The organism is Pseudarthrobacter sp. B4EP4b (genome assembly GCF_006680095.1).
GTDB lineage: Bacteria > Actinomycetota > Actinomycetes > Actinomycetales > Micrococcaceae > Arthrobacter.
The window spans coordinates 1-57146 of the sequence record NZ_VHIJ01000031.1; the positions used below are offsets into that span (position 1 = coordinate 1).

58 protein-coding genes (1 of these 58 running past the window's edge) are annotated in these 57146 nt (G+C 61.6%); 32 read left to right on the forward strand and 26 right to left on the reverse strand.

Features of this window, described 5'->3' with window-relative positions; genetic code table 11:
- Positions 1 to 96 precede the first annotated feature (96 nt).
- From FNL14_RS11055 to FNL14_RS11110, 12 genes are all read left to right on the forward strand, one after another.
- Positions 97 to 1029: a hypothetical protein gene (locus FNL14_RS11055; protein WP_142059999.1), complete on the forward strand. Its 933-nt coding sequence runs from the start codon at positions 97 to 99 to the stop codon at positions 1027 to 1029.
- A gap of 211 nt (positions 1030 to 1240) precedes the next feature.
- A complete protein-coding gene (locus FNL14_RS11060; RefSeq protein ID WP_142060002.1) occupies positions 1241 to 2116 on the forward strand; it encodes a hypothetical protein in 876 nt (291 codons plus the stop codon).
- Positions 2117 to 2248: 132 nt separating this feature from the next.
- On the forward strand, positions 2249 to 2923 hold the full coding sequence (locus FNL14_RS11065) for a hypothetical protein (protein ID WP_142060004.1): 675 nt from the start codon (positions 2249 to 2251) through the stop codon (positions 2921 to 2923).
- Between the two features lie 125 nt (positions 2924 to 3048).
- On the forward strand, positions 3049 to 4227 hold the full coding sequence (locus FNL14_RS11070) for an OmpA family protein (RefSeq protein WP_142060006.1): 1179 nt from the start codon (positions 3049 to 3051) through the stop codon (positions 4225 to 4227).
- A gap of 17 nt (positions 4228 to 4244) precedes the next feature.
- Positions 4245 to 4637 carry a hypothetical protein gene (locus tag FNL14_RS11075; protein ID WP_142060008.1) on the forward strand — a complete coding sequence of 131 codons (393 nt, stop codon included), beginning with the start codon at positions 4245 to 4247 and terminating at the stop codon, positions 4635 to 4637.
- Between the two features lie 833 nt (positions 4638 to 5470).
- Positions 5471 to 5917 (forward strand): hypothetical protein, encoded by a 447-nt coding sequence (locus tag FNL14_RS11080; RefSeq protein ID WP_142060010.1) that lies wholly within the window; start codon positions 5471 to 5473, stop codon positions 5915 to 5917.
- A 75-nt stretch (positions 5918 to 5992) separates the two neighbouring features.
- Complete coding sequence (locus FNL14_RS11085) at positions 5993 to 6370, forward strand: hypothetical protein (protein WP_142060012.1); 378 nt, start codon at positions 5993 to 5995, stop codon at positions 6368 to 6370.
- Between the two features lie 87 nt (positions 6371 to 6457).
- A complete protein-coding gene (locus tag FNL14_RS11090) occupies positions 6458 to 6736 on the forward strand; it encodes a hypothetical protein (RefSeq protein ID WP_142060014.1) in 279 nt (92 codons plus the stop codon).
- Complete coding sequence (locus tag FNL14_RS11095) at positions 6733 to 7257, forward strand: hypothetical protein (RefSeq protein WP_142060016.1); 525 nt, start codon at positions 6733 to 6735, stop codon at positions 7255 to 7257. Before FNL14_RS11090 ends, FNL14_RS11095 begins: the two co-directional genes overlap by 4 nt.
- 377 nt (positions 7258 to 7634) lie before the next feature.
- Positions 7635 to 9731 (forward strand): hypothetical protein, encoded by a 2097-nt coding sequence (locus FNL14_RS11100; protein ID WP_142060018.1) that lies wholly within the window; start codon positions 7635 to 7637, stop codon positions 9729 to 9731.
- Positions 9728 to 11266 (forward strand): hypothetical protein, encoded by a 1539-nt coding sequence (locus tag FNL14_RS11105; RefSeq protein WP_142060020.1) that lies wholly within the window; start codon positions 9728 to 9730, stop codon positions 11264 to 11266. The genes FNL14_RS11100 and FNL14_RS11105 overlap by 4 nt, the downstream gene beginning before the upstream one ends.
- A 24-nt stretch (positions 11267 to 11290) precedes the next feature.
- Positions 11291 to 14686: a CHAT domain-containing protein gene (locus tag FNL14_RS11110; RefSeq protein WP_142060022.1), complete on the forward strand. Its 3396-nt coding sequence runs from the start codon at positions 11291 to 11293 to the stop codon at positions 14684 to 14686.
- Between the two features lie 219 nt (positions 14687 to 14905).
- Here the strand turns inward: FNL14_RS11110 and FNL14_RS11115 are convergent, their stop codons facing one another.
- Positions 14906 to 15250, reverse strand: a complete 345-nt coding sequence (locus tag FNL14_RS11115; RefSeq protein WP_255470793.1) for a PDDEXK nuclease domain-containing protein — start codon at positions 15248 to 15250, stop codon at positions 14906 to 14908.
- 66 nt (positions 15251 to 15316) lie between these two features.
- A complete protein-coding gene (locus FNL14_RS11120) occupies positions 15317 to 16384 on the reverse strand; it encodes a YhcG family protein (RefSeq protein ID WP_142060024.1) in 1068 nt (355 codons plus the stop codon).
- A gap of 154 nt (positions 16385 to 16538) precedes the next feature.
- On the opposite strand from FNL14_RS11120, the gene FNL14_RS11125 reads away from it, so the two are divergent.
- A complete protein-coding gene (locus FNL14_RS11125; RefSeq protein ID WP_255470794.1) occupies positions 16539 to 17225 on the forward strand; it encodes a helicase associated domain-containing protein in 687 nt (228 codons plus the stop codon).
- A 49-nt stretch (positions 17226 to 17274) separates the two neighbouring features.
- On the opposite strand, the gene FNL14_RS11130 is transcribed toward FNL14_RS11125, so the two are convergent.
- From FNL14_RS11130 to FNL14_RS11140, 3 genes are read right to left on the reverse strand one after another with little or no spacing between them, the layout of a single operon-like run.
- Positions 17275 to 18504 carry a hypothetical protein gene (locus FNL14_RS11130; protein ID WP_142060025.1) on the reverse strand — a complete coding sequence of 410 codons (1230 nt, stop codon included), beginning with the start codon at positions 18502 to 18504 and terminating at the stop codon, positions 17275 to 17277.
- Positions 18505 to 18534: 30 nt separating this feature from the next.
- The gene (locus tag FNL14_RS11135; protein WP_142060027.1) at positions 18535 to 20166 is read right to left on the reverse strand and encodes a relaxase/mobilization nuclease domain-containing protein; all 1632 of its coding nucleotides are present in this window, start codon (positions 20164 to 20166) and stop codon (positions 18535 to 18537) included.
- Between the two features lie 4 nt (positions 20167 to 20170).
- Positions 20171 to 20560, reverse strand: a complete 390-nt coding sequence (locus tag FNL14_RS11140) for a MobC family plasmid mobilization relaxosome protein (protein WP_255470795.1) — start codon at positions 20558 to 20560, stop codon at positions 20171 to 20173.
- A gap of 252 nt (positions 20561 to 20812) precedes the next feature.
- Here FNL14_RS11140 and FNL14_RS11145 point away from each other — a divergent pair, with 252 nt between their 5' ends.
- Both FNL14_RS11145 and FNL14_RS11150 read left to right on the forward strand, forming a co-directional pair.
- A complete protein-coding gene (locus tag FNL14_RS11145) occupies positions 20813 to 21529 on the forward strand; it encodes a hypothetical protein (protein WP_142060030.1) in 717 nt (238 codons plus the stop codon).
- A gap of 31 nt (positions 21530 to 21560) precedes the next feature.
- Entirely contained in the window at positions 21561 to 21875 is a 315-nt protein-coding gene (locus tag FNL14_RS11150) for a hypothetical protein (protein ID WP_142060032.1), read from the forward strand.
- A gap of 531 nt (positions 21876 to 22406) precedes the next feature.
- Here FNL14_RS11150 and FNL14_RS11155 read toward each other — a convergent pair.
- From FNL14_RS11155 to FNL14_RS11175, 5 genes are all read right to left on the reverse strand, one after another.
- Positions 22407 to 22694, reverse strand: coding sequence for a helix-turn-helix domain-containing protein (locus FNL14_RS11155; protein ID WP_142060034.1), 288 nt, complete (start codon positions 22692 to 22694; stop codon positions 22407 to 22409).
- A 2-nt stretch (positions 22695 to 22696) separates the two neighbouring features.
- Entirely contained in the window at positions 22697 to 22966 is a 270-nt protein-coding gene (locus tag FNL14_RS11160; RefSeq protein ID WP_142060035.1) for a hypothetical protein, read from the reverse strand.
- Complete coding sequence (locus FNL14_RS11165) at positions 22959 to 23564, reverse strand: DNA-binding protein (RefSeq protein ID WP_142060037.1); 606 nt, start codon at positions 23562 to 23564, stop codon at positions 22959 to 22961. The genes FNL14_RS11160 and FNL14_RS11165 overlap by 8 nt, the downstream gene beginning before the upstream one ends.
- Before the next feature lie 140 nt (positions 23565 to 23704).
- Entirely contained in the window at positions 23705 to 24613 is a 909-nt protein-coding gene (locus tag FNL14_RS23615; protein WP_255470796.1) for a single-stranded DNA-binding protein, read from the reverse strand.
- Between the two features lie 5 nt (positions 24614 to 24618).
- Complete coding sequence (locus FNL14_RS11175; RefSeq protein WP_142060222.1) at positions 24619 to 24885, reverse strand: glutaredoxin family protein; 267 nt, start codon at positions 24883 to 24885, stop codon at positions 24619 to 24621.
- Between the two features lie 593 nt (positions 24886 to 25478).
- Here FNL14_RS11175 and FNL14_RS11180 point away from each other — a divergent pair.
- Positions 25479 to 25706 carry a DUF2188 domain-containing protein gene (locus FNL14_RS11180; RefSeq protein ID WP_142060039.1) on the forward strand — a complete coding sequence of 76 codons (228 nt, stop codon included), beginning with the start codon at positions 25479 to 25481 and terminating at the stop codon, positions 25704 to 25706.
- Positions 25707 to 26032: 326 nt separating this feature from the next.
- Here the strand turns inward: FNL14_RS11180 and FNL14_RS11185 are convergent, their stop codons facing one another.
- On the reverse strand, positions 26033 to 27379 hold the full coding sequence (locus tag FNL14_RS11185; RefSeq protein WP_142060041.1) for a ParB/RepB/Spo0J family partition protein: 1347 nt from the start codon (positions 27377 to 27379) through the stop codon (positions 26033 to 26035).
- A gap of 876 nt (positions 27380 to 28255) precedes the next feature.
- On the opposite strand from FNL14_RS11185, the gene FNL14_RS11190 reads away from it, so the two are divergent.
- Positions 28256 to 28501, forward strand: coding sequence for a hypothetical protein (locus FNL14_RS11190; RefSeq protein ID WP_142060043.1), 246 nt, complete (start codon positions 28256 to 28258; stop codon positions 28499 to 28501).
- Positions 28502 to 28625: 124 nt separating this feature from the next.
- On the opposite strand, the gene FNL14_RS23305 is transcribed toward FNL14_RS11190, so the two are convergent.
- The 3 genes from FNL14_RS23305 to dprA form a co-directional block, all read right to left on the reverse strand.
- Positions 28626 to 28778: a hypothetical protein gene (locus tag FNL14_RS23305; protein ID WP_181762605.1), complete on the reverse strand. Its 153-nt coding sequence runs from the start codon at positions 28776 to 28778 to the stop codon at positions 28626 to 28628.
- 181 nt (positions 28779 to 28959) lie between these two features.
- Positions 28960 to 29985 carry a DUF4192 domain-containing protein gene (locus FNL14_RS11195; protein ID WP_142060045.1) on the reverse strand — a complete coding sequence of 342 codons (1026 nt, stop codon included), beginning with the start codon at positions 29983 to 29985 and terminating at the stop codon, positions 28960 to 28962.
- Positions 29986 to 30556: 571 nt separating this feature from the next.
- On the reverse strand, positions 30557 to 31474 hold the full coding sequence (dprA, locus tag FNL14_RS11200) for a DNA-processing protein DprA (RefSeq protein ID WP_142060047.1): 918 nt from the start codon (positions 31472 to 31474) through the stop codon (positions 30557 to 30559).
- A gap of 520 nt (positions 31475 to 31994) precedes the next feature.
- Here dprA and FNL14_RS11205 point away from each other — a divergent pair.
- Positions 31995 to 32729 carry a hypothetical protein gene (locus FNL14_RS11205; protein WP_142060049.1) on the forward strand — a complete coding sequence of 245 codons (735 nt, stop codon included), beginning with the start codon at positions 31995 to 31997 and terminating at the stop codon, positions 32727 to 32729.
- A 21-nt stretch (positions 32730 to 32750) separates the two neighbouring features.
- Here the strand turns inward: FNL14_RS11205 and FNL14_RS11210 are convergent, their stop codons facing one another.
- The 6 genes from FNL14_RS11210 to FNL14_RS11235 form a co-directional block, all read right to left on the reverse strand.
- Positions 32751 to 33332, reverse strand: a complete 582-nt coding sequence (locus tag FNL14_RS11210; RefSeq protein WP_142060224.1) for a recombinase family protein — start codon at positions 33330 to 33332, stop codon at positions 32751 to 32753.
- A 344-nt stretch (positions 33333 to 33676) separates the two neighbouring features.
- Complete coding sequence (locus tag FNL14_RS11215; RefSeq protein WP_223934366.1) at positions 33677 to 33928, reverse strand: hypothetical protein; 252 nt, start codon at positions 33926 to 33928, stop codon at positions 33677 to 33679.
- Positions 33929 to 34088: 160 nt separating this feature from the next.
- The gene (locus FNL14_RS11220; RefSeq protein ID WP_062073626.1) at positions 34089 to 35123 is read right to left on the reverse strand and encodes a 2-keto-3-deoxygluconate permease; all 1035 of its coding nucleotides are present in this window, start codon (positions 35121 to 35123) and stop codon (positions 34089 to 34091) included.
- Between the two features lie 71 nt (positions 35124 to 35194).
- The gene (locus tag FNL14_RS11225) at positions 35195 to 36238 is read right to left on the reverse strand and encodes a zinc-binding dehydrogenase (RefSeq protein WP_062073628.1); all 1044 of its coding nucleotides are present in this window, start codon (positions 36236 to 36238) and stop codon (positions 35195 to 35197) included.
- 52 nt (positions 36239 to 36290) lie between these two features.
- On the reverse strand, positions 36291 to 37589 hold the full coding sequence (locus FNL14_RS11230) for a four-carbon acid sugar kinase family protein (RefSeq protein WP_062073630.1): 1299 nt from the start codon (positions 37587 to 37589) through the stop codon (positions 36291 to 36293).
- 1 nt (position 37590) lies between these two features.
- On the reverse strand, positions 37591 to 38856 hold the full coding sequence (locus FNL14_RS11235) for a RuBisCO large subunit C-terminal-like domain-containing protein (RefSeq protein WP_062073632.1): 1266 nt from the start codon (positions 38854 to 38856) through the stop codon (positions 37591 to 37593).
- A gap of 270 nt (positions 38857 to 39126) precedes the next feature.
- On the opposite strand from FNL14_RS11235, the gene FNL14_RS11240 reads away from it, so the two are divergent.
- The 5 genes from FNL14_RS11240 to FNL14_RS23310 all read left to right on the forward strand — a co-directional run bounded on the left by FNL14_RS11240 (position 39127) and on the right by FNL14_RS23310 (position 43376).
- Entirely contained in the window at positions 39127 to 39993 is an 867-nt protein-coding gene (locus FNL14_RS11240; RefSeq protein ID WP_231745630.1) for a GntR family transcriptional regulator, read from the forward strand.
- A gap of 718 nt (positions 39994 to 40711) precedes the next feature.
- The gene (locus tag FNL14_RS11245) at positions 40712 to 41461 is read left to right on the forward strand and encodes a hypothetical protein (RefSeq protein WP_062073636.1); all 750 of its coding nucleotides are present in this window, start codon (positions 40712 to 40714) and stop codon (positions 41459 to 41461) included.
- Positions 41462 to 41957: 496 nt separating this feature from the next.
- A complete protein-coding gene (locus FNL14_RS11250) occupies positions 41958 to 42482 on the forward strand; it encodes a hypothetical protein (RefSeq protein ID WP_142060051.1) in 525 nt (174 codons plus the stop codon).
- 251 nt (positions 42483 to 42733) lie between these two features.
- Positions 42734 to 42943, forward strand: a complete 210-nt coding sequence (locus tag FNL14_RS23795; RefSeq protein WP_142060053.1) for a YegP family protein — start codon at positions 42734 to 42736, stop codon at positions 42941 to 42943.
- A gap of 265 nt (positions 42944 to 43208) precedes the next feature.
- A complete protein-coding gene (locus tag FNL14_RS23310; protein ID WP_181762606.1) occupies positions 43209 to 43376 on the forward strand; it encodes a hypothetical protein in 168 nt (55 codons plus the stop codon).
- A 107-nt stretch (positions 43377 to 43483) separates the two neighbouring features.
- On the opposite strand, the gene FNL14_RS11260 is transcribed toward FNL14_RS23310, so the two are convergent.
- The 3 genes from FNL14_RS11260 to FNL14_RS11270 form a co-directional block, all read right to left on the reverse strand.
- Positions 43484 to 43864 (reverse strand): STAS/SEC14 domain-containing protein, encoded by a 381-nt coding sequence (locus tag FNL14_RS11260; RefSeq protein WP_142060055.1) that lies wholly within the window; start codon positions 43862 to 43864, stop codon positions 43484 to 43486.
- 183 nt (positions 43865 to 44047) lie between these two features.
- Entirely contained in the window at positions 44048 to 44638 is a 591-nt protein-coding gene (locus FNL14_RS11265) for a recombinase family protein (RefSeq protein ID WP_142060057.1), read from the reverse strand.
- A 247-nt stretch (positions 44639 to 44885) separates the two neighbouring features.
- Complete coding sequence (locus FNL14_RS11270; protein ID WP_142060059.1) at positions 44886 to 45680, reverse strand: hypothetical protein; 795 nt, start codon at positions 45678 to 45680, stop codon at positions 44886 to 44888.
- A gap of 719 nt (positions 45681 to 46399) precedes the next feature.
- Between FNL14_RS11270 and FNL14_RS11275 the strand changes: the two genes are divergently transcribed.
- The 5 genes from FNL14_RS11275 to FNL14_RS11290 all read left to right on the forward strand — a co-directional run bounded on the left by FNL14_RS11275 (position 46400) and on the right by FNL14_RS11290 (position 48744).
- Complete coding sequence (locus FNL14_RS11275) at positions 46400 to 46783, forward strand: hypothetical protein (protein ID WP_220126160.1); 384 nt, start codon at positions 46400 to 46402, stop codon at positions 46781 to 46783.
- A gap of 228 nt (positions 46784 to 47011) precedes the next feature.
- Positions 47012 to 47371, forward strand: a complete 360-nt coding sequence (locus tag FNL14_RS11280) for a DM13 domain-containing protein (protein WP_255470798.1) — start codon at positions 47012 to 47014, stop codon at positions 47369 to 47371.
- A gap of 66 nt (positions 47372 to 47437) precedes the next feature.
- Entirely contained in the window at positions 47438 to 47809 is a 372-nt protein-coding gene (locus FNL14_RS11285; protein WP_142060061.1) for a hypothetical protein, read from the forward strand.
- A gap of 14 nt (positions 47810 to 47823) precedes the next feature.
- A complete protein-coding gene (locus tag FNL14_RS23315) occupies positions 47824 to 47964 on the forward strand; it encodes a hypothetical protein (RefSeq protein WP_181762607.1) in 141 nt (46 codons plus the stop codon).
- 69 nt (positions 47965 to 48033) lie between these two features.
- Positions 48034 to 48744 carry a hypothetical protein gene (locus FNL14_RS11290; protein WP_142060063.1) on the forward strand — a complete coding sequence of 237 codons (711 nt, stop codon included), beginning with the start codon at positions 48034 to 48036 and terminating at the stop codon, positions 48742 to 48744.
- A 465-nt stretch (positions 48745 to 49209) separates the two neighbouring features.
- On the opposite strand, the gene FNL14_RS11295 is transcribed toward FNL14_RS11290, so the two are convergent.
- Entirely contained in the window at positions 49210 to 49731 is a 522-nt protein-coding gene (locus FNL14_RS11295; protein WP_142060065.1) for a hypothetical protein, read from the reverse strand.
- 1206 nt (positions 49732 to 50937) lie between these two features.
- Here FNL14_RS11295 and FNL14_RS11300 point away from each other — a divergent pair.
- Positions 50938 to 51879 (forward strand): ParA family protein, encoded by a 942-nt coding sequence (locus FNL14_RS11300; RefSeq protein WP_142060067.1) that lies wholly within the window; start codon positions 50938 to 50940, stop codon positions 51877 to 51879.
- A 158-nt stretch (positions 51880 to 52037) separates the two neighbouring features.
- Positions 52038 to 52613 carry a hypothetical protein gene (locus FNL14_RS11305; RefSeq protein WP_255470799.1) on the forward strand — a complete coding sequence of 192 codons (576 nt, stop codon included), beginning with the start codon at positions 52038 to 52040 and terminating at the stop codon, positions 52611 to 52613.
- Positions 52614 to 52790: 177 nt separating this feature from the next.
- Here the strand turns inward: FNL14_RS11305 and FNL14_RS11310 are convergent, their stop codons facing one another.
- Positions 52791 to 54533 carry a helix-turn-helix domain-containing protein gene (locus tag FNL14_RS11310; RefSeq protein ID WP_255470805.1) on the reverse strand — a complete coding sequence of 581 codons (1743 nt, stop codon included), beginning with the start codon at positions 54531 to 54533 and terminating at the stop codon, positions 52791 to 52793.
- A gap of 302 nt (positions 54534 to 54835) precedes the next feature.
- Positions 54836 to 55072 (reverse strand): hypothetical protein, encoded by a 237-nt coding sequence (locus FNL14_RS11315; protein ID WP_028272859.1) that lies wholly within the window; start codon positions 55070 to 55072, stop codon positions 54836 to 54838.
- A 991-nt stretch (positions 55073 to 56063) separates the two neighbouring features.
- Here FNL14_RS11315 and FNL14_RS11320 point away from each other — a divergent pair.
- Both FNL14_RS11320 and FNL14_RS11325 read left to right on the forward strand, forming a co-directional pair.
- Complete coding sequence (locus tag FNL14_RS11320; RefSeq protein WP_142060072.1) at positions 56064 to 57062, forward strand: hypothetical protein; 999 nt, start codon at positions 56064 to 56066, stop codon at positions 57060 to 57062.
- Positions 57063 to 57078: 16 nt separating this feature from the next.
- Positions 57079 to 57146, forward strand: the start of a protein-coding gene (locus FNL14_RS11325) for a hypothetical protein (protein ID WP_142060074.1). Its footprint extends 457 nt past the window's final position; 68 of the gene's 525 nt are visible here — the first part of the coding sequence; it begins with the start codon at positions 57079 to 57081; the stop codon falls past the right edge of the window.

The window sequence follows — 57146 nt, forward strand, 5'->3', positions numbered from 1 at the left end:
GCCCGGAACCGCCCAGCCAACAGACCCTGCCATAGGCACCACCCCCACAACCGCACCCACCGGCCTCTAACCACCACCACGAAAAGGACAACTGCCATGACAACCACCACCGCCCCCGCATCCGCATCCGGTCGTGGATCCCAGCAAACGACCGCGCAGGTTATCAGCCACCGCCGGCACCTTGCCAGCTGGACCCAAAAAGACTGGTACGTTGCCGCGGCCATCGCCGTAGCAATCACCGCCCTGGGAGCCGCGACCGACGCAATTTTCGCCACCGAAGTGCTGAAACTGCTCGTGGGAAACACCTTCCTCGCAGCCCTCGCCGCCACCGGTGCGGTCACCGTCGCAAGCGCCTGTGCATTCTTCGCCGGCCACGTCATCCACCACGGCCACAACAAACGCTGGGGCTGGGCACTGGCCGGGGTCTGGGCCTTGATCGGCATCGGACTCGCCGTCATGAGGATGGTGCATTCACAAATCAAAGTCCCCGTCCCCCCCGACGGTGCTCCCGACGAGGAAATCAACCGGCTCATGCGCAATGCCCTGCTGTCCGATATCGGTCTCGGAGTAGTGATGCTCGTGATCTTCCTGGCCACCGGCATCCTGCTCATCCACAAAGCCAAAGACCTCGGTGACCCCGACCTGCGCCGCATGCTCAAAGGCCTCAGCGCCCGCACTAGCCTGTGGGAGCAATGGGCGGAAGCTCAGGCCAGAGCCATCCAAACAGGAAACCTCCTCGCGCGCCGCACCCACCACATCAGCACCGCGCTCGAACGTGAACGGCGAAACGCACACGACGCAAACCTCGCGATCCGCAATGCCGCCAAGGAAACCTCCGTCGTTGCCCAGGCCGAACTCATCGGAGACCCCACCGCGACCCTCATGACCCGCATCCGGCACGAGGACCGCGCCTATCGCTCCGCCGACAAACGCCACCACGACCCCGACAGCGAAAGCACGAGGGCTAAAAACACCGGCACCGACCCCAAGGAACCGGAAAGCCCGGCCTCATCCAAGGACGAGAAGTGATGGGAGGCGCCGGCCCCAAGTGCCTGCACTGCGGCACCACCACAGTGCCCTGCCCCCTCGACGAAGGATGCCCAGAGATCTGGCCAACCTACGGCGCCAGCGCCTGCCTTCAATGCACCCACGGCTCCAGCTGCCCCGTCCACGGACGCTGCTGGACCGGCACCCAACCCACCCACATCAACCACTAACCCACACCCGAGAGGCCCAGACCATGAACACCACCCCCACAAACGGCCCGACCGACATCGAGCTCTACCTGCGCGACACCGCAGTCCCCACCCCCTATACCCTCCGCGAACGCCTGATCGACTACTGCGCCGGGTGGGCGGACCGCCGGCACCTGTCCACAGCGCAGGCGCAGCCGCGAACCAATGACATCGCCGAGGCCGTGCTGTTGACGCCGTGGGCGGTCGCGCGCAGGAACGAGTACCGGGCGTCCAAGGATCTGGAGACCATCACGCACAACCGCATCGTGGACCCGCTGTGCACCGAGAAAGCCATCCTGCAGGCCCGCATCCCCCTACTTAAAGAAGCCATAGGTGTTGCGCAGGGAAAAGCGGACGCCGCTGCGCACGCCGCCCGTGAGAGCGCCGCCGTGCCCCCGGCCGCGGCGGTCCCCCGCGGGCCCGGTGAACAACACGCCGACCCCATAGCCCTGGCCGCCCGCCGGCAGCGCGAAAAGGACGCCCGCGACGCCGCCACCGCCGCTAGCGCCCAGGCCGCCGCTGCTGCATCCCAAACGGCCAGGACAGCGCACGACAACGCCCTGGAACGCTTGGCCCAGATCGGCGAACGCCTCGTTCTCGCCCAGGCCGTCCTCGATGACCGGGTAGCGGAGTGCCGGCGGTATATCAGCCGGCGCATCAACGTCTACGCCCGGGCCATCACCCGGCAGCATCCGGACGCCCCCGTCATCGCCGAACTGACCGAACACCTCAACCTCGACAAGGACGCTGCTCGGCCCACCGAATCCAAGACAGGTGGTGCCCAGTCCGGTGGAACCACGGTGCCGGGTTCACAGCACGGCCAGGGCCGTCCCGCCTGGCTCAGCGTCGTGGACCCCGAACCCGGGGCCGAACCCGTCTAACCCACGAGCCCTGGTGCTCACCCTGGTGCAACGAGGTGGGCGCCGGCGGCTTGGAAGGCCGCCGCCGTTGGGGGAAACCCTGACACAGGTACCAGCACTGAACAAACACCCGGAAGAAACAGGAGCCCCAGGATGAGCATCTTCGAGAACCTGAACAAACTGCTCGGCAAGCGTCCCGCCGACGAACCGCCCGCCCCGGGATACGAGCACTTCGGCGGCGAACCGGCCGATCCGCGCAACAACCGCTATTGGCGCTCGGTTCCCCACCCCGACCGGATCGCGATCCCGACAATGGCCGACTACCTCATCGAGATCGTCCACCGTACCCGGGCCCACGTGAAGGGGATCGACGACGCGACCGGGCCGTTCCTGTTCGATCAGATAGATGCTGAGGCCGAAGCGGTCGGCGCCGCCATTGAAGAACGCTACCGGGACCAGATACGCACCGAACAAGGCCTCTGGGCCGACGAGGACACCCTCGCCTACCGTCAGCAGCAGAAGGCCGAAATCCTCAAAGCCCAGCTCCAAATCGCCGACACCGACTACCGGGAAGCCAGGGACGCCCTGCTGGGTGAACCCGGTGCCACACCGGCCTGGAACGCCGGCATCACCGGCACACGGCACACCCCCGCGCTCCCAACCCCCTCGGTGGCGCCCAGCCCGACATCTGACAACACGGTGCACGCCGCACCCGGGCCCGACCAGCGAACCGACCACACCGCCTCAACCCCCAACGAGAGGAACGCGGCAGCCAACGCAGCCAGCGACACTGCTGAAGCCCAGGACGAACTCGACGAGGCCGCCTAACCCCGCACAAAAGCCTGGGCCCGGCAGGTAATGCCGGGGCCCAGGCCCCCTCTTCCCGGGAGGGGAAACCCTCCCACCAGTGACACGGCGCACCAGCGTCAACACCCCGATGAAAGAAGGAACCCATGCGCACCACCACCGCCCCCGCCATCACCGTCCTGGCTACTACCGCCCTGGCCGCGCTTGCCCTCACCGCCTGCGACGGGCCCGCCATCGGCGCCGAGACCGAATGCGCCCAGCCCGCCGCGCTGTCGATCATCGTCGCAGCCCACGCCAACGCTGCGCCGGCCCTGCCCGCCGAAGTCGCGTGCATGGTCCGGAAAACCATCGAGGCCGGCAAACCCATAAGCATCATCCGTGAGGATGGATCACCCTCCGTCATCCAGGCACCCCACGTCTCCATGATTGGAGCTGCGAGCAAGGACAACGACATCAACAACGCCAAAATCACCCTTAGCCGCACTATCTCCGGCATCGAAGCCAAGGCGGATGGAGACAACCCCCTCGCGGCCCTGGAACTGGCCGGCAGGCTCACCACCGACACACCCGACGCGACCATCGTCCTCATCGGCCCCGGGCTCTCCGACCACGCGCCCCTGGACCTAACCGTCCCCTCCCTGGCCAGCGCCGACCCCACAGAAGTCACAGCCCAACTCAAAAACCTCAAAGCACTGCCAGCCCTGACCGGACGCACGATCCACTGGTACGGGCTCGGTGACCACCACGGCAGCCAGCCCGCCCTGACCAGCCCACAACGGCAGAACTACCAGGACATCTACACCAGCGTCCTCACCGAGGCCGGCGCCACGGCCGTTTTCCACGCCGGACCCGCGAGTGCCGGCAGCACCTCCCGACCCGTCGGGAACCACACCATCCGTCCCGTGCCCGCCGCTGAACAAGAAGCCATCGACTTCCCCAAAACCACCGGAGGCACCCGGGTATACAGCAACGCCAGCTCCCTCGGGTTCGCCCCCAACAGCACCGATTTCCGCGACCCCGCCGCCGCGGCCCAGACCGGGAAGGAACTCACAGCCTGGCTCGCCGAGAACCCCGCCGGGCGCATCACCATCACCGGCACCACCGCAACCGCCGGGACACCAGAAACCCGTGCCACGCTCTCCACCGCCCGCGCCCAGGCCGTCTGCGACCAAGCAATCGCCGCCGGGGCAGACCCCGCCCGGCTCACCGCCACCGGTGCAGGGAACACCTTCCCCGGATTCATCCCCGACATCCTGCCCGACGGGACCCTGAACCCCGCCGCAGCGGAAACCAACCGCACCGTCATCATCACTTTCAGCCTCTAACAAGGGAAACCGCCGCAATGACCAACCCCGCCTGGGCAGCCCTCATCACCCGAATCCCCGCCACCAACGACCTGCCCCTCACCACGCTCCTGGACCTGATCGAAACCTCCAACGCAGACGTCAAAGCCCGCACCGGCAACGAGATCGCCCAGGCCCTCAGCCCCCAGGAACGGGCGCGCTGCCGAACCGCGGCAGCACTCGCCCACACCCAACCCCACCTGACCAACGCCGCCGGGGACAACGCCGGCCAAGCCTGGGCCATCACCCAGATGACAACCGCCGCCCGGATCTACCGCCGCCACGCCAAAAATGTCATAGCCGAAATCGCGGCCAACCCCTTCACCTACCTCCGCACCCACCCACGGGCCCTTGACCCGGCACCAGCAAAAGAGACTTCACCAAACCCTTGACAGCCCACGCAAACGACATGGGTCGGACCACCGACCCCGAGAGACGAATCCGCGGGAAAACGAAGACACCGGGTACACCGCCCGCCCCGTACACATGCCGCACCGGTATGGAGACACAAGGGAGCTAAACCAAACAAAGCTGGATTCATTACTTTTTGCTTTTCGCGCGGTAAAAGTCTCGGATGCCGCTGCGGGAGGGGGGAAACCCTGTTACAGGTGACACACCCTGCATCCGGCAGGGCATCACCAACACCAGATCACAAACGAGCAAGGGAAGGAGGTATGCCATGTACAGCGTCGAACCCATCGGATGGTGGATGCGGATGTGGTGGGGATCCCAGTACTTCACCCCCGTCATCGCCTAAACCAGAGCCGGGCCGGGTGCCTCACAACTTGGGGGGAGGCACCCGGCCACCCAAAGTGCCTAAACACCCAAACTGACGTCAAGGCAAAAACTGGGCTGACAACCAAGGCAAAACCCTCACACGGATGAACGCACTGCGCAACCGGCAAGGCAGCAAAGACAAAACCCAACGAGCAGCAACGACAACACCAAGGAAAAGAACCATGGCTCAGTGCAAAAAGTGCTTCACAATCACCAAAAACTGCCCCGGCTGCAAAGGAGGTACCGCACACGGGCTCCTGGGCAAACTCACCTGCACCCAATGCAACAACACCGGCCAGCAATGCCCCACCCACGGGCCCCACTGGAAATAATCAACCCCCGAAATTCCTGGGTGCTGCCCCATGGAGCGCAGCACCCGGGAAGTCGCGGATATCCGGGACAAACCCCAAACACGCGAACGCGACCACCCCGAAAGGGCTACAACAAAATGTCCGACTGGAACGACGTCATCACCGCCCTAAACCGCGTCCCCGGCATCCGCACCTGGCGGCCCCAACCCGGCACTACCCGCAAACTGCAGGCAACAATCAGCACGGATGACCATGGCGAAATGACCATGGTCATAGACAACGACAGCCGCGAAGACTGGCTTCAACTCCTCATCACCGTCTCGGACACATCAGACGCCAAGATCTGGGCAGCGGCCGGCTGGTGCCTCAAGGACATGCCGACCATAGGCCTGGCACAGATCGGGGACGGGATCGTGATCCGCCACGGCATCCTGCTCCCCCACGCCGATCCCCACGCAATCACCCACGGCATCAACCTCACCGTCAGCGCAGCGACCACCCTCTACGACAGAACCACCGACGCCCAAGCCGGCCCACCGCCCCGGTCCCCGCCAGCGGACGGGGGGAAATCCTGTAACGGATGAACACACCCTGCAGCCGGTAGGGCACCAGCACACCAACCAAAGAAACCAGCACCACCTCAACGAAGGAGAAAGACCATGAAACCCAGCACAGCATCCGCTGCCAACCGGATCCGCCGCGGAGCGGCCGCCGCCACACTGACCGCGCTCCTGCTCACCGGTGCCGCTATCCCCTCCAACGCCGCTACCGGCCACACCGTCACCGTGAAGTTTGGATCCGGCCTGTGCCCAGCAGGGGGTACCGTCACGGCGGTGCAATTCGGATCAGCGGAGGCCCTTATGTCCGTCCCGAAAAAGAATGGCAACAGCGCCAGCATCAAAATCAAAACCGGTTCCCGCTACGTCACCTTCACCGGAACCGCCTGGTGCAAAAACAAATGGTTGAAACCGGTCACCCCCGCCTACTTCTCCAAACGCGTCTACGTCAAAGCCACCCAAACCACCATCAACCTCTAACCCAACCTCAAAAGTACCTGGGGGCGCCCAGCACACCCGGCGCCCCCAGCACCCAAACACCACACCAACAGCAGAAAGGACAAGATCATGCGAGTCCCTAAAACCCTCATCGTCGCGGCTGGCACAGCCGGGCTCATCAGCGGCTCTCTCTGGGCCATCGAACCACACCTGCCGAATCAAGACCCACCCACACAGCAACAAGTCCAGCAAGAACACCACGACCGGCAGAGCAGCGACCTCGCCGACGCTGACCAAGCCAGCAAAGACCGGATGCGCGACGAAGCCAACGATCACATGAACGCAGAAAACGCCCAAAAAAACGGCGCCCACGAACCCCGCCCGAAGATCAGAATCCGCATCCCATGAACCCCTTCAGCACTCAGGCAGACACCGGAGACCTCGTGGCAGCCCGAAAAGACTTCGCAACCACGCTTACTGACGAACTCACCAACACCGTCAGCGTTAGGCGAGGCACTCGCGGCCTCGTCCGCCAACGTGCAGGAAAACGCCTCACTGTAGCGTTCGACACCAGTTACGGCCTGACCGAAGCCACCGTCCACGCCCGAGACTGCCGGCTCATCCGACACACCGCGAATGAGAAACGCTTCATGAACTGGGCCCAACTCAAGGCGTCCGTCCGGGTAGGTGCCCTAATAGCCCTAACCGCCCCGATCGCCTGGTTCATCATCATCTACTGGGCCGAGACCGGATCCCCGAACGGCGTCATCGAAGCCCTCACCATCTCAGCAATCGAATCCACCCTCGAACTCCCCGGGCTCATCCTCACCCACCCCACACAAACACTCATCTGGCTCGCCGCCGGCGCCCTAACAACCCGGATAGCTCTCGGATCCCGACCACGTTTCCTCCGCAACCGCAGACGCTAAACGGCCTGCTCTCGGCCCGCCCCTACGATCACACGGCATATCTGCGGAACCGCGGACCACCAGCCCAGTGGGGAACCCCTGTTATCGGTGTGAGGACACACCAGCGGCCGCCAGGACTCGCGCGAATTGTTGCCACTGAATAAGGGGAGACAAAATGCCACCCACCGCACCTCATGCCAAAGCCAGGATCCGCATCACCAGGAGTGTCTTTATCAGCCTTACAGAAGCGGGCGACCTCGAAGCTGCCCCGAAAGATAACGTCACTTTGAATCGGCTCATTTGCCCCCGCTGCCGTAAGAAACGGTGGTGGAGGCGAGACTCGGAGAGCCACTCATTTACAATCTCAACAACTAAGGCAGAACGGGCGGTGGTGGGGGATGTCTGAAGCTGAAGATGAGCAGCTCACGGTAGGACCTAGTGACGTAGCGAATGATGCAACCACAGAACCTGTTATCAAGATCATCAGCACCAGGACGTATCTTGAGATCGCCGAGCACTATCTCAACGATCACGTCGTCAAAGAAGACATTCAGGTGGGCAGTATCGACCTTACTTTCGCAGAAGCCACTAAGGTCATGGCCGCAGATTTGGCCGAATTCTTCCGCGCGCGGGGGAAATTACATGGGGTAGACACCTTGATACCAGGCGAAATCAGCAATGCGGCTGTTCTCGGAATTCCGCGTGAAAACGGGAAGAAAAAGATATACCCGGTGAACGTAGCCTTCGGGATGACCTTGGGGAAGATTCGCAGCCGTCGCATCGTCGAGGGGATCAATGATGCGATTGAGCGAATGGCAGCCCACCGTGATGCGGACGGGCAGCGTAGGCTCCGGGCTCAGCTTAGTCTCTATAAGAAGGCCACTAACTTCACGAAAATTGGCGCAGGAAACACCTATACAGTCACGAGCGCCATCGACCATGCCATCAACCTTGTCTCCATAGCCTCGGATCGCGGCGGTTCCCCCACACTGGCTGCGGATACTTTGAGCCGGATCATGGCCTGCAAAGCAGCAGAGGAAAGCACTGTTGGACCTGCATTCACTGCCATCAAGTCAGCCAGCCTACCCGCCGAAGTAGGCTCTCACGCAGACCGGCTGGAAGTGCAGGTAAGGGGTACTCTGGACAACCTTTTGCGCTGGGACGAGGCCCTCGAATATGGAGAAGTCTCCAATCTAACGGGAGCACTCGACCTGGCCAGGCAATGTGCGCAGATGGACTACCTCCAAAACGAACAACTCGACCTTCTTTCTGATGATGTTGCCCGGCGTATTCATCACCCATTCGGCCTCATGAACGTGACCGGCCACGCAGGTATGGTCGCGGGCTTATACCTATACACAGGAGAAGCCCCGTATGAAGTGCTGAAGCTCGCTAGTGCATATATGGACGCTTCCGCTGCTGAGCAGCACTTCTCGACCGGCGATTTCGCGGCACTAGTCAACGCCGCCCAATCGAGTTTGGACAAGGCTGTAAAGAACAGCCGTGTGCGCTGGACGGGCAAAGTCACCCTCAGGCCGACAGCGATGGACATCCTTCGCTTGCTTGCCGCTACCACCGCAAAAGCTATCGATAACCCCGGAGACCCGGAGTGGCCGGAGGGGCTTCTGGAGGAACTTCTACGAAACTATGAAGTCCGCCCCGAAGACTTGCCAGCAGGGGTAAACCTACTGAAGAAAGCGTTCTCGATCTCGATGGAACAGTCTGGGACCGGACCGCTGGCATGGTGGGACCCTTCAACTAAATGGAATACCACCGGCAGCCGAATCATGGAGCGGATTGCCACCTTCGATTACTCCATGACCAGCGAGGACCGCGACGACCTCAAGGCAAAGGCTGACAAGGTCCTCCCCTTCAAAAGGCTGTCCGAACTCCGCGACAATCTGGTGCGTGGTGAAAGCGAGTTTTCTCAGACCGTTCGCAAGGGAGAGGACCGCAGCGTTTTCATCCATGAGTCTCTTATGGAAACGAATAAGTGGTTGTGGAAATTTGGTCGCCTACAGGCCATAGAATTCTTCGCCGCGGTGAAGCACGAGAAGGAGAGCGCTTACCGTTTCCTTCGCGGTATCACTGCAGAACGCGTGAGCCCGGGCCCGAAGGCCCCTGTGTCGTCGAGTCATCATCAAAGCCACGGCGACAACGGCACTGTTCAATCCCCGAAGGACTGGTTCTCCATCGCTACTAGCAAAGACGCCACCCTCGCGCTAATGAGGGAAGGTGCCGGGGCCAAGTCGAGCACGGGGCCGCGGACAACCGCGGATCTCCTGTTGGACATCGTTACCAGGGCCGAAAACTTCCCATACACAAGGCCAGCCCAGGGACGATCAATACCAGACTGGATCAGCGAACGCGTCGATGAGCTTAATCTCCTGGAAGAGGACATGGACGATCTAGTTGACCTGTACCAACGAGATGAACTGAGCAGCCTGCTGGAGGCAGTAGTCCGCGCGCTCAAAGAAAAGGAGACCGGGCAATGAACACGCACCAGAAACCCGTCCTTGCCGTCGAATCCAGCATTGACTCCTTCTATGTTCAATGTTTGGAACCACAGGCTGCTGCGCCCACAATTAACGTCGGTGCTGGCGACAACGTCACCGTTGAAGTTGACTTAGCCCGTCCTCAAGCACCGGTCTCCGTCGCTATTCATGACATTAATGCCGCAGCCGTTAACCTTTGCGACCTCTTCGGTACGGCAACGGCCCAAGAACTGATTCGCCAGCAGTCAGAAACAGCAGAGGCGAAACCTATCTTGACCTTCAGCCCGGGCCCTGGCTGGCCAGGCCTGGTTGCTGCCGCCTATCAGCAATGGACCATGTTTTGGAATCCCTTGCCGCTGGACGGCGCTCTGTACGCTCTCGATACGGTTGCCGCCGCACATCACAATCGGGCCTTCGACGGCGCCCGCACCGCAAGGCGCTACGCCGAGGAAGCGCTCCCGGCTGGACGCACACTTGGCCGGCTACTGGCCGCCGGCCAAATCTCTGAACTAGCAGTACCACAGGTACGGGCAGCAATAGAAGCGTTAGACAGGAATCTATTGCCAGGCACAATTCAGCCTGAGGTTGCTTACCCCCTTCCGTTGCCGCTGTCAGAACTGGACCGCAACTCCATCCTCTACCCCGCCGAAGCCATCAAAACTGCCAAAGAGGGATTACTCCTTATCGGCTCCCCCGATTGGCGTCTTTCCAGCCTCGGTCTCGGTCTCGCCGCTACTGCTGAGGACACAATCAAAGTCACGGAGCATGCCAAGAACCCCCACGCTATAACCATCACCGTCCCTGTTGGGACCGATGGCACACACGACGGCTACCAAGCAGTTATCACCGAGCCTTATACCGGGTCCGTGATAGCGCGCAGCAGCCTCAAACGGACGGGGCAGGTTCTACGTGGCCACAGCCTTCCCGTGAGACCCATAAAACCTACGGACCACGTAGACATCCAACATCCAAGCCTTCAGGCGCGACCGGAACTGGATCCTCAACAGCGAATCATTGATCGCGGCAAGCGCGACGCAGCCAGACAGCTCATCCTTAGGCGACTTGGCCAACTGACGTACGAAGGACCGCTTCCGACAACACTGATAGAGCTTGCGCAGACCGGGCACCTGCTTGCTCCGGCGGAGGACGAACGGCTCGTTGACGACCTTGAGATATTCCTTTTCACGCTGCTCGGGAACGTAGCAATAGCAACTGCCAGCCGCAGCGTGGGATCGGCCAGCAAGAAAGAATGGGCGGAGTACACCTCAACCGCCACAGGCGCCAAGGTCTACCTTGACGACCAGGGAGACAGCGTCAGGATCTGGCTCAAAGACTTGAAGAAGCCAGGGCATATCCACCTCGAAGTCGTTGTTTCCGTCACTTTTAGAACGCCAACAGGACTTCAAACAGCCGAGAGCAACCCAACTACCATCAGCACAAGACAGCCAAACCACTACGTCGCTGTCTCGAGGCCGCTTCCCGGTGCTGCAATCGACCATGTTCAAGTTCGTATCAGGCCGGGAACAAGGGACTGATGGCTGCAGCAGCGGGTCACCACCGTGGTTAGGGATGAGGCCGAGTTCCTTCGTCGGCGTCAGGAGAAAAAGGAACGACGCGCGCGACGAAAACTTGCCCTGCGGCAGGAGCCGGCAGATACCAAGTCCGATATTTCCCTGATCAGGGCAAATACGCGGCCCTCTCGCTCTTGGACCGGGGGCTATGGCACAACCAATGAAAAGCACTCCGACTTCACTGCCGTTGCAGGACGTTCTGATTTTCTCAAAGCAGTAAACCGTGAGGTGCTTGACGCAACCATTGACGCCGGTTTGGCACTCATCGCCCCCGAGCGGGTAAGAGTAGAGCTCTCATTCGCCATCGTCCGCAGGGCCCGTTTGTTCAGGACGCGACACTCCCACCTCCTTAGCCAGGTCATCAAATGGAATGCCGACGCTTCGTTGCCGCGCGTACAAGGGCGTCAAAATTATGAGTGGAGCATTGAAGACGTCTACCTGCTCCGAGCGACAGCTGCCTTCAATAACCGGACTAATGTCTCACTCGGATCCGCCTATACCACTGATTTGGAGTGGCTTCGATCCAACAGCAGCGACCCCTACATCGCTGTCGAATGCAGGCTATTGCTCGCCCAAAATCACCTCGAAGAAGCGCTACAAAGTAGAAAGCAGCGTCAACATTTTCTAAACCTGGCCAAGAGCGGCATCGCCCATATTTTTCAACGTCCGCGTCGAAAAATAGAGCGCGTCCGGCAACTTCTCGATGAGATTTTGCAGGCCGACAATTATGCAGGTATAACAGTTCCGCGTTCTCGCGTACGACTGGCCATGTCTTGGCTCGACCGAGATCCAATTAAGGCCCTTCATGCTATTGACCCAAGGCGCGCAGCACCAAGCCCGCCAAAGGATGAGGACGCTGGCCGGGCTCACGCAATCCTCGCCGTCGAGAGCATCAGCACTCTCGCCTATGAGGGAGCGGGCACTGCTGTTTTGTCGAACATGCGCAGGACTTACGCACGCGCTCTCTCCGCTGCGGAATCAATAGATTCAGCGAATCTCGAGCAACCAGATTTGGTCCGCTTGGCGGATGCGCTAAGAGTCATCGCTGTTACCCATCCCGACGGCTCCTGGCGGGCTGATCACCTGCTTTTTCAGCTGTGTCCAAACCCCCATCTTCCATCCGTCAGTGCAAAGTTGGCTCTCCTGTTGCACTCTCACTACCGAGACAAGTTCTTTACGTATCGCTCCATAACAGATATATCCAATGCACGCATATATGTCGACGCTGCTTTCAGAAAAATGACCGACAATACGCCCGAAAAGATGATCGCGGCTGCTGACTGGCTGATAACGCATTATCTCTATTCCGGCGCGACGTCCTTGGATGTGGACCCGGTGCCTATCCTTGACTATTTTGACGAGTTCATGCCTGATTATCACCCAATGCGAATAGAATTCTTGACCTACATGGGCATGTCTATTTCACGTTCTCCAGCAACACTCGAGAAGCACATCGATAGACTTGTTGGATACTGGGAGAAGCACCTCGAATTAGTTAAAGACATGGCGCAAAGAGGGCAAAACACGACTGCGCAGTTAGCCGAAGCCCTAGAGAACACTGCCATCTCACTGCGCTTACGCGCACGAGCAAATGATGACTCACGAGATTTAGCTCGAGCTCTAAAACTAAGTCGTGAAGGCTATGATCTGGTGGGGTACGACGACCGCCTCAGAACAGCTGCCGTGTACTCATACATACTCAATGAGTGGTCCATTAAGGAAGGATTGCCGGAGGATAGAGCAGAAGCCGTCGATATCCAAACAAAGGTTTTACGTCGGGTGCGAAACAAGGCAAAACGCGACATTCTTCATCCTGTTAGTGTATTGCCTGGTCGGTGGGCACTGATGAGTAAGCTACCACGGATACTGGAAATGACTTTTCCCGTAACCCGCGACGAATCCGAAGAATGCTTCGAGGCTTTGACTTGGCTAAATAATCACTGCTTAGAGGATGATTCCGCAGATCTGAAGACGTCTCTTTCTGAAGCAGCACTACTATGCCAATCTGCACTTTCTTCCGACGAGTGGGAGTACTCATCTAAGCTAGCTCTGAAGGCTCTAAAGCGGGTAGAACGCACCCTTACGTCCGTGGAAAACCCGTATTCGGCGCTCTACTTCGTTCAGGGCCTCTCATCCATTGGTGCAGTTGCCTTCGCCAGCAGAGGCAACTCTTCCCAAGCAGCCCAGATACTGGAACGCGGAGCTGCCTTAAGAACTAGAATTCAGCTCCAGCGCCGCCGATACGAAACGACACCCACTGAGACGGAGGATACCTCCGCTCCATCAACGCATACCACCAGAGTTTCCAGCCTTGAAAATTACCACCAAATCAAAGGGTTGGCAGCCGCCCTATCTGCTCCTTTGGTGTACCTCTCAGCTACGGAAGCAACGGGTCTTGCCGTGGTTGTAACAGCTGAAACGTGCCGGTCAATTTTGCTTCCCGAGCTGACCCTGGCGAAAGTTAACCAGTGGCTTGATCTCAGTTCAACGGACATGAGTGTCCGCCAAGAATCTCGAGGTATCCCTGTCCGCGGAGCGCGGGGGGAACAATCACCAGCGCGAACTGCAGTCGACAAGATCATCGCAGAGGCGGCCTACACCATCCAGTCCTTACAAGAAATGCTGGCTGAAACTCAATGTCAAACGGTACACGTGATTCCGGTTGGTCAGACAGCTGGTCTCCCTTGGAGCTACATATTCAGCGTTGCCGTAACCATCAATCCATCCGCCACTATTCTAAATAGATCACGCATGCAGACGAGTGGGAATGGGCCGCGTATATCTATTACTGCGCCAAGCCCTTGCCATCATGAAGGTGAGCACCTAGAGCACCTGAAAAATGCACGAAAAGAAGGGCTATGGTTGAGCGAGAATGCTGGTTTCGACAGTTCTGCCACGGGACCCGCCGCGACGCGTCACGCTTTTAATGAAGCCCTCAAAAGCGGACCTGAGGTATTGCACGTGGCCGCGCATGGTTCAGTGAACACCAGAAGTTGGGGTGATGCGGCCCATCTAATTTGGGCTGATGACGAGAACTCGATAGCCGAGACTACTTCGCTTCCCGAATTAATGGAGCTCGATGCGAGCAACGTGGGGACCGTGTTCTTAGCGGCATGCTGGGGAGGTGCCCCAAATCGGACTTTGCCTGATGAGTCAATCAGCTTTCCTACCGCGTTTCTTACAGCGGGAGCCAAGTCTGTCATCGCTCCGCTCTGGCCCATCGACGACGACGTCGCGTATGAATTGGCGACCCTCTTTTACGAGTACTGGAAACTTGACGGCATTTCCCCAGCGATCGCTTTGAGGATGGCTGCTACTAAAATGAGAGATGCGCATCCTGACTCTTCAACATGGGCTGCCTTTATGCTTGCGGGTGACATCTAATCAAAGGCATTTTGAAGCAATTGCTTGGTGAGTGCAGAGTTCGCGAGCCCTTCGCGTGGGTGCGTGGAATGTAGTCAACCCGTCCGTCCTCACGGACTAAATTCAAGGTTGCGTCTACCCTCACGCCACGATGCCCTCCACCAAGGTGTGCCCACCAAGTTCGAATTTTTGTCACCCTTGACCACGTTCCGGGCTCTGAGCGAATAGACTCGGCCACACCTAGGCACCCTCCGCGTCTTCGGCCCAATCTAGTGCGGCGGCAAGATGCCTTTCATCCGGGAGCGCCTCCTGCTCATCTCGGGGGAGTTTGTCGTAGGTGTACGCGGCAACGGCCATGGGGGAGGTGGATCGGCCGAGACTGTACCGGACGCTGCGGTCGTTCTTCGTACCGCAGATGAGAATGCCGATGGTTTTGTTGTGATGGTCGCGGCGGAGGACGTCGTCGACGAGGGCGACGTAGAAGTTGAGTTTGCCGGCATACTCGGGCTGGAACTTGCCTGTTTTGAGTTCGATGACAACGTAGCCCGTTAACCGCACTAACGCACCCAGCATCCGCTGGGACATCAGCTGAATTGTCCAAAGTTCTTTGGACGGACCAAGACGAGGACCCTAGTGGCACGAAATGAATAATCAGCTAGTCCCTGTACTCGGCAAGTCCGTACCTTCGGAGTCTGGCTCGACCCATTCCAGAGCAGCCACGAGGTGTCCTTCGTTGGGCAGCGCCCGTTGTTCGGCGGCTGGGAGTTTGTCGTAGGTATAGGCCGCTACCGCCATAGGAGATCTGGAGCGCCCAAGGCTGTACCGGACGCTGCGGTCGTTTTTCGTACCGCAGATCAGGATGCCGACAGTTTCGTTGTGGAAGTCACGGCGGAGGACGTCGTCAACGAGGGCGACGTAGAAGTTGAGCTTACCGGCGAATTCCGGCTGGAACTTGCCAGTCTTCAACTCGACAACCACATATCTGAGCTGTTCTACGTGGAAGAAGAGCAGATCGACGTAGTAATCGTCGCCGTCGACGTCGAAGTGCACTTGCCGCCCGACGAAGGAGAAGCCGGGCCCCAGCTCCTGCAGGGTGTCGGTGATTTTTCCGGTGAGGGCATTTTCGAGGTCACGTTCGGCGACTTCGCCGGAGAGTCCAAGGAACTCAAAATTGTAGGGGTCCTTTGCCATCTGCTGCGCCAGCTCCGAATCGGGGGCTGCAAGATGTTGGGTGAAGTTTGATGGGGCCGCACCGGTGCGTTCCATGGAGCGGTTCATCATCATGTTGAGCAGGACGTTCCGGGACCAGCCATACCGGACGGCTGCGGCAGCGTACCAATTACGCTCCTCCGTGGAGCTGGCCTTGTCCAAGATTGTCCGGATGTGGCCCCAGGGCAATTGCGCCACAGCCTGTGGCACATTTGGTTCATCTTCCCAAGCGCGGACCATTGCTGTCATGTATTGCAGGTTGCGGGGCGACAGGCCTTTCATCTCAGGGAAGGCATGCCGCAGGTCCGTAGCCAGCCGGTTGATGACCCCGCTCCCCCAACCGTAATGGTCCTGACGCGCGAGGATGTCTTTCCCGATTGACCAGTAGAGCTCGATGAGCAAGGCGTTGACGGTCCGCTGCGCCTGAATCCTGGCGCCGCTGACTCGCTTCTTCAGTGACTCCAACAGATCCGCGTAGTCGGCCGGCAGGTCGATTTCTGAAGTCCTCATGACTCCACCCTAGTGATTCCTATTTGTGCCACAGCCTGTGGCACAAATAGGAGATACATGTCAGTTGCGGAAAAGGAACCCGCCTGCCGGCAGAAAGCATCACCACCGATGGACGAAATAGCTGATTAAGCTGTATCGAAAGAACCATCTGGGGGTGACAGTGGCTCGGGCTCAAGATGCAGCGCCGCACGCGCGGCGCTCTGCGCCGTATTGGGAGTGGGTGGAGATGTACCGTCGGGGCATCGAGTCCGCGAAGATCGCGGAGGTCTGCGGGTCTGCGCCGAGCACTGTCCGTTATCACCTGCAGATCGCGGCGAAAAGGGATCCGGGTCTTCGCGACGAGCATGCAGCGGCCATGCCCGTAAAGGTCCCGTCCCAGACGGCTCTGCAAAGGATGCACGACCTGATCTCGTTCTATCAGGCGGAAGGGCGGCTGCCGGCAGCCCATCCGGAATCCCCGGACGAGCAGGCCCTGGCCAGCTGGTTGTACCGTCGGCGCCGGGAATCAGTAGAGGGAACCCTCTCCCCCGCCCTTCGCGAAGGCCTGAGCGTCATCCCCGACTGGGACCAGGCCTCCCCGTGGAAGGCGGAGGCCGAGGCCCGCTGGCAGCGGCGGCTGAAGGAAGTCAAAGCATTTCGCAGGGCTGGTGGTGAATGGCCGCGGCACCAGAAAACCGACGACCCGGTCGAGCGCACACTCGGGGTGTGGCTGCACGGCCAGCGCATCAACTACAACCACGGCAAGCTGGCACCCGAGAAGAAGTCCCAGCTGGACAAAGTCCTGCCGGAGTGGCGCGAGGGCAGGCCCCGCGGCCGCCGACCGCAAAAGTTGCCAAACTAGGGAAGGGGCCACCGAGCGTCCCCATGGCCCTCCCTACTTCAGGCGTTGCCTATTTGGATGGGCCGCTTTTGGCCCGTTCCGCACCCACCGCCCCGGTGCGAGCCTTTCTGGCCTTGGCGGGGGCTTTATTCATGTTGACGGCCGCGCTGGGGTGTGTTCCCTCGCTGCGCTCGGCTGCGGTACGCCCGCGGACTTGGGCATCGGTCGCGCCGGCAGCTGCCAAAGATGCCGCAAAGACCTCATGCCGCTCGGCGGACCCGTACTCAGCAGCTGAGGTGCTTTCAGCCTTCAAACCCTGGTCCTGAAGCCCGCTGCTGGCCTTGCCCGTGACGCGGTTCTCGATCTCGCGGCCGACGCTTTCGAGGCGTGTGAACAGTTCGTTCTCAGCGCGTTCGTATCGCTGTTCCAGAGACGCCCACTGCGAGCCGATAAAGCCGCCCTCGGCGAGGAGCTTGGCTTCGTGCATCTCCTTGGCTGCCTTCACAAACGCGGGGTCTTTGAAGTGGGAGTCGTTGGCGCCGTTGACGGCGGCGGTGGTTTCTTTCCGCAGCTGCTCAAGGTCCGGGCCATTCACGCCGTCCTTGCTGATCAGGAACATCCGTTCCCTGATGTCTGCATCGGCAGCTGCAACGGCCGCCGGGGTTTTGGCGTTGTGTGCCCTTTGCAGCGCCTGTGCCAGCTCGGGGTTGGCCAGGTACTCCACGGGGACCTGGTGCCGCTCCATTTCCGGGGCCAGCTTCTGTGCCTCGGTGCGGAGTTCTTCAGCCCGGGCCGCTGCGAGCAGCTGCATTGCCTTTTCCTGTTCGGCGGCCGCCTTGCGCGTCTCTTCCTGGCTCAGTGCCAGCGCTTCCCGCCGGGACCTTTCTGCCGTGATGGTCTGAACAGCAGACTCCAGGTAGGCCGTGTCCGCGCCGACGTCGTGGGTGTCGATCCCGTAGCGGGTCAGGACTTCGTGCCGGATCCGGTCCGCGGCCGCCAACGCCGCCGGGTCATGGTCTTTCCAGCCTTCTGCCACGGCATGAACGGTGGCGATGTCATTCGGCTGGGCTTTGTCCCACCACTGATCCTTCTGCACCGGTGAGAGTGCTGCTTGGACGGTGCTGCGTTGGGCAGCCAGGTGTGCCTGCGCTTCGTGCGCTGCCTGGGCGTCATGCTGTTCCTGTTGCCGCATCAGTTCCTGCCGCCGGCGGGCCAGGGTTTCGGCAATCCGCGAGGCGATCAACAGTGACTGGCGCATTCCGCTGTCCAGGACATCATCGATTCCATCTGATTCACTCATGGTGTTCCCCCTTGCACTTGGTGTGATTCGTTATCGGTCGAGCACAGGACCTGGTTTACGCCCCGTGTCTTGGTGGGTTTTCGCAGGTGTCGGCGTGGTGGGTACTGCCAAACCTGGGCGGATGGGAGCCATGCCGCGGAGACCCAGTTCCACGGACTTCGGCACAGGCGTATGGCTTGATGCGGCTTGTTCCGGTGCGCCCACGGCGGCCGGCTTGGGCATGGTCGCGGCGAAGGGCTTCAGTTGTTCGGTCACCACGGCGCGGATCCGTTGTGCTTCCCTGGTGCGCCCGGATTGTTGGTGCATCTCGTGGATGGCAAAAGCGGTGTTGACCAGCTGCAGCATGAGGGCCGCTTGGGCCGCCGTTTTGTCCTTGCTCGATGCCGCCATGAACAACATCGCTGTCCCGGCAATGGACGGGAGTGCTACGGGTTTGCTGTACTGGCGTGGTGCGCGCAGCTGGGCTGTGCGGGACAGCTCGGCAGCGGTCGCTGCCAAGGGTCCGGGCGTCGCTTCCAGGCGATGTGACCATGCCGCGAAGGCCCCTGATACTTCCCGTGCCGCCTTGGCCCAGGTGGCGTGATCATCACGCGGTAGTACCCGCAGCTTTTCAACCAGCGCTGTTGCGTTGCGGGTGTACTGAACCCACACATCCGCTGAAGGGGTTGCGTTCTCGGGACCGGTCCTGGAGACCTTGCGCTTGTTGCGCGCCGCCGCGTTCCATTCCGCTGCCGCCTCGGTCGCCAGGTGCGGAGAGTCAGGCCATTCCTCACGCAGGGCGCCGAGCTTCAAGTCGGAAGCAAGAGTGCCGCCGCCGAACCAGATAGGGCGCTCCCCAGGCTTTGGCCGTTCAGCGACTGAGTAGCCCACGATGACGTCGGTGGTGTTCTTCGCGTAGCGCGGCCGGACCAGCAGCCCGGTGTCACGGGCACGTCGAACGAACTCCGCTTCTGTCGCGGACGCGCTGGCGCTGGCGCGCACTTTCCTGGCTAGGGATGCTCGGTGCATTTCGCGCATCTCCCGGACGGCGGTGGCCTTCTCGGCCCGGTCGTAGCCGCGGGTGGCGTGCACGCTGGAAAGCTCTTCCAGGCCGTACTTGGTTTCCAGTTCCCGGCAGGTCTGATGTGCTCGTTTGTAGTCGCCGTGGGTGGAGGCTTTGGTGCCGTCTTCGCGGACGAGGGACACGGCGATGTGGATGTGGTGGTTCCCGTTCTCGCTGGTGCCGTGGTTGATCGCCACCCACCGGCACTGCGCTTTTCCGCTGGCCTCGGTGAAGCCCATGGCGTCCACGAAGTCGTTCGCGATGTCACCCCACTGCTGGTCCGTCAGGGCACCCTCTTCCGCGCGGAGGCTCAGGGAGCAGTGCCACACATCGGCGTGCTTGTGCCCGTTCGGCACCCGTTCCTTCTTGACCGGGTCCCAGCGGTAATCCTTCTGCAGCACCTCGACGCCGAAGCCCTTCCTAGGCTGGTCCAGATGCTTCGCAATCGCCACCGCGTCGTCCTTGTCCAGGACCCCGTCGTCGTACCACGCCATGATCGCCGCGTCACCGGCAACCAGGTGCGGATCGGTGTGCGCGTTCTTCGTCTTGTCAGTATCGGTGGAGGCCAGGTACAGCAGCAGCCCCGACATCCGGGAACCGCGCGTGATGTTCGGAATCATCGCCCTACATCAACCCCTCGATCGTGCGGTCAATCCGCATCGCCACCTCACGCACATACGCCAGCGCCGCCTTGGCATCCTGAGGGAATTCATCGCCCGCGTTCGCGTGCCTCGCTATCTGGTTGACGTTGTTCGACACCCGAGCCAACAACGTATGGATCGCCATCAGTTCAGCCATCGCCGCCTTACGTTGGGTCGGCGTCTCCGAGCCCTCCGACAAAGCAGCGGTCAGCAAAAGGTTCGGGACCGTGACCTTCTCCCGCGCGGCCCGTGCGACCAGGGCTGCTTCCTCCTCCGCGGTGACCCACACATCACGGCGCTTCTTCGTCCCCGCCGGGGAATTCGCACGGCGCCGCTTCGAAAGGCGGGAACGCGAAACACTCTCCTCAGACACGCACTCCCCCATCCCTCAAACGGCCACTCAGTTCAAAAAGCCCAGCGCAGCGACCCCGAAAGCGGGGACCACACAAGCCAGTGTGCCAAGCAAACAACCACAGGGCCGTGAGCGACACGCCATTTACACCCGTGTAAATGTATAGCTTGCTCCGCCGCAGTTGGCTTTCGCGGCACGCCGGGCCGCCTCCCCGGGGCAACCTCCTGCCGCCGGTAGGCTGGCACCGTCTGTACAGCCAACCTTGGGGGTCACATGCTCACAGAACACGACTACCCGGACCAGCCCGCGGCCCGGGTCCAGATCTGCACCTACCGGCAGGCAACCGACTCACGCCCAGGGCGGATCTATCTGCAACTCGGCGTCGAGCGGGACTTCAACCCGGCGAACCTTCAACGCCAGCGAGATGCCGAAGAACGTCTCAGCGGCGGCACAGACCAGGTGTGCGGAAGCATCGACAATGTCGCAACCCGCCACCTGCAGGACCTGACCGGAACAAGAGCCCGCATCGTCGAAGACGGCTACGCCGTCAGCATCGAAATGCCCATCCCGGACGCCACCGAAGACGCCCCGCACCAGCCCATTTCCGGCGCCGGCACAGATGCCGGCCCGGCGCTGACGGCGGACCAGGAACTGGTCCTTCCGGAACTGGTCCAAAGCATCGAAACCGTCCTGCCCCCGCAGGAACGGCACCACACCCAAACGCTGGCGCTGATGGTCGCCCAGGACATCCCGTCCACGGCAGATGTGATCAGCTCCAGCGACCGGGTAACGCTCGCGGAGGTCATCGCCCACCACGAACACCGGATGGACAGATACACCCCAATGCCAGTCCCGGCGTCGATAAGACTCGCCGAACTCTCCTTCCCCCAACACGCCAGAGCCGCGCTCCACTACAGCACTGACACCACCTCCCCGGGACCGGCAGGCACAGCACGCCCACGCCACACCGTCCCCGACCTTGAACGCTGAACCGCAACACCACGAAAGGCAACCGAACACCATGGCTTCCATCAACATCGAAGAAACCAAAAACCAGGCCCGAGCCCTGCTCAACTCACGCATCAAATCCGTCGAAGAACTCGTCCAAGCACGCCAACGCGTCGCCGACCTCAAAGACCAGCTCGCCACCGCTGAACGCGACGACAAACGCGCCTACGTCAAAGCCACCCGCGACGGCTGGAGCCCCGACGAACTCAAAAAGCTCGGCCTCGAACCAGCCGCCGCAGGCCGCCGCCGCAAAGCCCAAGCCAAGGCCACTGGCGTCCCCGCAGACGCCGCGTCAGGCACCGATTCAGCCGAGCCGGAAACCGTTTAGGAGAACTAAGCCCCTCACCCACATGGGCACGGCAAAAGCTATCTACCTTCGGGCTTTTCCCGCACACATGTGGACGACGGGACCCACCTGACCGGCTGCACACAAACGCCAGCACACCACCAGCCGGCACGTCACCACCGGGACCGGCGAATGTGCACAACCTGGAAACGAAGCGAGTCACCAACGGGCACCTTCCCCATGGGTCAAGACAGGCGCCGCCGACGCGCCTGTCGCGGGGTCATGCTTCTTTCAGCAGGGACGACATCCACCGTTCAGACGGGGCCGGCTTCGGGCAGCGACGGAACCGTGATCAGTGAGAAGCTTCTCAGGCGCCCGGGGGCCTTCCAGCCGGGTCGCCGGCGGTGACAACCACAAGCTGCAGGGCGGCGCTCATCACCACCACGTACCGCGGGACCGCGTGATCCAAGCAATGGCGCCTACCGCGCGGACCGGTGTCACAAACATCCGCCACGACGAAGGCCGGCACCCGATAGGTGCCGGCCCTTTTTCGCTGCTTTGGGACTAAATCTTCTAAGCGTCGGAAGGGATATCACCGTCAGGGATCTGACCTGATGCGATACGCTCCGCAGTCTTCTCGTAGGCCGCTTCAATGTAGGCTTCCAAGTCGTCTTGGCGTACCCGCCAGATGCCTCTTCCACCGAATTGCGCGGCCCTCAAGTCACCGCTTTTGACCAGTGCATAGACCAGGGGTTTGCCGAGGTTCAGGATCTCTTGGACCTCGTCCAGGGTGAGCATCCTCGGGAACGGCGCAGCCGTCGGCGCGGTCGCCTTGTTCACTTCATCGGTACCCTTCACCACGGCTACTTTCCCTCGTCCCGGTGTCGTATTTCATCCATAGTTCTCTGCCCGCGCCGCAGCTCCCCGGCCTTCACCGGAGGCCACGGCTTGCCGCCGTTGTACTTGCGCTGCAGACGCTTCACCTCACGCATGCTGGCCCTGACAATGAAGTCTGACACGCTCGTATCACCCTCTTCAGGCTTGCCGGCTTCTAGGAAAGCGGCACGGACCTGTTCCGCCTGCTCCTCCGTGTAGTAGGGCGTGAAGGCAGCAATCTTCTTCGGCCTAGGCATCCGGTTCCTCGTCGGCTGACGCCTGCGGTGGTGCCGCCGGAGTAATGCGCTGAAGCAGGGCATCGTGGGCTTCCTGGAGTGCGCTGGCCCGGGCCTCCGCGGCCGCGGCCCGGGTCCCAGCGACCGTCGCAGCGGCTGCAGCCTCACGCTCGGCAGACCGCGCCTGCTCCAGCTGCTCCCCGGTGGAGGCAAGCTGGCGTTCCAGCTCCGCCAACCGAGAGGTAAGTTCCGCGACGGTGGACTCTTTTTCGGCGGTGACCTTGTCAAGGTCGGCGACCAGTTCGGCGACCTCCTCATTCAATTCCTTTTTCTCCTGCGCCCACACTCCCTCAGCTGCGGCGTGACGTTCGTTTGCCGCCGCGGATGCTTCCGCCCAGCACGAACCGGCCAGGCGGGCCGCCTGTTCCAGGATCGACGGCGGCGTCGCGGCCACCTGTCCCCCGGCGGCCTGCTTCTCCTCGACCCACTCTTTCAGATAACGGGTCGCGTCCGCGTTGCTCACGCCCGCCGCGGCGCGCACCGTGGACACCGTCGGCCGGCGCTCAGCGCTGATCTGCTCGGCAGCAGCAAAAACACGGTCTTTCACACTCAATGTCACGGCGCAGACCTTTCAGCGAAAGAAAATAGTAGGAGTAGTAGTAACAAAACTACTACTCCTACTATCCGATGATCAATAGTTGTCCCGGGTGCGCCGAAAGGGCCGGGGCCGCCCGGACGCCGCCCCGCTTCGGCTTCCTGCTAGAACGGCGGTTCGGAGTCGGGGCCGTTACCCCAGCCGCCGGCGGTTGCGCTGGCGGTAGGCAGTCCCCATGGGTCATCCTGCGGGGCTGACTGCGAGCCCTGGCTGCCACTCGCCTGGTTGCCGGACCCGCCGCTGGCTTGGCCGCCTGGGTTGCTGCCCTGGGTGCGGTTGACCTTGGCGCTGGCGTACCGCAGGGACGGGCCGATCTCATCCACCTCGAGCTCAATCACTGTGCGCTTCTCGCCTTCCTTGGTTTCGTAGGAACGCGACTTCAACCGGCCGGTGACGATCACGCGCATGCCCTTGGTCAGGGACTCGGCCACGTTCTCCGCTGCTTCCCGCCACACGGAGGCCCGGAGGAAAAGTGTCTCGCCGTCCTTCCACTCGTTGGACTGAGGGTCGAAGGTCCTTGGGGTGGACGCGATGGTGAAGTTCGCGACCGCTGATCCACTTGGAGTGAAGCGCAGCTCTGGATCTGATGTCAGGTTTCCAATGACAGTAATCGTGGTTTCGCCGGCCATGATGGTTCCTTTTCCTCGTGTGCTGGTGATGTTCTCGGTGTCTGTTGTGGGTTCGTTCGGAGGTTCAGTCCCACCCGGTTCGTCGTGGGTGAGGTCGTTGAGTTGGTACTGGTCGGCAGTGTGGGCGTCCCAGAGCCCGCCTTTCCCGAGCGGGGCACGGTGGATCGCCTCAAGGTACCCGTCATCCCCTGCCTTGTCTGGGACTGGGTAGAAACCCTCGCACAGGTCCTCAATGTCCGGTTCCACAATGGCGGGCTCTACAACATAGGGATCCACAACGTCGGGGTAGATCCTGCCACTGGGGTTGACCTGCCGGAACAGGTCCACCTCCAACGGGATCCGCGGGCTGAGTTTGAACCCGACGACCGGGCGAAAGTTCGTCACGGTCCTCACGCCGCCTTGTGACTCATCGCCGCTTGGACGAGCTTGTCGCGGCGCAGGCCGGACCAGTGGTCCTGGTCATCAGCATTGTTCACGACGACGGGTGCCTGGGAGTAGCCGAGTTCGGCGGTGATGTACTCCAGTGCTGCCGGGACTTCGGTGATGTCCACGGCCGTGTAGGTGATGCCCTTGGAGTCGAAGTAGTCCTTCGTCTTCTCACAGTTCGGGCAATCGGGCTTGGTGTAGACCGTGTAAACGGCCGGTGTTGCAGTTATTTTCAGCACCTGGTTTCGTATCAAATAAGTTTCGTTCGTCTGGCTGACTTGCTACTTCAATTCTAGCAATCATTCAACTGAATGAACAGGGGTACTGCCGCCAATTCTAGGGGTTTTCTTACACATTTTTACGCGCCAAACATGCGCTTCTATGTTCCCTGGCGCGGGAAAAGATGGGTGAGTCCCGCCGCCGGCGACTGTGGTGATCCCCGCTGGTTCGCCAGGGCCTCAGCCCCCATGTGCCTGAAAAGCCGCTTCGCGACCGTTCGTGAGATGTCCTGCAAAGGTGTGCTCCCCCAGTGAATTGGTGTCGTCCCTGCTGAAAGAAGTCCAGCCCCGGAAATAGGCGCGTCGGCAGCGCTGGGATTGGACCACGGGAAACCTGGCCGCGATAGTGGCCCACGGCGTAGCGGCGCGCCAACTTGAAAGGTAAGCATGCTTGCTATTAGGTTTGGTGTCAGCTTCTCCGCCTGTCCCCCATCAGGCGGAGTGGTTGCCAGGGAGGCCCCGCTTTACGACTCGTGCTGCGGGGCTTTTCGCTATCCACATATTTGCAGCATTTGCAGGATTCGGAACGGCAGAGGGAGTGTGCAATGGCTCAGGGCGATATCGAGACGTACTACGAAGATGGCCAGTGGAAGAACAAGCGCGAAGGTGCCGACCGCGCGTTCGGCGCCGGCTACAGCACCAAGGACGAAGCAGAAGCTGCAGGCCGGGCAGCGGCCCAGGCAGACAAGGTCGAGCACGTGATCAAGAACCAGGACGGCCAGATCAGTTCCAAGAACAGTTACGGCAACGATCCGAGGAACGTCCCGGGCTGAATCGACGCGGGACTCGGGTTCTCGTGTTAACCCGGAAGGGAGCCGGCGTGTGCCGGCTCCCTTCGGGTTTCTCTGCAAGAAATCTATGGTTCAGTCTAGCTGAAGTGATGTCCGCGTTCTTTTCCAACCTCGGTGCTGGAGCGCGGCTCTTTCTGTGATCCCTGGGTGCTGGCGTTGGACGGCGGTCCGCCGCTGGTGAGTGGTTGCTGTGGTTCGCCCTGGGCGGCGGACCGCCCGACTTTTGGGAGGTTCCTGGCCTTCCTTCGGTGATTGGGCCTGTGCCGGGCGCGTTCGTCGATCCGCCACCCGGCACAGGAGCCTTGGGTCTATCCGGCCTTCTCGGTCTTTTCGCCGCTGTCGATGATGATCTGCTCTACCTCGCTTGCCGTGTATCCCCACAAGACCAGCTGGTTCAGGTAGTCCCGGTGGGTTTGGCTCGGTGAGCGCCACGAGTCTTTTTGGATGGTCTTTTCATACCCGGCGCAGACCAGCGCAATCAGTGCGAACTCCGGGCGTGCTGTCGTTTTGGCGACGTGCTCCCTGAGCGGGTTCCATGCCCACTGGTTGGATTCTTCGAACTTCGCCCCGACCATTTCAGCGGCCACCCTGCCCTCGTAGCCGCTGGCGGTTTCGGAGTGGTGGGTGATCGCGTGGACGGTGAAGTACTGCCAGCCCTTCGGGGCCTGCTTCTTGGCCAGCAGGTTCTTGACCCATTCGCGGCGGACGGTGGTAGCTGACTGCATCAGCTTGTTGTTCTCGATCAGGGTTTTCCGTTCGGCCTTCTGCTCATCGGTCATCGGTCCTTTGGGGGCAGATGCTGTGCCGTAGCCGCTGTAGTAGCGGAGCGTGAAGCCCAGGTCTTTCCAGCCGGTGACGACGGCGACAGCTGAGTGCTCGCCCCGGTAGTTCGTTTCGATGTAGACGGCGTTTCCGTCCTCGTCGGTGGCCGGTTCCCCATCCGCCGTTTTCAGGGAGGTGACCCGGAGGGTGTCGCTATCCTCCCCATACCCGCACTCCGGAACAACAGTCGTTCCGGCCGCCTCCAATTCGGCGGTGAGCGCGGCCAGCGCGGCGGCGCGGTCGCGCTTGTCCCGCAGCTGCTGGGTGACGTGCAAAAGCATGTCGGGTTCGTCCATCATGACGGACTCGAGCTCGGCCGTGGCTTCCTCGTCGTCCTCAAATTCGGCCAGAATCAAGGCTTCTTCGATGGTGTAGCCCTTGCCCAGGGCGGCGGCTCCGGTCTCGGTGGACTTGGCTTTCAGGGCGGACTCGACGGTGGTCTTGGTGCGTCCGGTCTTCTTGGCGATCGCGGCGGCCGAAACGCCGATCAGGGACAGCTGGTGATAGGCGTCGGCCTCGTCGGCTTCGGTAAGTTCGGCGCGCTGGACGTTCTCCACCACCTGCGTGACGATGCGCTCGGCTTCCTCAGGGGACTCGATGATCATTACCGGAATCAGGGGCCGTCCGGCCTCGACGGCGGCGCAGGTGCGGCGCTGGCCCATCAGGACGTGCACAGTGCCGTCGTCCTTGCGGTGAGCGATCACGGGTTCCATCACGCCGTGTTCCTTGATGCTGGCGATGAAATCGGCGGTCAGGGCCGTGTCTTTCCGGACGTTGATGTCAACGGTCAGGGTGGTTGGGTCGAGCATTTCGAGAGTGGGTGTTGCGTTCATGGTTTTTGTCCTCGCAGAGACGTGGGCGGGTCGGGCGGTTCAGGTGACCGGCCAGCTTCCCTCTCCCCCCGACGCTTCTATGTCTGTCAAGCGGGTGGAAACGGGTGCGGGCGCGGACCAAGGTGGGTGGGGCGGTTTAGGTGACCGGCCAGCTTCCCCTCTCCCCCCGTTGTTTTGGCTGCTGGCGAAGCTTGCGGAGCTGTGGCCGACGGAGGCCTGTCTACCCTTGGGCAAGGGGCGGGAAATTCCCGGAGGAAATCAGCGACGAAGGAGCGCCGCAGGGACATTTCGTGCGCCGCAGGCCCCGAGGAAGGAGGGGCTAGACGGGCCGGAGCGGACACGTACAATCCGAAGGAATCTCAATGATGTTGTCAACGGATTCCTGCGGGTCGGTCAGGGGGCGGTCCTCGCCCGATCGGTGCTCCGGGGTAGGGCTCGCAGGACTTCTTTTCGCTCATGGTTGTGCTCCTTCCAGGTGGGTGGGGCGGCTTGTGGTGACCGGCCAGCTTCCCTCTCCCCCCGGTTGTTTTTTGCCTGCTGGCGGAGCAACGCGTAGCTGTGCCCGACGGAGCCGGGGCAACCCGAAGGGCAAGCAGCGGATGGGTTGTGGGAGGAAATAAGCGAAGCGCCGACACAAGCCATTCGCTGCGCAGCCGTCCGCAGGACGGTTGAGCCGGTGGAGCGGGCACGTACGATCCGCAGGACAGCAGCAAAAAACGTCGTAGACAAAAAAGTTCAGGGCGTCCGGAGCTCTGCGACGGCACGGTCTGGACCCCACCGCCGGCCGCGAAGCGGACGCCCGCCAACTGGTTGAAGCGCAGCGAAAACCAGTGCGAGCCCTGCGAGCATGCACTTGTCCCTGAGTAGGGTGGGGGCATGAGCGATCCAGCTCCACACCCTGGTCGCGGCAGTGAGGCTCCGCGCGATAGTGCGTGGCAGTCACCACTGGTCCGCCGGGTCCTGGCTGTGGTCTTCACTGTTGCCGCAATCGGATCGGTGGTGCTGGTGGCCGTGGACCTGATCGTTGGTCGGCCAGCTGCCGGCGATCTGTTTATCGGCCTTCTCAACAGCCTGACGGCCGTTTGGTTGTGGCGAACAAGCTCTGAAACAGAGCCGACATGACGAGGGCCGGCCTTGGCCGGTACGTTGGCAGGTTTTTAACGAGGTGAGGCCGGCCCCTTGGGGCCGGCCTCGGTTTTTCCCTCAGCAAAAGGAAACCTGTCGTGCAGCGTCATTGCTGCGGAAGTTAATGGTCCAGAGGGGATTTTTCCCAGGAGATGTCCACGGCGGAGGGGGCCTGCTGCTGGATGGTCAGCATGGATAGTTCCAGCATGTCCTGGGCGTGGGTGGCGCCGGCGGGTGCAGCGTCGTCGTCAGTGAGGATGAAGTCGTGACTCAAGTGCTGTCCCCTGGCTTGAAGTGGTCTCGTTCCACTCTCACTGTAGCCCGGCGGCAGGCAGTGGGTCCTGCTGGGGGTGCTGCGCCCGCGTCAGCGTGATCGGCGGCCGGAGGAGCGCCAGCGGGGGAGGCCGCCACCGCACCGAGGGGCCGAACCGTTGCCGGTCCGGCCCCCACTGCTTTTAGCGGTGCCGCTGGTAGGCGGTGTCCGGGTCCTGTGCCACCGGGGCGATGGTCCCCCGGCTCACCAACTGTTCCATCAGCCCAGCGAGTCGATAGCCGGGGCTGACCTCGATCGCGAGGTTGAAGTGCTCCGCGGCCACGGATGACTGGCCCTTGAGATAGGACAGCCAACCGATCAGGGTCAGCAACGGGGCCCGGTAGCGCTCAGGTGTCATTTCCATCAGGCCCCGTGCCAGCTGCTGTGCCCGGTCGACCCGGTCCCAGTCCGGTGTGATGCCCTGCCCGATCAGCAGGTCTCCGCTGCCTTCGGCGTCGGGCAGTTCCGGGTCGATAACGTTGCAGAACAGCACGTCACGCAGATCCGGACGCTGGAAGCAGGCCACCAGCTCCACAGCTGTTTCTGGGTCAGTCCAGCCGTCCCTGATCAGGGCCTCTGCCCACAGTTCCCGGCCGGTGTGCAGCTCCCCCGCGAACACCCCGTAAACGGCCTCACGGATCCGGTCGGCGGTATCCGCCGGTCCGGTAAACGCCGCATAGGTGGTGCCGGGGGCCTTTTGGTAGCTACTGCCCCGGAACACCAGTTCCGCGTTCAGCTGCCCGTCCGTGATGGATTCCAGCGGCTCGGGCAGGCAGCACCCTGCCTCGCTGTCGCACAGCAGGTTCCGCCAGTAGCTTGAGGTGACCAGCCACGCGTCCTTCAGCGGCGTGCCCGCGGTCTCCAACGCCTGAATCACCGCTTCGATGTGGTCGTGGAACGGCCGTTGCGCCCCTACTTCCGGATCGCTGTCCGTGTAGACCGCCAGCAGAACGGCGGTGGCCTTGGCATCCAGTTCGATGTACTCCACCATGGAGTGGGCGAAGCCTGCGGCACCGGCGGCCACAGGGGCGTCAACGCGGAGCGTGGCGCCCAGCGTGTTCCCGCGCATCGTCAGGAACACGAAGGACTCGCGGGGCACGAAGCCGAGGGTGTGCGGGATGAAGCCGAGGATGTCGGCGGGGCTGGAAATGCGGATTGCATCAGTCATGGTTTTAAAAGTCCTTTGCTGAGGAATTTGGCGGGTGGGGCGGCTCAGGTGACCGGCCAGCGTCCCCTCTCCCCCCGTTGTTTTGGCTGCTGGCGAAGCTTGCGGAGCTGTGGCCGACGGAGGCCTGTCTACCCGCAGGGCAAGGGCCGCGGAATCTGCAGAGGAAATCAGCGACGAAGGAGCGCCGGAGCCGATTCTGCGGGCCGCAGGCCCCGACGAAGGAGGGGCTAGACGGGCCGGAGCGGACACGTATAATCCGTCAGGACAGCAGCCAAAAAGCGTCGCAGACAACACAGGGCCAGGGACGGCGGAGCCCTGCGGAGCCGGCACTGGACCCAACAGCCGGGCGCGCCAGCGGACGCCCTTTCCTTGGTGAGCCCTGCGAACCATCAACCAACACACCGGTACTTCCCAGGTTCGTGCAGCGGCTGGCGGGACGCGCCACCCGTGGTCCCCACCGATGTCCCGGGCGGTTGGCGGTCCGCCGCCGGCAACCCACCACCAACGCCGGCCATGGGCGGCGGACCGCCCGCGGTGACCGGCCCCGGAAGGGACCGGCCACCCCGTAGTTCTAGCCCGCGAGCAGCTCGGCGAGTTCTGCCGCGTCGGTGACCAGCACCGCGCTGCCTTCCTTCAGGAGCCGGTGGCAGCCCGCCGAGTTAGCGGAATGGACGCTGCCGGGGACTGCGGCGACGTGTCGGGCGATGGTCTCGGCGTGGTGCGCGGTGTTAAGCGCGCCGGACCGCCACCGGGCCTCGACCACACAGGTGACACCGGCAAGGGCCGCGATGATGCGGTTCCGCTGCAGGAACCTGTACCGCGTCGGGGCGCTTCCCGGCGGCAGTTCCGAGAGGGTCAGACCGTTGGCGCGGATCGCGGCCGCGAGGTCAGCGTTGCCCGACGGGTAGTCCCGATCCAGGCCTCCGGCCAGCACTGCAATGGTCGCCGCCTCGGTTCCTTTGTGGCCTGCCAGGGCGGCGCGGTGAGCGTGCGCGTCGATGCCGTAGGCCAGCCCGGAGATGACGCAGATTCCACGCTGGGCCAGGCCGTAGGCGATATCGCCCGTGACTGCTGCGCCGTAGCTGGTGCTGTCGCGTGAGCCTGTCAGGGCCACGCATTGCGCGGGGTTGGGGATTCCGTTCTCAATGTTGCCGCGGTACCAGAGGCCCCACGGGGCGTCCGGAAGGTCGTTCAAGCCTGTGGGCCAGTGCTCGTCGTCGGGAGTGAGGAATCCGCCGCCCAGACGTTCGATGATGGCCAGGTCCTTTTCCGGGTGCAGGTCCGGGATCCGCGCCGCCCAGCGGCGCAGGCCCTCGGCCAGCTCCTCGGCCGTGACATCCCAGAACGGGACGGCGGCCCGTGCGCCGGTGGCGATCTCCAGCGCGGAAGCGGCCCCGTGTTTCGCGACCAATGCCCGTCCGACGATGTCGCCGGGTTCAAAGAGACGGGTCAGTGCGGCGCGTGCGGTGCGGTCTTCGGTGGTGTTCATGGTTTTGTGTCCTTTGCTGAGGATTCGGTGGGTGGGGCGGCTTGTGGTGACCGGCCAGCTTCCCTCTCCCCCGGTTGTTTTTTGCCTGCTGGCGGAGCAACGCGTAGCTGTGCCCGACGGAGCCGGGGCAACCCGAAGGGCAAGCAGCGGATGGGTTGTGGGAGGAAATAAGCGAAGCGCCGACACAAGGCATCTGCTGCGCAGCCGTCCGCAGGACGGTTGAGCCGGTGGAGCGGGCACGTACGATCCGCAGGACAGCAGCAAAAAACAGAAAAACGCTTCTACAGCCCGAGCGCAGCGAGGACCGATTGCTCCGGCCAGGACCAAAGAGGATGTGGGCTCTCCCCGCTAGACTCGGCTCTATGGACGAATGTGTGTTCTGGGGAGCGCAGCAATGGTGACGGCATCAAAGAGAGACTCACCTAGAGTCCCGTTCCATTTCCGGGTAGGTCCTGCTTACATCGACAATTGGGCCCACGAATTCACACATTGGGACTCCTCAGAAGGCCAGAAGCACGCTATGGCTGATCTCGAAGAGTCTCTGAAAAGCCTTCTTCAGAAGAGGGACCAGATCCAGACAGCCCGGGGTGCGTTTGGGCCGGTGAGCGTCTACTACCCCAATGCCCATCCCACTCCACGCCAGCAAGAGGCACTCTTCAGCGCTACGCACGATTTTTTCCACACCTATTACTCCTCGGTGTCCGCATTGCTTTCCGTGATCCGGCGACACGCCAATACTTTTGGGGAAGCACCAACGCACTCCATTGCCAGATTCTTGACCTGGTGGAAGCCGAAAGGCCTCTTCATGGACGAGGCTTATCCGTTGCTCGAGAAGGCCCGTGCGTTTCGGGCATTTCTTGATCACAAGGAGTCACATCCGCCGTACACGTGGCACACAGTCGACCACAACGGGCTGACCAAGATCATGCTTGTCGGTTCACCGAACGCTAAGGGGGGCATCCCCAACGGGACGGCGAAACACCCGACCGGTTGGGCGATTATGGCACCGGACGAAGACCTGATCGTTTCTGCCTTGGCCGTCCAACTCAATGCTTTGATCCCAAAGATCGGGGAGAACGCCGATATTTCCAGAGTCCTAAAGTGCCCTTGGGAGGCCAAGGCAACCGCCGACGACGTTGTGCCGAATTACCCGGTTTTTGCGCATCGGGATGGAACGGTTACCGACATTTACAGGCGGACCGTGACCACCCAGGTCACAGTCGAACGGGATACCGGACTACCCGAGCAACCATAAACATCGTCGGCAGATAAGGTGTCAGGGCCGGCTCTGGGCTTGCTGGTGCCGGTAAAGCGTTGCGCGGCTCCAGCCCACGAGGCGGGCGGCCTCTTCTGCCGTCCGTCCCTTCTCGCGGGCGTCCTGGACGATCGCCAGCTTGTCCGCGATGACGGCCGGGTCGGCTACCGGCCGGCCGAAGCGTGTTCCGTTCAGCCTGGCTGCGGCGATGCCCGCGTTGACCCGTTCAACTATCAGCTCACGCTCATACTCAGCGAGGGTCGCGAGCATATTCAGCATCAGCCGGCCAGTCGAGGTAGCCGGGTCAATGCCGTCCGAGATGGATCGGACCCGGATGCCGCGGTCGCGCAGAAGGGTCACGGTGTTCAGCACATCAATTAGCGATCGGCCCAACCGGTCTACCCTCCATACAACAACAGTGTCGCCCTCCTCGGCGTACTCCAGGAGCCTTTTCATTCCGGGCCGCTCAATCGCAGTCTTGCTACCCGAAGTCACGTCAGAGAAGACGTCGCGCTTCTGCACCCCGGCGGCGACCAGCGCGTCCAGCTGCAACTGGGCATCCTGACTGGAAGTACTGACGCGCGTATAACCAAGTTGCCTCACCATGCCATTCTGACTCGAAAAGTCCCCGGCATGCTCCTGCCGAGACGATCCATGGTGAGACGCGTTTCCGAGACGACCGGCGGCCCCGGGTCCCGCCGATCTGGCGGGCTCATACACGTCTTGGCGTGGTGTCCTGAAAAGCTGTTGTTTTTCAAGACGGAACACCGGAGTCTGGATGCCTGGCGAACCGTTCTCCTAGCACACGTTGCCGTTTTGGCGGAACCGCCGCCAGACGTTTCCGAAGAAGTCATCTTCCTCCGGAGTGGGGCGGCGTAGTCGGCCAGTGGAATACTGGTTCGCTTTCTTGGGTGCGTCGCAGGGATGACCGTCTGCCGGGCCGAAGGCTAGGGAAGGACCTTGTGAATGGCAGATCCGTCGCCGTGAAAGATCAGGATTCGGCTTTGGCCGTCGATCCAGACCCAGAAGTAGCTGGCATCTTCGCTGACTTCGTCCACGGTGCCTTGTTCGGGTGCGAATCCGCTTCGTTTGACGATGATTCTGTCGCCGGGGTTGAGGTGGATCCAGTTGTAATAGCTCAGTGGGCGGGCTCCGGCTGGAAGCGTGGGGAAATCCGCCATTTGTGGTTGCGCACTCATTGTTGTTCCTTTCATGACTGGCTTTCCGCCTGATGCTGAACTTCAGCGGGGCCTTTCGCGACGGACTTCCGCCTTGACTGGAGGTATCTCTTAGCCGGCTGCGGATAGTAAGGAGCGGGGCGTACATTGTGCACGCCCCGCTCCTTCTTTTTGTTTACTGCTAGGTCAGTTCCGGGGTGCTGTCTGCATGTTTGGGGGCCGGCGCCTCCTCGACGGCGTTGTCTTCGCTGTCCTGAGGGCCGGCCTTTTTCTGGACCCTTTTGGCCCATGCTGAGGTGACGATGGGGCAGAGCACGGCGGAGACGACGACCGAGGCTGCCACGAGGACGGTGGCGTGTTCTGCTGCGGGGGCGTAGACAGGGTTGGCTGTGGCGATGATGGCGGGAACCAGCGCGGCGTTGCCGGCTGTGGTTGCTGCGGCAAGGCCTGCTACGCCGTCACCGCCGGTGAGTTTGTCGGCGAGGAGCAGCACGGCGCCGCCGACGAAGACCACGAACAGTCCGAGGGCGATGCCGAGCAGTCCGGCTTCGACGACGGCGTTGAGGTTGATGGTCAGGCCGAGGGACAGGCCCAGGAACGGCACCATTGCGGGGACCAGTGGAGCCAGGAGGTGCCGCATGTTCTTATCGAGGTTTCCGAGGAGCATGCCCAGTGCCAGTGGGAGGATGGCGCCGACGAGTGCCTGCCAGGGGAATGCTGCGAGGCCGGCGATGCCGAGGGTGACCATGGTCAGGAAGGGGCCGGATTCCAGAGACAGGATGGAGTAGGCCCCGGCGTCGCGCTTGCGGCCGAACTGGCCCATAAGTGAGATGTAGAGCCCGCCATTGGTGTCGTTCAGGGCTGCGACGAGCGCGAGGGTTGAAAGGCCGGCGAGGATTCCGTGTTCGATGGGCGCTTCACCGAGGAAGCGTCCGGCGATGACGCCGATGAGGACGGCGAAGAGGATTTTGGAACCGAGGAGGACGCCGCCCTTTTTGAGGATGTAGGGCGTGGATTTCACTTCGAGCGTCGCGCCGAGGCAGACAAAGAACACGGCCAGCAGCGGCGCCAGGCCTGTGAAGAAGGCCCCCGTGAAGGATCCAAAGAACTTACCGGCGTCCGGGGCCAAGGTGTGGATGACGGCACCGATGCCAAGGGGCACCAGCATCATGCCGCCGGGGACTTTTTCAAGGGCTTTCTTGATGGGAATCGACATTGATTTCTCCTGTTGAATAGCTGAGTGGTTTGGGACTGCGGTTCGGACCGTCAGTTCCCTTGTTTGTGGGGTTAGCCGAGGCCAGGGATGAGCAAGACTTTGCAGGCGTCGCCGGTGAGAAGTTCGACGGCTTCGTCAATCTCGCTGAGCTTCTTGCGGTGGGTGATGAGCCAGTCGAGCTCGAGCTTGCCGGAATCGAGGAGCAGAAGGCTCTGTTCCCAGGTTTCCCAGAGCCGGCGACCAAAGATCCCGCGCAGGGTGATGCCCTTTTTGTTGATGTAGGCGGCGATGTCGACCTCAGCGGGGCGGCTGGGGTGCCCGACGGTGATGACGGTCGCTTCCCGGCGGACCGCTTCGAAGAGAGTGGCCAAAGTTCCGGGTGCTCCGGAGCACTCGAAGGCGACGTCGAAGCCACCACGGCGCCCGGTGAGCTCGCGGCAGCGCTCAACGATGCCGTCATTGGGGTGCAGGGCGATCGCGCCAAGCCTTTCGGCCTGGGCCCGGCGGTAGGGGTTGGGGTCGACGGCGATGACGTGGGAGGCGCCCATGAGCAGGGCCAGGTTCACGACGACGAGCCCGACCGGCCCTGCGCCGCTGACGAGCACTGCCCGGCCCGCGACGGAGTAGTTGGCACGCTGGATGGCGTGGACGGCGACGCCCGCTGCTTCGAGCAGGGCGCCCGATTCGAGGGAGAGGCCGGTGGGCAGCTTGACGCAGATGTCCTGGGGAACGGCGGCGTATTCGGCGAAAACGCCATCAATGTGCATGCCCAGGATGCCGGTGCGTTCACAGGTGTGGGCGTCGCCGGTACGGCAGGGGAAGCACTGTCCGCAGGTGAGGTGGCTTTCCAGGGCGACCTGGTCGCCGACCTGCAGCCCGGTAACACCAGGGCCGACCTCGACGATGGTTCCTGCGCCTTCATGCCCCAGGGTGACCGGGAGGTTGAGGTTGAACGCCTGGGCCGACGGGGTCCATTCGTAGAGTTCGCGGTCGGTGCCGCACAGGGAGGCAGCGCCGACTTCGATGACGACGGAGCCTTCTGTTGCCTTGGGGTCACCGGCGTCGGTGACGTACGTGACGCCTCGCTCGGCTGCGTTCTTAACTACTGCCCGCATGGGGGCCGCCTTTCATGGGTTCTGGTGATGCGTGGAGGAATTGTCTGGAGTGTTAGCTGGGGAGCTGGCCGGCGAAACGGCGCAGGATGTCGGTGGGTCCTACCTGTCCGCCTTTGAGCAGCAGCCGGGATCCGCCGACGGCGGAGGCTCCGTCGGCGCGCAGGATGGGGCCGGCGGTGACGAACTGGTCGGATACCCGGAGTTGGCGCACGCCCATGGCGATGAGTGCGTGGCTGGAGGTATCCCCACCACAGACGGCGATGTCCCGGGTTAGCCCGGCATCTGCCATACGGGCGGCAATGCCGCCAATCAGGGTGCCTACGTAGCCGGCGTCCACGGGTGTGCTCGCGCCGTAGCGCGGGTCCGACGCGCCGCGGGTGGTGTGAACGACCACGTTGCGCCCTGCCCGGAGGGCGGCCGCGACGCGCTCATCGAGGGCGGCGACCAGTGCGGGGTCATCGCGCTGCAGCAGCTCGGCAGGGACCGGGACGTCTTCCCAGCCATGGGAGGTTGCGTCGTTGATCTGCTCCGCTGTGGTGCTGGAGGCCGAGGCGCTGACGGCCAGCACCGGTCCGGAAGGCTTCTGCGTGCCGGGTATGCGTGGGGCCTGATCCGAGATGGAACGTGCCAATGCTGCCATGATGCCGCCGGATCCGACGACGATCGATGGACCGTGACCGTGTTCTTCCCGGGTGAGGGCTTCTGCGATGGCGTCCATGTGGTGTTCGTCCACGGCGTCGACAACGAAGGCCTTCGCCCCGGGTTCCCGGCGCCGTTCCGCCCAGCCGTCCTTAAAGGTGCCGTCCTGGTAGGCGGGCAGGTGGATCGCCCCGGGCACCTGGGCGTCGTCGAGCTGTTCGGCCAGCACCTGGCGCAGGTCCGCCTCGGCCATAGGGGTGGACGGGTGGCGGGACATGACCGGGTGACGGTCCAGCCGGTAGATCTGGCCCGCATAAGTTGCGTAGTGGTTGCTGAACGCGGTGTACCGGCCAAAAGCAGGTTGGGCCGGGACTACCGGGATGGGTCCGTGCAGCGGGAACTGCTCGTGAAGCAGCTGGATCCCGCGGCCGATGCTCCCGATGGTAGTGGAGCTATCGAAGGTGGAGCAGACCTTGTAGAGCAGTACCTCCAGGTTCAGTGAGGCGATGCCAGCGAGGTCCCTGATGACCAGGTTGTCGAAGGCTGTTCCGGACAGGGAGCGGGCCGGGCCGGCGAACCCGACGACGTCGGTGTCCGTGGGCAGTGGGGCGTCGCCGATGACCAGGGCGGCTTCCAGCCCGTAGCGGTGGGCTTGGGCGAGGACGTCAGCGGCTCCCGTGAGGTCGTCTGCGACGAAACCGAAAGCTGGCATGTCAGGCGCCCTTCCCGAATGTCTGGACTGCGTGCAGGAGAGCATTGTCCCCGCTTTGGGCGAGCTTGTCCGCTGCGCTGTGCAGTGGCACTCCGTCCACGGCTGCTTCCCAGGCCTGGCGCAGGCTGCGCACTCCGGCGCCGGGTCCGTCCGGGTGGGCGGCGACGCCGCCCCCGGCCAGCATCATCAGGTCGGTGGAACCCACCGCGTCGAAGGTGGGGCCCGGGGTGGTGACGTTCTGCCCCGACGACAACACAGGAAGCGGTGCAATGGTCTGTCCGAGAGGCGCGAGCAGGCTGCGAATGTTAGAGGCGACTTCTTCGTCGAGTTCGTAGAACTTGCTGCCGAGCCCGCTGGCGTGCAGGTGATCGGCGCCGGCCAGGCGGGCCATCTGCTGCCAGACCCGGTAGTCCATGCCCAGGGCCTTGGACCGCATCGAGGCCGCGAGGCCGGCGCGGTGGCCGTGGATCGGTACCTCGGCGAAGCTGCGCAGTAAGGCCAGGGCGGGCATTCCCATCACGGGAATGTTCAGCATCACGCAGCGGCCACCGGCTTCAACGACCAGGTCGTGGCGCCGGCGCAGTCCGGCAAGGTCGCCGGTGATGTTGAAGGCATACATGGTCGAGTGGCCGGTGACCTGCTCGGCGGCGCGGATCTCCTCGGTGGCGACCGCAACCCGGCGTTCCAACGGCAGATACGCCGGGTCGGTCATGAGCTCATCGTCCTTGATCAGGTCAATGGACGCCATCGCCAGGTCGCGGACCACCAGTCGGAATTCATCTTCGGAAAGCCCGACATTGGGCTTGACGATGGTGCCGACCATGACGCCCTGGACATCGCTGATGAGCTTGCGGGTTCCCTCGATACCGAAGGCCGGACCTGGATGGGCGGCGATGAAGTCCTCAGGCAGCTGGATGTCTTGAAGCCGGCAGGCGTACAGGTCGCCCAGTTCGAAGAGATTGCCCGCGATGGCTGTCTGCAGGGTTGCCAGGTCGGTGCCGACGTTCTCCATCGGGAAATCAACGGTTACCAACGCGGCGCGGACCTTTTCCGGGTTCGCCCGTGATGGCAGGGAGGGGCGGCAAAAGCCGAGTTCCTGAACATCCGAGATCAGGGCCGCGTGCCGCTCCCGGATCCGGGCGGATTCGCCCGGCACCGGCAGGAAGGTGCCGCTGGACTGTTCGCCAGCCATGATGGCGGCGGCCTTCGCCGGATCAATTTCGGATTCTAGGTAGTAGGTGCAACGCACCGAGCGCGGGTCGCGCATGGAACTCTCCAATGTGGGGGTTTGAAACTTACGTATCTGACTGTCACCTGCAGGTACTTTCACTTCGCTCACGCGCCGATGCGGGCTCAAGCAGGTGACTCGGAACTTCGTCTCCACGGAATCTGCTGTGATCCGCGAACCGAAGTTGTACGTACCTTTGATACGTACAATAATGGGTGGTGTAGGTCACGTCAAGGCCGCTTGTTCTCACCGCTCAGCGGGGAGGCAGGAAGGTGGGGGCTAAGATTTGCACAGGGCAGAGGAGTCAACGTGAGTGTGGAATCAGCAGAAACAGCGGCAGAGCAGGCGGGACGCACCAGCCCCCTGAACCGGGACGACGGAGGTCCTCTCCACGCCCAAATCCGGGACATCCTGCACCGGCAAATCGTCGACATGGGGCTGACCCCAGGCTCCTCCCTGCCCACCGAAGAGGAACTGCAACGGCAGTTCGGCGTCTCCCGCAGCGTCGTACGGCAGGCTTTGTCCGGCCTGTCCGATCTCGGCCTGATTCGCCGCCAGCGTGGCCGCGGAAGCGTCGTAGCCTCAACGCCAGTCCTTCGTCGGCACGTGCAGCGCGCCGGCGGGCTGGATGAGCAGGCTGCAGCCCACGGCCAGCGCCTGCGCACCCACGTCCTCACCGTGGAGCCCTCCGCCCCACCAGAGGCGGGCATTGAGGCCCTGGGCACCACCAACACATGGAGAATCGAACGGGTTCGCTACCTGGATGAAGTGCCCGTTGCCTTCATGCGGACCTGGGTTCCCCGTGACTTTTTCCCACACTTCTCCGCGGAACTGCTGGAAAATGCATCACTCCTGAACCTGATGAGGGACCACGGATACCACCCCGCCGGCGGCCCCCGACAAGTACAGGCAGTGTCCGCCGATCATGATCTGGCCCGGAAACTGAACATCAACACCCGCGAACCACTGCTCCTGCTCCAGGGCGTGACCCGTGACGCTCTCGGCCATGGTCTCGAATGGTTCAACGTCTGGCACAGCCCCAACACGGTCTTCGATGTCGACGCACAAGTCACAAACCAACCCGGGCGCGTCTCGCAAGAGCACATCCGGCGCTTGCGGAACCTGACCCAGCAACTGGAAGCAGAACTAGCTGATCTCGAACGAGGGGCACACTAGAAGGCAGCCATCCCCTGCTCGGGATTCGAGGCGTTTTGGTTTCGAGACACAGGGATTCGGCAGGTTCGATTGCCCGTACGAGGATCGTTTAATGAGATTCGCCCTAAAGCGTTTGCACTGGCGCAGTGCCACGTTTGCGGTCACTATCGTCCGGGCGCCCGGCGCCCGGTACCCCAGGCCTGGTACTGACAGAACCGGCTGAGATATGGCAGGATCAAAGCACTGTTAGGGCAGACCGACCTAGGGCCCGGAGCGGCTTTACTTATCGGTGGCCTTCCTAGGGGGCTGAGCAGCGTGGTAGGCCCGCGACCTGAATTGCTCAAGGTGACTACTGAAGGGGCCCTTCCGAAGCGAGATCGGAGCCTAAGGCCACCCTTCAGCAAATTCCTTTCTTCACGGCGGCACTAGGCAAAAACCTATTCCCACGCTGCAAATAGGAGTTCCCTGTGATCACCGATCTTCTGCCCATCTCCCTTGGCCTGTTCATCATTGGGTGTTCAAGGCTATTACCGCCCTTCGTTCTGTGCCTGGTGGTGCTTGCCAGAACGGGGAAAACTGAGGGGTTCCGGGACGTGGCTACAGTCTTCGGGACAGTGTCACGAGCCCGCCCCAGGGAGGGTGTCCGCCGATAGAGAATATGCGCCAGGCTGTTTCGGGCAGTTAACCGCCCGGCCTGCTCCACAGACTAGATGTCGGAGGGGCGTGAAAGGATCCGGACATGACCGAACTTGCATACATGATCCGCGAAGATTGGGCACAGGGTGGTACGTCGATGGTGCCCCAAAGTGCTGTTATCCGAGAGTGGCTTGGTGAGCCCCCATACCTGTTCGCAGTATCCGATTTGAAGAGGCTTCGGGAGCCAAACAGCGCGGACACGGAGTTCATCAGCTATGTCGCCGTTGAGAAGGGTTCCCAACGGATCGTGGGGATTTCGGAGCTGCGAAACTTTGCACAGGACAACAATCGCTTCGCCGGAACGCTCACGGTCCTACACCCTCACGGGAAGGACGATTTTGAGTTACTCAGGGAAGTGGTGGCCACCAACAGGATTGAACGTCTCTTTGTCGTTGTCTGGTCTCCCTCGGAGATGGTCCGGACGTGGCTTGACGGTGTTGGGGCACGCAATGTGGATACCGGAACGGTCGGAGCAGTCGATGCTTTCCAGCTTGAGGCGGCCAAGTGCATGGTTAACGAACAGTACAACGGGCTTTCGACCGGGAACGGAAAAGCGGCCGTTGTTCAACTCATCCTTGCTTTCACTGACCGGGGCTATGCCCTGGAGAAGGAACCTTGGTTGCGCGCCTTCTTCGCTGCTGGAGGCAAATTCCGGCACGCCGAGTCAATCAGCAAGTTGATCGCGGAGATGAAGAAGGGGATCAATCACCGGGTCCAGCAACGCTACCAGCCAGAGATTTTCTCCATTCTTCAGGAGCGGGCGTCCGCTGTCGCGGCTGACCTTCCTAGCTGACGGACGACATGACACGAGCGCTTCCGACCCGGCTAGGAGTATGAACGTCCGCGGGGCGACACGGAGCGGCGCAAAAACACCGCCATTTATCGCCAACAGCCACATGTCCGCAGGTAGATGCCCCCTTGCAGCCGCTCGCCGCGAACACCCATGATTCTCAAATCAACCTGTTCTTGAAATCCTTCGTTTTCGAGAACAGTCGGCAGCCCGCAGCCTGCCATTGAGAAACCTCCCCGGGTATCACCGTGTCCCCGGCAGGCGCGCGGGACGACAGCGGCCCGGTCGGTGCAGGCGACTTCTGTGGATGTTGGCGGCAAACGGCGGTGTTTTCTCGACGACGAATGTCACATCGGCGCGTAAGTAGGTCGGAGGCAGGGATCTTGTCTCCAGAGCCTCATGAGGCGGGCGGATAAGTCTCCAGACATCGGTATTGCTCTGGCAGGCCGGAATAGTTAGTCTGGAAGACACAAGATTAAGTCTCCGAAAGGACAAAGAAATGTCTCCGACTGAATTTCATTCTGTACCGGTTCCCGCCGAGGACCTCGAGGCGGTGTACCAGCTGCTTGCGGAGCGATCGCGAGCTCGCAGCGCCGTTTCATCTGCTTCCGTGTCCGCCGCAGAAACGCCCCCTCACGAGGGCGTGTCTGAACGGTCCGATGCAAAAGACGAACGGTCCGACGCAAAAGACGAAGTGTGGACGGAAGAGCGACTGGCACGCGTCGCTCAGGGTGACACGATCATCACCCAAGTTCTCACCGACATCATGGACGTCATAGCACGCGATCCTCGTGGCACGCGCGAGTACAACCGGAAGGACCTCGTTGAGGAGACTGGGCACTCTGCGGGTCGCGTCACAAACACGTTCACCAAGCTCACCCCCCACTTCCGGAAGCATTACGAGACCGACTGGTGGCCGATTGTGGTCGATTCGGGTGCCAGCTTAACGCCGGCGCGCTCAGGCGCGCATTACTGGATGACTCCGGCGATCACCGATCGGTGGAAACGAATCCGCAACCTCTGAAATCCCCGAAACGAGGCACCCGAGCGTTCGATCACTCGGGTGCCTCTGCATGTGACCGAGTGCCCGGGCGGCGCGTGGACGAACAGCCATCGCCAGGAGCCGGCCGGCTCGAGCGCGTTGCATGCCACCTCACTTGAGGCTTACTAGTGAGTAAACGATTTCCTCTGTACTGTTTTGAGAACCGGCGGCTGGGGGGCGGGAGCGCAGAGAAGCGCTTTCATTGGTGAAGCTAATCCTTACAAGGGGTAACCGTGACCGGAACATTCGAAATCTACACTGTCGATCACGCGCTGTACGCGTTCAGGCTCAAAGCCCCTGACGGGACAGTCTTGGCCGTGTCGGGCCATTATTCCGACAAACAATCAGCGGTTCAGGGAATCCGGCGTACCCGCGAATGCGCCGCCGCTGGACTGATCGCGGATCAGTGCCTTCCCTTACCCGAACCGGGCCCCAGGTCGTAACGAGGCTGTACCACGGGCACCGGGCTACCGAGGCTCATCCGCCAGGCCGGCGATAAACGGATAATGGTTCCGCCCCGGCATCATCGCGGCCGCAACAGCACCGGCCATCCGGGTTGCGCAGTGATCAACCTCGGCCGTCGTCGAAGTTGTCGTTCAACCCGCGGCGAAAGCTGTTTCCCTGTCCCCAGCGGCTAACGAAAGGCCGGAACGCAGCCTCCCCGCGCCGCAGGGGTGGGCTCCATTCGCACCTACTACATTGGATACTTTGACCTACACACTGGCCTATGCCGGAACATTGTTCGTGGCGCTGCTGATGTTTATCGGGCAGCTCACCGCCGTCGCGGTCCTTTTGGTCCTCGCCGGCATGACCAGACTCGTGATGCACCCAATCCGGGCCATCGCGCGATCGTTCAACAGACCTCGCCGGCCCTGACAATGCGGCAGGGCGTGCCTGCCCTGTTGACGGTTTATGGACGGCCTTGCCTGCTTCGAACTCCTGCTATTGACCGACAAGCCAGCAAGGGTAAGCAACGGTCATGGTCATGAAAGGCGCGCTTGGAGAAGCCAAGACAAGGCCTCATCGCGGGAGGTGAAAAACCGGGTGGGACACGGAAGTGTCCGCCGTGCCATAGCAAAATTGGCAATGACGCGATTGACCGGGCTTGAACCGAGCAGGGCGATTCGTGAAGCGGCGCACTTGACGCTGAAAACGGACTTGGCCTGGCGGGTCACCGCCTGAGTGTTCGATATGTCGATCAACATCGGATACTCGGCACCGTCAGCGAGCTCATTGACTATTGCCATCGCCGCATGGACGTCCGTGGCCTCCAGAACAGTCTCCCGCTGCCACACAAGGTGGAGAACTCCCTCGTCACCGAGTTCCACCGTGCCCTTGCCCCCGTCAACAATGATCGGATTCATCTTTTGCTCCCCCAGCATTTTTGTAGCTAAGACTAACTGTACGGCTTTGACCTGCGGAAACTTCGGGCAAGGAGAAGCAGCTGAGCATACAGGCGGCTTTGGATATCCGTGCAGAATCCGAAAACAACTTGCCTGCTGCACAATCCTGGTGCCCCCTACGCTGTCCCAAGACTAGGGGTCGCGTTACCCGGCTTCGGATGCGACTTCTGGGACGTCGTTCCTGCGAAGGGCCCGAGTCAGGGATGAGACACTCACGCTAAGCCGATCAGCCGTTTCCTTCAAAGTCTTTCCTTCTTTGCGCAGCTGCCGGGCCGTTTCCAATTTCCCTGGCGTCAACGACCGCGGGCGGCCACCGAGCCGGCCACGCGCTTTAGCTGCCGCCAGCCCAGCCTTCGTTCTTTCCGATAGCCGGGAGCGTTCGTATTCTGCGAGGGAAGCGAACATGTCAAAGATGAGCTTGCCGTGTGCACTAGTCGTATCCAGCCAAGGTTCAGCCAGGGAGCGGAAGCCTATCCCCCGTTGACCTAGTAGTGTGACGATGTCCGCGAGGTCGGAGGTACTACACCCTAGCCTGGTCAGGTCGGCGACCAACAGCACGTTGCCCGGCTGCAGGTACTCCAAGCAGTCTTTCCACCGTGCTCTTGCCTGGGTGGCACCGGACGCGTACTCCTGAAAGACGCGGACTGCTCCGGCCGCTACCAGCACGTCCACCTGCGAATCGAGCGATTGACCGCGAGTACTGACCCTCGCGTAGCCAACTACGTTCCTGGACACGTCAAAAACCCTCTCATAGCTCTTTTGACCGGTTTTCTTTTCGGCAACCAGTTTTGACTAAGGGTAGGAGGGCCTTTTCCACTTTTTTGTGACTTTCGGCGGTAAATGGCGGTGTTCTGTGATCGCTAAATGTCGCAACCCCGGGTGTCCAACTGGCTCATATGGCTAGCGTTTTGAGGCGCCTCGGTTATGAGACATGTAGGTGGGTTTCAGAGAAGGAGCCGGCGCCCGAGGGCGGGATCGCCCATCACATCAACTGGACGGATTTGAACACGATCGAGTCTAAGACGACGCGGGCCTCTCTCATCAGCTCCGGATTGACCGACTCGTCGATATGGCCCACTGCGACCACAGCCCGCTGGCCGTTCAGATCGACCACCCGGTAGGTTACACGCTCGCCCCGAGTCGAGTACCCGTGTGTGCAGGTGAATCTATTTTCTGAGTAGACACATAACCTGTCGGCGCCGCAGGCGTTGATGTCCACATCGCCCTCGACGGAGTGGTCGAACTCGAAGCCGGAGTAATTGCCTACCATGACCTTGGCGGGAGGACTGCTCGCCGTTGACGACTGCGCCGCCATAGCCCTGATGAAGGCCTCGACCGACGGACCGACATCGGCAAGGGCGCCCATCCAGGCGCATGCGTCCATCGACACATAGTTGGCGGGCCAAAGAGTCACGTAGACGGCCCATTCAGCCGGGTGATCCGGGTCGCCCTTTCCCAGGCTTTTGCTGTCGAGAGCAAACCAGCCGTCTGGGACGGTGATTTCGAAAGGCTCCGTGTAGCCGGCGACGGGGACGAGGTATGTGCCGGCGTCGATATCGCCGCTCTCCGGCAGTGGCGGGACCGTGCGGGTGCCGCTTCCGTCCGGCAGTGGCGGGGCCGTGCGAGCCTCCGTAGTCGGAGAACTGGTGGACGGGAGAGGGACGTTGTCGGGCTCATACTGGCACCCGCCGAGACAGCCAATCAGTGCGACAACCACCAAGGGCAAGAGATGGCGCGTCCACTGAGCGGCCTTTTCGAGGGGTGTTATGGAGCTCATCGATCCACCAAGCCGCTACAAGGTGCTGTGAGGCCCCGCAGCCGGGTGGCCCCGCGGGCGGCCCAAAGATGGGAGGCCGTCGCTTCAAGTCTCCTCCGGCTCAGAACCCATGACAATGAAGAGTTGCACGGAGACCAGATTCGACTCATGCAACCCGGAAATGTCAGGAGCGCCCTGAGGCAGTGTTGTGGGAGTGGCAGCTTTTCACCGCCCGGGTCTATCTAGCCCGAGAGATCTGGCGGCTATATGCGTCTTATAACCCTTGGCTTGCGAGACGTCTCGCCAAAAAGCGACTGACGCCGTTCGGGGACTCTGGTCCTTGGGTTCCTACAACTATGTATCGCAACTGGCCAGCTTCATTTCGCTAGTCATCATTAGTTGCGAGACGCGCAGCGAGACCAGGCCTGTCCCACTTCCTTAGAACGGGGACGTTGTTGGGTGGGACACTCCCCCAGCGTTCTTGACGGCGTAACTTCCCGGGTTTTGTTCAACCTAGGGCAGCTCCCTGACCTTTTAGATGCTCTTTTGAATGAGCACACCTGGAGCCTCCTCCGCCATGCACATGCCGATTTTCACTCCGAGGCGTCAGAGGTCTACGACGAGGTTCTCGTTGAGGTCTCGGACCGAATCCGCGGTTCGGGGTCGATTGGCAAGGCTGACATTGGGCTTTGCTCTTCTGGAAGCGTCTCCGTGCCGACACGCGTTGGGTTCGGGAACTCATGGTTTTGGCCGATACCGAAGTTCGTGGCACCACCGCTCACGCCGTCTCCGCGGTCAACGACGCTGCCCTGGAAGTTGCTTCAGCAGCCGCTGAACGCCGAAAAGCTCTAAGCGGCTTGCCAGGCTTCGTCCGCGGTGATGCCCTTGCCTCGGCGCTGCTCACAGCGGCCGCCCCGGACCGCATGGCGGTCTACGTTCGGCGGGCCCAAACGGGTCTGGAAAGGCTTGGGCTTTCGCTGTCCGCTGCACGGGGGCGGTATGGGAGGTACATGACGATCGTCGTTGGACTGGCGTCCGAGGCCGAACGTCGTGGTCACCCCTGGTCTCCCCGTGAGGTGGACCTGGCCCTCTTTGCCTTGGGCGGTCAAAAAAGGATCAGCTAAGGCGGTATAAACCCACGGCTTTGGCGCTTAGCTGTGGCATCGGCTTTGCCTGTCTTCGGGTAGCGTGCCAAGAAACGAATCATTGGGGGAATGATGAAACTGATGCGATGTGTGCTGCTCGCTGGAGTCCTGTCATCGGTACTGGCTGGCTGTACTTACATTGACCCTGGACATGCCCCTGGAGGGCACCCAGTCGCATCCTCTACGGCTCCTACTACTCCCCATGCGGTGTCCGCCACGATGCAGGGCACGTTCCAGTCCCTGGCTGACGCGACCACTGGCACAGCGACCCTCGAGGTCAACGAGTCCGGCGCCGTACTGCAGCTCGAGGACATGTCGACTGGCCCCGGCAAGGACCTTCGCGTCATGCTCAGTCCCGGAACTCTTGCGGCCCGCGCCGGCGGAGAACTCGAAGTGTCATCGACAAAGATGATCGAGATTGGCCCCTTCCGGGCCGGCGCCACCCAGCGATTCGTGATGGACTCGCAAATGTGGACAGCCATGGAGGAGCCGGTCAGGAGCGTGCTGATCTATGACTACTCCGCCAAGAACACACGGGGTGCCGCAGCCCTCAGCGACCAGAAGTGAAGGCTCAGGCTAGAGCCAGGTGAAACCCGCTCCACAGACCCGGCGCCCGTGGACGTTCGCCGCGGTGTGCATCATAGCCCCGGCGCTGCCCTGCTGGTGTTCAGCCTTGCGGATCCCATCATCCAATTGCTGCCCTGGTACGCGGCCGTCTACCTGCTGATCGGGGCCTGCATCTTCGGGCCCACCAGGAAGGTCCCGTCGGCTCGGCAGGCCATGGCGTACCTGCTTCCCGGCGCCCTGCTCGTGGTGCTCGCGCTGGCGGGTCTGGGTTTCTGGGCCGGCGGCTGGCTGGTCGGGCTGTGGGTGCTGGGTCTGGTGGTCTTCACCTTCAACGGGATCAACCCGATGCCCAGCCTGGGCCTTCTCCTGCTCCCACTGATCCTCCTGGTCCGGCTCGCCTCCCTGAGTACCGGGCCAGACCACTGCAGGCGACAGTAGAGGTCCTTCTGGCCTTGGCTGCCATCGTGGTTGCCTTTGCCATCCCCACCCCGGAGGGGTCATGGTCTGCGCCCTGGACCTACGCGGGCGGGGCCGCCACCGCCGGGCTGATGATCGCATTCGGGGCCCGGGGAGGCCGCCGCTCCGGCGGGTGAAGCCCAATGATGGCGCCGTCGTCTGGTGCTTTCCTTGGACATTTGACTTGATGAAACTTAAGATATGCCATGGCCGCGACCGTACGAGCCGTCTCTGCCGCGGTTCTGCTCGTTCTCGGAGCAGGACTGGCGCTTCTGGGTGTGCTGGTTCACTACGGCTTCATGAGCGTGTACGGCGACGTCAGCGGCACCGCCTGGGGCGGGCTCCTTTGGGGATTGACGGCCGGACCCTCCAGATTGGCGCTCCTTCTGGTCATGGTCTTTGCGGTCAGCGGTTTCATGCTCTCGACACGGCGAGGGATGCGGCTCACAGCCGCGGCCACTCCTGCCCTCATGCTGATCGGGATGTTTGCGCTCACCCCCCTGGCACTCGAGCAGCGGCTTGAAAAACAGTACGTTTCGTCGCCGCAATGCCTGACCGAGGGAACGGGGCCCACGGCCGCCGCCGACCGTGAGGCCCAACAGGTGTTTGACTCCATCAGCCATATCGGCCAATTCAACGGCGGCGGAACGAGTGGCGTAGCCGGCTGTACTCGCTGGTTCAAGCTCTTGGGAGACATCGACGTGCTGCAGCACTACCGCGCAACGCTGCCGACGGCCGGTTGGGAAGTGGTCGAGGATGACGGGCACCATCTACGGGCGCACCTCAACGGGAAAGCCTTCGATGTGATGTCCTGCCCAGGAGGGGGTGTCATCTGGGCCGGAAGCGAAGAGGACCCCGCATTCGGACAAGGACTGCCTGAGCTGGCCGGCACGGAAATATGCCCACACGACCTCTAGAACAACTCTTGAAATCCCATCGGAAAGGCAACGTCCCTGCATAGGTTTCAGTTCCATACTTTGGAGCTTCATTGGGACGCAGAAGTTTGTTGGCGCCCCTTCGGGCGCCAACAAACTGCCGGCGCAGACCAGGGCGACAACGAAGATGATGGCCACCCCTACGAAGAAGAGGTTTGCAATCTCCGGTGCCCGAGATCGGAACTCAAGTTATCGAAACCTCCCCGTCTCGTATCCCTAGCGATTTGAGGCACCGGGGTTCTAAGATACATGGCTCCGGTCCGGAGATGAGTTCAAATGCCCGTAAGGGGATCCTTTATCGGGCGGCTACTTCGACGGACTCTCGTGCAGCCATATTGCTCGGTCCAAGTCCCGGGGTTCAACATTGAGCTTCTCGGCGGCAAGCTGGAGGAGCTGCCGTGTTCGGGCGGGGGTAAGTCTATTGTCGTCGCCGAGAACTCGGGCGAGTTAGCGCTGCACCATCACATCTGGTTTTGTTTCGGTGCCGACTCCTGCATTCATGATCAGGTATGACCAGGCAAGGGGGCCAAACCCTTTGACTGAAAGCCATGCTGTCTTTGCGGAGGTGCTTCCGTTGGTCGCGGCGGTTCGGAGGTGTTCTGCACTCGTTACTGCTGTGTCCAGGGCTGCGAGCCGGGAGAGCCCCTCGTAAATGCCCTCAGGCCGCAAACGGTTTGTACCAGGCAGCTTGCTTTCGTTGCACAGGATGTCACGGGCAAAGCCCGCGGGGCCACCTTCGCTATCCATCGCCATTATTAGGTCTGTACCGCTGTTGGTGTCTGCCGTTGGGCAAAACGCGCGGTAGCGGGCCAGCACATTCGTGGCTGCGGCCGAACTACCGCGCAGGGAGTATGCGGAATTCAGAGCGCAAAGCGCAAGCGACTCAGGAAACTCCACGGGGGCGCTCCAACTGGAGGGATCGCCGAGATCCTCAGCGATGGCCTTCAGGAGGAGATCCAATTCAGTCATGCCCGGATCATATCTGGCACCTTCTACCGCCGCGGGCCTCTCGCCCAAAACAAGCGGATTGTGGCAACGAGGCTGGCAGACTGCCCGACCCTTGCCATCAGTCTCATCTATGGATCCTTTATCAAGACCGGCCGGGTTCGTCGTCAACTATTTTCTAAGCCCTGCCTTCCAGCGGTTCCAGCGAACCGTGCGTCGTCTCAACAATGTGTCTCAACTGATCCATTCTCAACAAAGGGAGAGTGGCCTTTGATGAGCCATTGAAGTCGCTTTGGGGAGTATTGGATAAGGCAAGGTCAGCACCGTTGTCAGGAACGGAACTGCAGCATGCCGCGTTGAACGCTGCGGGCTGTCACAGGTTCTTCTCCGACCCTGATGTGAGTGGCTCGAGGGCCAGTCGACCAGCACAGGGACAAGATGCTCCATCATCTGCAGGACGTTGACGAGGTTGTTGGAGGACGTCAACTGAACAAAGTTGTTCCCCGCTGCCACACCAGAAGAGCTGATGCATGACCCGACCGGCAGGCCGTGCCTCCTGCTACGGGGTCTCCCCCACCCTCTCCCCCTGGCGCCAGCCGAAATCCCGGCTCGCTTATTAGCCCAGGTGTGTTAATTTTCCCCGGGCGATACCTGCGGCCCCTGCGCAGGCGCTCCATTAACATTACTTGCAGGCTCCTAGGCGGCCCAGCCGTGGTCCTTATCCGCTAGAGGTTATGCTGTCCATTTCGGGATCAACAATGCTTCATGCCATAAGCCACGCCATATTTCATGTTGGACGGCCAACTGAAATAAGACTTGGAGATGCCGCCATTAGACCCGCCCGACACGAGGCTTTTCATCACGCTGCGCTGTCAATAGGAGTCGCAACTATTCGGCACATCTGGCCTCATGGGTGACGACAAGCAGGCCTATGGGCGTAGAAGGCAACAGGAGCGATCATGGGTTTGACAATGTGAGCGCCTACAACCGCAACAGCGTGAACCACAGTGGGAGGACCAACCTAGGCTCCAATGCGTTACCCCACCTGAGATCAGGCGAGGAGACAAACATGACGTCCCGCCATGTCTATGATGTGGTGCACCGTGTATGACCCTGCCCGACGAACTGTTACTTCTCTTACGCGTGTCACTGCCAACATTCCTAAAGGAGCCCACATACCGTTGACAGCAGGACAACATGCACCCCACCAAGTAGGAGAGTCGTCAGCCGATGGCACGATCGCTGGAAACCCCCGTACCCCCGAAACTCCAAACAACACGGGCCCTTGACCGTGTCGTGTCTCTGGCGAACGGCAAAGGCGGAGTCGGTAAGACGACCACTGCAGCCAACGTTGGCGGTTACGTGGCGCTGGCCGGCTCGCGTGTGCTGCTGATCGACCTTGACCCGCAGGGCGATCTGGCCCGCGACCTCGGATATGAGCGGCAGACAGGGAGGGAATTCTTTCAGGCCCTGATCGCCGGCACGCCGCCGATGATCCTCCGCAATGTTCGGGAAAACCTTGACGTAATCCCGGGCGGCCAAGACCTTGAAGACATCCAGGGCCTAATGGTGTCCCGCTCCAGCCGCTCCGACGCCGGCGACTTCGGCGACATGCTCTACGCCGTATTGGCCCCGTTGGCAGACGAGTACGACTTGATCCTGATCGACACCCCGCCGGGGGAGCGGATCCTCGTAGAAGGTGCCTTCGCGATCTCCAGTGCAGTCGTCATTCCTACCCGGTCCGATGATGCGAGCATCGACGGTGTCGAACGCATTGCACGCCGCTTCATGGCCGTACGTGACCGGAACCCGTCCCTGCAGTTGGCAGGCATCGTCTTGTTCGGTGTAGGACCGCGCTCCATGCGCCTCGAACGCAGCGTCAGAGACACCTTGGAAGAAATGCTCGGCACCGTCGCCCCGGTCTTCGCCACGCGCATCAGGAACCTCGAGAGCGCAAGCGCCGACGCCCGCCGAAAGGGCTTGCTCTTCCACGAACTTGAAGGTGCCGTTACCGACGCTCAGAAGAACCGCCTGAAGGCGCTCCGGGCGGGGGAGAAGCCGACGGACGGCTTCTTCTCGCGAAATGCCGGGGGACTCGCTGAAGAGTACGAGCAGCTGACCGGCGAGATCCTCGCCCGACTAAACGAGATCGAAAGCGGGAACGAAGCATGAGCGGCCGACAGAACCTTGCGGGCGCCTTCGCACCTGTAGCGCCTGCCCGGGGTGCAGCACTCCAAGGGTTGCTGGCTCCGAAGCGGGGGAGGGGCGCTCCTGCACCGAAACCCAAAACCGGGGAGTCCGTAGAGACAACGGCCCCTGAACTTATCCATGTGCAGCCAGCAGCACCCGAACCCGCACCTCTACCTATTGAGCAACGGCAGGCGGATATACGCCCAGCTGAGCAGGCACCTGTTGAGAAAGCACCCCTTGAGGCGGCCCAGGAAGAGCCCGCGCCTACAGTCGTCAAGGCCCCAAAGGCCACCACGCGGCATCGCCCTGGTGCCAGGAATACAGCTAACGCAACCAAAGCCTCCGAGCTGGTTCCCGGGGCGCTGCGCAACGTCGGGGTATACCTGCCGCCGGCGCTCCTGGCGCAAGTGAAGGATGCCGTCTACCAGGAACGGACCACGTACGCAGACCTGTTAATTGATGCCTTCGAAGCGGTCGACGACAATCAGATCGCCAAGGAGTTCACTCCCGAAACCACGCTAACCAGCTCCGGCATGCCCCGCCGTGCCCCGCGAAAACGGGGCGAAGCCGGCATCCAGATCCAGCTGCGCCTCGACGGGCTTCAGGTCGCTTGGCTGGATGACAAGGTCGCCGAGTTTGACGCACCGTCACGCAGCGCGCTCGTCTCGACCGTCCTCAAGCTTCATATTCACGCGGGATCGACTGCAGGAGAGTAATCCAGGAGCTCCTTGGGACAAGCATGGTTAGTCTTCCAGTAGTGCTTATGGCATGACTTATGGCATGAAAACGAGAGTTCGAAAGCTACACCGGGGAGTGGAGGCGGCGGCCGGCCCATCGACACCCGTGTACAGTCCGGGCACAGGTCACAACTGACAGGCCTTTGGCGCTGACCCTCATCCTGTTCTGTTGAAGGCCATGTCGGACAGCAACCATTCATCGGGTGGCCCCTCGAACATTTCCCAGGGATAGTCTTCGTCGGGGGAGAGCAGCTCCGGGACCGTATTGACGTTTTTGGCGAGCCATTCCCGCCAAATGATCCGGTCATTGCGGTAGCGCTGTAACTGGGCTGCCACCGCTTCGAGGACCCCGAATTGTTCGGCCAGCTGTTTCAGTGATGTCCCGGCCACAACTGACCAGGCCCGGCTAGGACTGCGGACAGCCAGGTTCCATGCAGCGAGGACTTCCAAGGCTTCGTGCACTGCGGATCTGGAAAGCCTGGCCACCCGCACAATCTCGGCAATGGGCATCCCGGGGGAGTGCTCCAGCGCTTCGTAAACGAACGCGGCCGGTAGCCCCAGTTCCCGGAATACAGGCCGCAGCGCGTGGATTTTCCCTTTCTGCCAAGTAGCATCCTCGGCAACACGTCTCAGCTCTTCGGGAACGGTCAGCATGTAGAGATCGCCTTTAGTTCCCCTGGCTTCTTCAACGAGGGTGATTAGGGGGTCCTTCTCCTCACGCAGATGCCTCAGATGCAGCCCAACAGTCGTGTGATCAAGACCTGTAGCCACGGCAATGGAACGGACCCCGAATTCAACAAAGCGGGACCCTGTCATGTGGGCTGCCTCCCCCAGCGCCCTGAGCACCATTCGTCGCCCCATCCCGGTCCTGATTTGCTGGTAGTTCACCTCCCGGATCCTAAGCGCATTGCGCCACGTCCGGATGTACCGATGCTCTGCATCGGGATTCGAAATTGAAGAAGATCCCTTTATCCCTGCCCCCTGTGTAATTGGCTGGCTTGTGGGGGATCTGCGGACACTGTTTTTCTCGGTTCCTTTTGCCTGATTTTTACTGAGGTAGCTGAGGGCGTTCGACCAGTCCCTGCGAAGTGACGGGAGGCGGTGGCGGGCTGCGTAGCGGGCGTAGAAAGAGGCAAGTCCAGGCCAGGTTCCCTGCAGAATCCGACGTTCCACATCCAGCAGCTTCAAGCCGGCAGCCGCGGCACTGAGGATGACCGCCTGACGGGCCTCGGAGTCAGAGGCGTAGCGATTGGTGTCGTACATCCCGGTCTGGGCTAGCACCTGCATCGCGCGGGACATGCGCCCGACCGGCTGGTCGATTATGGGTGCATCCGAGGTGGCAGGCGTAAAGGTTTCTTCCTGGCGCAGCGCCCGAACCGCCTTGATCTCTGCAGCCAGGTCCTTGGTCATGGCATCCCAGACCGTGGCCCTGTTGGGACGGCGGGCGATGTCGTAGGCCACCGACAGGCTCATTGCCAGTTCCTGGTGCCCGCCGCGTTTGTGCGGCGAACCGGGGGTTCGCATGCACCCATGAAGCAGGTTCTGGTGCGGGGTTTTATCCAGGGTCCGGTAGCGGGTGCCCAGTGCCTCGACGAGGTCACGTGCTTCTGAAAAGGTGACCCGCCGTACGAGGGGGATGTAGACGTGGCGACCGCCGTTGGGGGAGTAGTCCTCAATCCAGCGGGCCCCAACCGAGTGCAGCCAGGACTGGACCGCTCGGACGTCGGCCTGTACCCAATCGAGTCCGGCTACTGAGGAGTCAAAGTCGAGAAAGATTGCCGCGCAGGTTCCGTCCTTACCGAAAATTTTCACGGCCGCGGGCAGCGAGGGGAGTGCTTCGGTCAGGTTCCGTTCGTGCTTCTGCGGGTACGTTTTACCTGCATCACGAGAGAGGCGCATTCTGGGCTGGCCGGCTAGTAAGGGAGCTAGAGCTGCCCAAACGGTTGCAGGGTCGTCTGGCTGCGTTGACACGCCAACAGCGGGGCGTGCTGGCAGCACGGAGACGTGCTGATGTACGATGTGGGTAATCCTTTCGGGGATTGAGGTACGAAAAAGGGCCGATCCTGCCAGATCGGTTTCATAGCAACACAAAGGATGGCCTGTCCAGGCTCTCCACGACTTACAATCTGATCCGCCGGCAAGCAATCCAGAGGGTAAGTCTCAAGCTTCGAAGGCCCGCCTTGTGCGGGCCTTCTTTTTTGTTATGAGGCGATGCGGATGGGCAGCTCCTGCTGGTAGTCATCCTGGTCGAGTGCGGCCAGATCCTCTTGCAGCTTTGGCTCTACAACGGACAGAACGTATTCAGTGACGGTTAGACCCTTGTGGGCGGCCACCTTGGCGATCCCGTCAGCGGTGTGTTCCTGTGTGCGAAAACCAATGAACTTACGCAGGCCTTTACTGGGGCGCCCGCCGCCTCGATTTACTGCTACTGCCGTCATGTGCTGTGTCCTTTGAATTTTGTCCCCGCTAGAGCGGTTACAGCTTCATCGTTGTATTGCCTGCCGCGCAAACTGACCGGGTTGTCATTGCGACTGCTCTGAAGCTATCACTGGGCAATTGACGGCACGGGGATTTGTTTTCAGAAAACGGTAGCGTGTCGCGTTTGTGACTTTGAGCTCGATCTTGGACTCGGACGGGGACTGGTTTTCCAACAGCAACCACTCAGCAGTTAGGGGTGGGGCAGTGACTGGTCTGGCCCAAGGTTGACGATCGGTTACGCGCCGGCCCAAGCCCTTCAGTCCTCTCAACGTGTTCAGCACACCAACTTCGTCCTCTCCTATGACAGGCAGCCCTGCCGATTTGATGCTAGAGCTACCCTTCATGCCATCTTTTAGTAGGAACTTGGGGGAGCACCGATAGAACATAGTCTAGTCACACATGCGTGACGCACGAGTGACGCATGCGTGCGTTTTCGTCAGTTTAGGAGAAAATGTCACCGATCATGATTGGGCACAGCGCTACCGGGAGCCGTCGCATAACACCTCGGAATGCCGTCTCCATGCTCGCTCTACCAAGGCACGTAACCTTCGAAACCCTTCTGCAAGCCGTATCTTCAGCCCACGGCAAGCCGATATCTATTCGCGAGGTTCCTGGTCACGGGCTGTCTGGAGTGTCAGGGCTTTGGGTTGAGTCTGCCAATCGCTCACTCGTGCTCGTTCGGAGCGGCCTCTCAGAGTTACACCGGATGCATGTGATCTGCCACGAGTTCGGCCATATCCTTCTTCGGCACCAAGGCTGTGAAGGGCTGGCCGCCTCTATGTCATCCGTTTTCCATCATGTCGGCCAGACACAAGGCCTCAAACGCATGCTTGCGCGATCGCCACAGTGGAGTGACATGGAAAAGGCCGCCGAGGAAGTTGCCTACTTGCTTTCATCCGCTACGCGGGAAAAGCCGTCAGTGCCAGCCAGTGACTTCGAGAAGATCTTTGAATGAGGCTCATACAGCTACTGCCAGCTCTGATCCTCTGGTCCGTCGTCTTGGTACGGATTGCAGGGTTAAGATTCGGCTGGAAACAGGGCATTCTCAGGGCAATGCTCCTCGTGTCGATAGGCACAACGCTGAATATAGATCCCGTCTACCTAACCGTTGATGCCTGGATTGGTGACCGGAATCTGCTCAATCTCGTCGTCCATGTGGTCTTGGGTCTTGGCATGACGGAACTGAGTAGGCTGGTTGTGGCCGCCACCAATGCATCCACCGTGAGGTGGCGTCTTCTGGTTACGGTCGGCCTTGGCTTGGCGGGCGCTCAGGCAGCCCTATTGTTTTCAACACCGACACCTGGACCAGCAACCAACTTCACGGACGTATTTGCTGGTATTCCCGCTATTGCCCTGTACCAGGGCCTCTTCTTCGCCTGGATTGGCATCATCACCGCCTACACCGGGTACGAATGTGTGCGAAGGAATCGAGCAGAGGAAACGGTTGCGTTCCGTATTGGCTTCGACATCATCGCAGGTGCTTGCTTGTCCGGAGTCATGGCAGTTGTTACCAAACTGCATCTGGTGATTCAAGAAGCCCAGGGAATGGAGAGCCAGTCTTCGGAAGTGGCCTATCTGGTCTATCGCGGGTTGATCGCTGTTACTCTGCTCGGTTTTGCCGTTGGATTCGCACTTCCTGCGTTCAGCCGAAGCTCACAACAATGGAGTGACTGGAAGGGGCGTCGGGAGGCGCTGGTTAGCCTTCAGCCAATTGTGGAGAGGCTTCTTCAAACCGATGCTGGCGAACGCGCGCGCGAGGCTGCAGCGCTAAGCCTGCGGCGCTTTTCTGAAGATCAGCTCTACCGCTGGGTGATTTTTGTCGACGATATTCGCATTGAGAATCCGGAGCTTTTGTCGGCTGATGACGTTGAGGTACTAGAAAAAATTGAGGCGAGACTTGCACACAACGGCCCGAACCGCACCCATCACACTTCTTCCGCTGGCGGGTAGCTTTTCCAAACTACTTATGCCAGCCGGCCTCCTTCTTGTCGTCATTGTTTTGGCAGGTATCGAAGCCAGCTTGGGCTTCTGGTG

Coding starts and splice junctions, on each gene's coding strand:
- FNL14_RS11260 (WP_142060055.1), bottom strand. CDS start 43,864: ATGAATCCGATCATTGTTGACGGGGGCAAGGGCACGGTGGAACTCGGT.
- FNL14_RS11190 (WP_142060043.1), top strand. CDS start 28,256: ATGAGCGATCCAGCTCCACACCCTGGTCGCGGCAGTGAGGCTCCGCGC.
- FNL14_RS11225 (WP_062073628.1), bottom strand. CDS start 36,238: ATGCGGGCAGTAGTTAAGAACGCAGCCGAGCGAGGCGTCACGTACGTC.
- FNL14_RS11275 (WP_220126160.1), top strand. CDS start 46,400: ATGGTTTTGGCCGATACCGAAGTTCGTGGCACCACCGCTCACGCCGTC.
- FNL14_RS11120 (WP_142060024.1), bottom strand. CDS start 16,384: ATGAGGACTTCAGAAATCGACCTGCCGGCCGACTACGCGGATCTGTTG.
- FNL14_RS11195 (WP_142060045.1), bottom strand. CDS start 29,985: ATGACTGATGCAATCCGCATTTCCAGCCCCGCCGACATCCTCGGCTTC.
- FNL14_RS11205 (WP_142060049.1), top strand. CDS start 31,995: ATGGCTGATCTCGAAGAGTCTCTGAAAAGCCTTCTTCAGAAGAGGGAC.
- FNL14_RS11085 (WP_142060012.1), top strand. CDS start 5,993: ATGAAACCCAGCACAGCATCCGCTGCCAACCGGATCCGCCGCGGAGCG.
- FNL14_RS11095 (WP_142060016.1), top strand. CDS start 6,733: ATGAACCCCTTCAGCACTCAGGCAGACACCGGAGACCTCGTGGCAGCC.
- FNL14_RS11215 (WP_223934366.1), bottom strand. CDS start 33,928: ATGAGTGCGCAACCACAAATGGCGGATTTCCCCACGCTTCCAGCCGGA.
- FNL14_RS11270 (WP_142060059.1), bottom strand. CDS start 45,680: ATGAGCTCCATAACACCCCTCGAAAAGGCCGCTCAGTGGACGCGCCAT.
- FNL14_RS11185 (WP_142060041.1), bottom strand. CDS start 27,379: ATGAACGCAACACCCACTCTCGAAATGCTCGACCCAACCACCCTGACC.
- FNL14_RS11160 (WP_142060035.1), bottom strand. CDS start 22,966: ATGCCTAGGCCGAAGAAGATTGCTGCCTTCACGCCCTACTACACGGAG.
- FNL14_RS11090 (WP_142060014.1), top strand. CDS start 6,458: ATGCGAGTCCCTAAAACCCTCATCGTCGCGGCTGGCACAGCCGGGCTC.
- FNL14_RS11295 (WP_142060065.1), bottom strand. CDS start 49,731: ATGACTGAATTGGATCTCCTCCTGAAGGCCATCGCTGAGGATCTCGGC.
- FNL14_RS11130 (WP_142060025.1), bottom strand. CDS start 18,504: ATGAGTGAATCAGATGGAATCGATGATGTCCTGGACAGCGGAATGCGC.
- FNL14_RS11115 (WP_255470793.1), bottom strand. CDS start 15,250: ATGTCCCAGCGGATGCTGGGTGCGTTAGTGCGGTTAACGGGCTACGTT.
- FNL14_RS11235 (WP_062073632.1), bottom strand. CDS start 38,856: ATGCGCGACCCGCGCTCGGTGCGTTGCACCTACTACCTAGAATCCGAA.
- FNL14_RS11070 (WP_142060006.1), top strand. CDS start 3,049: ATGCGCACCACCACCGCCCCCGCCATCACCGTCCTGGCTACTACCGCC.
- FNL14_RS11065 (WP_142060004.1), top strand. CDS start 2,249: ATGAGCATCTTCGAGAACCTGAACAAACTGCTCGGCAAGCGTCCCGCC.
- FNL14_RS11150 (WP_142060032.1), top strand. CDS start 21,561: ATGGCTTCCATCAACATCGAAGAAACCAAAAACCAGGCCCGAGCCCTG.
- FNL14_RS11180 (WP_142060039.1), top strand. CDS start 25,479: ATGGCTCAGGGCGATATCGAGACGTACTACGAAGATGGCCAGTGGAAG.
- FNL14_RS11245 (WP_062073636.1), top strand. CDS start 40,712: ATGACCGAACTTGCATACATGATCCGCGAAGATTGGGCACAGGGTGGT.
- FNL14_RS11060 (WP_142060002.1), top strand. CDS start 1,241: ATGAACACCACCCCCACAAACGGCCCGACCGACATCGAGCTCTACCTG.
- FNL14_RS11300 (WP_142060067.1), top strand. CDS start 50,938: ATGGCACGATCGCTGGAAACCCCCGTACCCCCGAAACTCCAAACAACA.
- FNL14_RS11135 (WP_142060027.1), bottom strand. CDS start 20,166: ATGATTCCGAACATCACGCGCGGTTCCCGGATGTCGGGGCTGCTGCTG.
- FNL14_RS11220 (WP_062073626.1), bottom strand. CDS start 35,123: ATGTCGATTCCCATCAAGAAAGCCCTTGAAAAAGTCCCCGGCGGCATG.
- FNL14_RS11230 (WP_062073630.1), bottom strand. CDS start 37,589: ATGCCAGCTTTCGGTTTCGTCGCAGACGACCTCACGGGAGCCGCTGAC.
- FNL14_RS11105 (WP_142060020.1), top strand. CDS start 9,728: ATGAACACGCACCAGAAACCCGTCCTTGCCGTCGAATCCAGCATTGAC.
- FNL14_RS11290 (WP_142060063.1), top strand. CDS start 48,034: ATGGCCGCGACCGTACGAGCCGTCTCTGCCGCGGTTCTGCTCGTTCTC.
- FNL14_RS11080 (WP_142060010.1), top strand. CDS start 5,471: ATGTCCGACTGGAACGACGTCATCACCGCCCTAAACCGCGTCCCCGGC.
- FNL14_RS11100 (WP_142060018.1), top strand. CDS start 7,635: ATGTCTGAAGCTGAAGATGAGCAGCTCACGGTAGGACCTAGTGACGTA.
- FNL14_RS11075 (WP_142060008.1), top strand. CDS start 4,245: ATGACCAACCCCGCCTGGGCAGCCCTCATCACCCGAATCCCCGCCACC.
- FNL14_RS11320 (WP_142060072.1), top strand. CDS start 56,064: ATGAGGCTCATACAGCTACTGCCAGCTCTGATCCTCTGGTCCGTCGTC.
- FNL14_RS11250 (WP_142060051.1), top strand. CDS start 41,958: ATGTCTCCGACTGAATTTCATTCTGTACCGGTTCCCGCCGAGGACCTC.
- FNL14_RS11145 (WP_142060030.1), top strand. CDS start 20,813: ATGCTCACAGAACACGACTACCCGGACCAGCCCGCGGCCCGGGTCCAG.
- FNL14_RS11055 (WP_142059999.1), top strand. CDS start 97: ATGACAACCACCACCGCCCCCGCATCCGCATCCGGTCGTGGATCCCAG.
- FNL14_RS11310 (WP_255470805.1), bottom strand. CDS start 54,533: ATGCGCCTCTCTCGTGATGCAGGTAAAACGTACCCGCAGAAGCACGAA.
- dprA (WP_142060047.1), bottom strand. CDS start 31,474: ATGAACACCACCGAAGACCGCACCGCACGCGCCGCACTGACCCGTCTC.
- FNL14_RS11315 (WP_028272859.1), bottom strand. CDS start 55,072: ATGACGGCAGTAGCAGTAAATCGAGGCGGCGGGCGCCCCAGTAAAGGC.